The 57,671-nt window shown below is 43.5% G+C and carries 39 protein-coding genes, 1 tRNA gene and 2 pseudogenes (1 of these 42 only partly in view); 14 read left to right on the top strand and 28 right to left on the bottom strand.

Translation table 11 applies throughout. The features are described 5' to 3' along the window. Positions 1-64: 64 nt before the first annotated feature. The 4 genes from QT994_RS08155 (at position 65) to QT994_RS08140 (ending at position 4,228) form a co-directional block, all read left to right on the top strand. Positions 65-138: transfer RNA gene (locus QT994_RS08155), tRNA-Arg, on the top strand. Positions 139-483: 345 nt separating this feature from the next. Next, positions 484-2,112, top strand: coding sequence for a site-2 protease family protein (locus QT994_RS08150; protein ID WP_333173284.1), 1,629 nt, complete (start codon positions 484-486; stop codon positions 2,110-2,112). 241 nt (positions 2,113-2,353) lie between these two features. After that, the gene (locus QT994_RS08145) at positions 2,354-3,307 is read left to right on the top strand and encodes a PIN domain-containing protein (protein ID WP_333173282.1); all 954 of its coding nucleotides are present in this window, start codon (positions 2,354-2,356) and stop codon (positions 3,305-3,307) included. 252 nt (positions 3,308-3,559) lie between these two features. Continuing rightward, complete coding sequence (locus QT994_RS08140) at positions 3,560-4,228, top strand: hypothetical protein (protein WP_333173281.1); 669 nt, start codon at positions 3,560-3,562, stop codon at positions 4,226-4,228. Between the two features lie 157 nt (positions 4,229-4,385). Here the strand turns inward: QT994_RS08140 and QT994_RS08135 are convergent, their stop codons facing one another. From QT994_RS08135 to glpX, 3 genes are all read right to left on the bottom strand, one after another. Then, the gene (locus QT994_RS08135) at positions 4,386-7,394 is read right to left on the bottom strand and encodes a UPF0182 family protein (protein WP_333173279.1); all 3,009 of its coding nucleotides are present in this window, start codon (positions 7,392-7,394) and stop codon (positions 4,386-4,388) included. A gap of 216 nt (positions 7,395-7,610) precedes the next feature. Beyond that, positions 7,611-8,903: a glutamyl-tRNA reductase gene (locus tag QT994_RS08130; RefSeq protein WP_333173276.1), complete on the bottom strand. Its 1,293-nt coding sequence runs from the start codon at positions 8,901-8,903 to the stop codon at positions 7,611-7,613. A gap of 145 nt (positions 8,904-9,048) precedes the next feature. Then, on the bottom strand, positions 9,049-10,086 hold the full coding sequence (gene glpX / locus QT994_RS08125; protein ID WP_333173274.1) for a class II fructose-bisphosphatase: 1,038 nt from the start codon (positions 10,084-10,086) through the stop codon (positions 9,049-9,051). 494 nt (positions 10,087-10,580) lie between these two features. On the opposite strand from glpX, the gene QT994_RS08120 reads away from it, so the two are divergent. Further along, positions 10,581-11,198, top strand: a complete 618-nt coding sequence (locus tag QT994_RS08120; protein WP_333043799.1) for a CP12 domain-containing protein — start codon at positions 10,581-10,583, stop codon at positions 11,196-11,198. A 120-nt stretch (positions 11,199-11,318) separates the two neighbouring features. Here QT994_RS08120 and QT994_RS08115 read toward each other — a convergent pair whose 3' ends face one another. The 13 genes and pseudogenes from QT994_RS08115 to QT994_RS08050 form a co-directional block, all read right to left on the bottom strand. Further along, positions 11,319-11,705 carry a VOC family protein gene (locus QT994_RS08115; RefSeq protein ID WP_333173272.1) on the bottom strand — a complete coding sequence of 129 codons (387 nt, stop codon included), beginning with the start codon at positions 11,703-11,705 and terminating at the stop codon, positions 11,319-11,321. A 150-nt stretch (positions 11,706-11,855) separates the two neighbouring features. After that, on the bottom strand, positions 11,856-12,527 hold the full coding sequence (locus QT994_RS08110) for an SOS response-associated peptidase (protein ID WP_333173270.1): 672 nt from the start codon (positions 12,525-12,527) through the stop codon (positions 11,856-11,858). Positions 12,528-12,633: 106 nt separating this feature from the next. Further along, entirely contained in the window at positions 12,634-13,578 is a 945-nt protein-coding gene (gene uvsE / locus QT994_RS08105; protein WP_333173268.1) for a UV DNA damage repair endonuclease UvsE, read from the bottom strand. Between the two features lie 233 nt (positions 13,579-13,811). Then, positions 13,812-14,018, bottom strand: coding sequence for a hypothetical protein (locus tag QT994_RS08100; protein ID WP_172190898.1), 207 nt, complete (start codon positions 14,016-14,018; stop codon positions 13,812-13,814). A gap of 118 nt (positions 14,019-14,136) precedes the next feature. Beyond that, entirely contained in the window at positions 14,137-19,419 is a 5,283-nt protein-coding gene (locus QT994_RS27770; protein WP_445243882.1) for an AAA family ATPase, read from the bottom strand. Between the two features lie 558 nt (positions 19,420-19,977). After that, positions 19,978-20,844 (bottom strand): annotated as a pseudogene (locus QT994_RS08090) (sigma-70 family RNA polymerase sigma factor); the annotation flags it as partial. 653 nt (positions 20,845-21,497) lie between these two features. Beyond that, the gene (locus tag QT994_RS08085) at positions 21,498-24,809 is read right to left on the bottom strand and encodes a helicase-related protein (protein WP_333173266.1); all 3,312 of its coding nucleotides are present in this window, start codon (positions 24,807-24,809) and stop codon (positions 21,498-21,500) included. Between the two features lie 105 nt (positions 24,810-24,914). Continuing rightward, entirely contained in the window at positions 24,915-26,567 is a 1,653-nt protein-coding gene (locus QT994_RS08080; protein ID WP_333173265.1) for an AarF/ABC1/UbiB kinase family protein, read from the bottom strand. 234 nt (positions 26,568-26,801) lie between these two features. Further along, a complete protein-coding gene (locus tag QT994_RS08075) occupies positions 26,802-27,863 on the bottom strand; it encodes a mannose-1-phosphate guanylyltransferase (protein WP_333173263.1) in 1,062 nt (353 codons plus the stop codon). Positions 27,864-28,356: 493 nt separating this feature from the next. Then, positions 28,357-29,417: pseudogene (locus QT994_RS27765) on the bottom strand (IS630 family transposase). Between the two features lie 154 nt (positions 29,418-29,571). After that, positions 29,572-30,531: a DUF362 domain-containing protein gene (locus tag QT994_RS08060; RefSeq protein ID WP_333173258.1), complete on the bottom strand. Its 960-nt coding sequence runs from the start codon at positions 30,529-30,531 to the stop codon at positions 29,572-29,574. Between the two features lie 114 nt (positions 30,532-30,645). Then, positions 30,646-30,972, bottom strand: a complete 327-nt coding sequence (locus QT994_RS08055; RefSeq protein WP_333043810.1) for a hypothetical protein — start codon at positions 30,970-30,972, stop codon at positions 30,646-30,648. Positions 30,973-31,142: 170 nt separating this feature from the next. Further along, positions 31,143-32,567, bottom strand: coding sequence for an aspartate ammonia-lyase (locus tag QT994_RS08050; RefSeq protein WP_333173256.1), 1,425 nt, complete (start codon positions 32,565-32,567; stop codon positions 31,143-31,145). Between the two features lie 374 nt (positions 32,568-32,941). On the opposite strand from QT994_RS08050, the gene QT994_RS08045 reads away from it, so the two are divergent. Next, positions 32,942-34,807, top strand: coding sequence for a hypothetical protein (locus QT994_RS08045; RefSeq protein ID WP_333173254.1), 1,866 nt, complete (start codon positions 32,942-32,944; stop codon positions 34,805-34,807). A 1,111-nt stretch (positions 34,808-35,918) separates the two neighbouring features. On the opposite strand, the gene QT994_RS08040 is transcribed toward QT994_RS08045, so the two are convergent. The 7 genes from QT994_RS08040 to QT994_RS08010 all read right to left on the bottom strand — a co-directional run bounded on the left by QT994_RS08040 (position 35,919) and on the right by QT994_RS08010 (position 42,959). Continuing rightward, positions 35,919-36,110, bottom strand: coding sequence for a transposase (locus QT994_RS08040; protein WP_333173251.1), 192 nt, complete (start codon positions 36,108-36,110; stop codon positions 35,919-35,921). A gap of 403 nt (positions 36,111-36,513) precedes the next feature. Next, a complete protein-coding gene (locus QT994_RS08035) occupies positions 36,514-37,764 on the bottom strand; it encodes a P-loop NTPase fold protein (protein WP_333173248.1) in 1,251 nt (416 codons plus the stop codon). Between the two features lie 56 nt (positions 37,765-37,820). Then, complete coding sequence (locus tag QT994_RS08030; RefSeq protein ID WP_333173245.1) at positions 37,821-40,712, bottom strand: hypothetical protein; 2,892 nt, start codon at positions 40,710-40,712, stop codon at positions 37,821-37,823. Between the two features lie 16 nt (positions 40,713-40,728). Next, complete coding sequence (locus QT994_RS08025) at positions 40,729-41,706, bottom strand: hypothetical protein (RefSeq protein ID WP_333173242.1); 978 nt, start codon at positions 41,704-41,706, stop codon at positions 40,729-40,731. A gap of 513 nt (positions 41,707-42,219) precedes the next feature. After that, on the bottom strand, positions 42,220-42,429 hold the full coding sequence (locus tag QT994_RS08020) for a hypothetical protein (RefSeq protein ID WP_333173239.1): 210 nt from the start codon (positions 42,427-42,429) through the stop codon (positions 42,220-42,222). Between the two features lie 25 nt (positions 42,430-42,454). Next, a complete protein-coding gene (locus tag QT994_RS08015) occupies positions 42,455-42,841 on the bottom strand; it encodes a transposase (protein WP_445243881.1) in 387 nt (128 codons plus the stop codon). Further along, positions 42,807-42,959, bottom strand: a complete 153-nt coding sequence (locus tag QT994_RS08010) for a hypothetical protein (RefSeq protein ID WP_333173234.1) — start codon at positions 42,957-42,959, stop codon at positions 42,807-42,809. Before QT994_RS08010 ends, QT994_RS08015 begins: the two co-directional genes overlap by 35 nt. Positions 42,960-42,996: 37 nt before the next feature. Between QT994_RS08010 and QT994_RS08005 the strand changes: the two genes are divergently transcribed. Next, the gene (locus QT994_RS08005) at positions 42,997-44,751 is read left to right on the top strand and encodes a DNA repair helicase XPB (protein ID WP_333173231.1); all 1,755 of its coding nucleotides are present in this window, start codon (positions 42,997-42,999) and stop codon (positions 44,749-44,751) included. On the opposite strand, the gene QT994_RS08000 is transcribed toward QT994_RS08005, so the two are convergent. Further along, positions 44,752-45,396 (bottom strand): peptidase M15, encoded by a 645-nt coding sequence (locus QT994_RS08000; RefSeq protein ID WP_333173228.1) that lies wholly within the window; start codon positions 45,394-45,396, stop codon positions 44,752-44,754. It lies immediately after the preceding gene. A gap of 309 nt (positions 45,397-45,705) precedes the next feature. Here QT994_RS08000 and QT994_RS07995 point away from each other — a divergent pair, with 309 nt between their 5' ends. The 4 genes from QT994_RS07995 to QT994_RS07980 all read left to right on the top strand — a co-directional run bounded on the left by QT994_RS07995 (position 45,706) and on the right by QT994_RS07980 (position 49,825). Further along, on the top strand, positions 45,706-47,820 hold the full coding sequence (locus QT994_RS07995; RefSeq protein ID WP_333173227.1) for a WD40 domain-containing protein: 2,115 nt from the start codon (positions 45,706-45,708) through the stop codon (positions 47,818-47,820). 105 nt (positions 47,821-47,925) lie between these two features. After that, positions 47,926-48,270 (top strand): DUF2281 domain-containing protein, encoded by a 345-nt coding sequence (locus QT994_RS07990; protein WP_333173225.1) that lies wholly within the window; start codon positions 47,926-47,928, stop codon positions 48,268-48,270. A gap of 619 nt (positions 48,271-48,889) precedes the next feature. After that, positions 48,890-49,321 carry a hypothetical protein gene (locus tag QT994_RS07985; protein ID WP_333173223.1) on the top strand — a complete coding sequence of 144 codons (432 nt, stop codon included), beginning with the start codon at positions 48,890-48,892 and terminating at the stop codon, positions 49,319-49,321. Between the two features lie 219 nt (positions 49,322-49,540). Continuing rightward, complete coding sequence (locus QT994_RS07980) at positions 49,541-49,825, top strand: peptidase (protein ID WP_333066063.1); 285 nt, start codon at positions 49,541-49,543, stop codon at positions 49,823-49,825. Between the two features lie 115 nt (positions 49,826-49,940). On the opposite strand, the gene QT994_RS07975 is transcribed toward QT994_RS07980, so the two are convergent. After that, a complete protein-coding gene (locus QT994_RS07975) occupies positions 49,941-50,408 on the bottom strand; it encodes a DUF29 domain-containing protein (RefSeq protein WP_333173221.1) in 468 nt (155 codons plus the stop codon). A gap of 203 nt (positions 50,409-50,611) precedes the next feature. Between QT994_RS07975 and QT994_RS07970 the strand changes: the two genes are divergently transcribed. Both QT994_RS07970 and QT994_RS07965 read left to right on the top strand, forming a co-directional pair. Then, positions 50,612-51,757 carry an iron-containing alcohol dehydrogenase family protein gene (locus QT994_RS07970; RefSeq protein WP_333173218.1) on the top strand — a complete coding sequence of 382 codons (1,146 nt, stop codon included), beginning with the start codon at positions 50,612-50,614 and terminating at the stop codon, positions 51,755-51,757. 99 nt (positions 51,758-51,856) lie between these two features. Beyond that, positions 51,857-53,038 carry an aspartate aminotransferase gene (locus QT994_RS07965; RefSeq protein WP_333173217.1) on the top strand — a complete coding sequence of 394 codons (1,182 nt, stop codon included), beginning with the start codon at positions 51,857-51,859 and terminating at the stop codon, positions 53,036-53,038. Positions 53,039-53,143: 105 nt separating this feature from the next. Here QT994_RS07965 and QT994_RS07960 read toward each other — a convergent pair whose 3' ends face one another. Together QT994_RS07960 and dapF are read right to left on the bottom strand one after the other, a co-directional pair. After that, on the bottom strand, positions 53,144-54,289 hold the full coding sequence (locus QT994_RS07960) for a hypothetical protein (protein ID WP_333173214.1): 1,146 nt from the start codon (positions 54,287-54,289) through the stop codon (positions 53,144-53,146). Between the two features lie 250 nt (positions 54,290-54,539). Further along, positions 54,540-55,382 carry a diaminopimelate epimerase gene (dapF, locus tag QT994_RS07955; RefSeq protein ID WP_333173211.1) on the bottom strand — a complete coding sequence of 281 codons (843 nt, stop codon included), beginning with the start codon at positions 55,380-55,382 and terminating at the stop codon, positions 54,540-54,542. 312 nt (positions 55,383-55,694) lie between these two features. Between dapF and QT994_RS07950 the strand changes: the two genes are divergently transcribed. After that, positions 55,695-55,907, top strand: coding sequence for an Hfq-related RNA-binding protein (locus QT994_RS07950; RefSeq protein WP_333173210.1), 213 nt, complete (start codon positions 55,695-55,697; stop codon positions 55,905-55,907). 240 nt (positions 55,908-56,147) lie between these two features. Here QT994_RS07950 and QT994_RS07945 read toward each other — a convergent pair whose 3' ends face one another. After that, positions 56,148-57,671, bottom strand: partial view of a cation:proton antiporter domain-containing protein gene (locus QT994_RS07945; protein WP_333173207.1) — the 3' portion only. 792 nt of this gene lie beyond the right edge of the window; only the last 1,524 of its 2,316 coding nucleotides appear in the window; the start codon falls outside the window, past its right edge; it ends in the stop codon at positions 56,148-56,150.

The raw sequence follows: 57,671 nt of genomic DNA, 5'->3' as shown, positions 1-57,671 counted from the left end.
TATAATTTACTTGCTCGATCGCACACTGCACCGATACAATAATCTTGTTAGCGATTTTTGAGTTGGGTGCGTAACTCAGTTGGATAGAGTAGCTGCCTTCTAAGCAGCGAGCCGCAGGTTCAAGTCCTGCCGTACCCGTTACAGAAAATTAATTATCTCAAGGGTTTCAGCACTTTTTACCACGAAGGAAAGAGCGGCTGAGATCTTATTTGGCTTCGGATTTGTTTCCGATGCCCGAATCCGAAACAAATCCTTAAACAAGCCGCGCCTGCCACACCCAGACCAATCTGCCTGCTTCTGGGCGATCGACACTGCTACCCTTCTGAGTATATATTTGCCACATCGGATGTGGTATCATAAAAAGGCTATTGTGTCAATAGCCTAGATCCTGCAATGTTCAAACAGCACCAGCAGCAGGTTGTGGGCCGAGTAGCCCTCAGGGGTTATCCTTAGTAATCAGGCTAGTTTCCGACAGGTTTGGATATGTTCCCAACAACTCTATTTCATGTTCCCCAAAATTTAATGCTATTACTCGACCGCAGCGCGATCGACCGATTAAAGCCTATATTGGCGCAAGCAACCGGAATGCCTATAGTTGCATCGGAAAATACGGCAACAATTGCGCTCGTATTGGTTGCTCTGGGAATTCTGGGTTGGGGATTTTATCGCGCCAGACCTTTTGGCAAACTGGGAATTTTGGCTTGGTTGCAGTCTGTTGCGCTGATGAGTCCCTGGCTGCTGTTCTTTGGTTTGTTCGCCGCCGGAATTTACCTCAATCTAGTTGCGGTATTGTTGCTGCTAGTGGCATCCACGGGATTGTACATTTATCTGGGCCGGCAATTGCGTAAGGCTGCATCTGATACAGTGCTGCCGCGGCCGGATGCTGCTGAGGTAAAGTCCCAAAGCGATGCTTTCTCGGCCCCTGAGTCGCAGCGAACACCAGGCCCAGAAACCATTAAAATCGTCACTTCGTCGCCTGCGAATAATGAATTACAAATTATTCCCGTTCCAGTTGAAGACCTGAATGCAATTAAAGGCATCTTTGGGATTGATACTTTCTTTGCCACAGAAACGATTCCTTATCAAGATGGCGTAATTCTCAAAGGTAATCTCCGGGGAGACCCAGAACAAGTACACTCACGTTTGACGGCAAGTTTGGAAGAGAGATTAAACGATCGCTACCGTCTATTTTTAGTAGAAAATCAGGACGACAAGCCCGTAGTTATTATCTTGCCCAGCACCAACGACCCGCAGCCAACAACCGTGTCTCAAAAAATCCTAGCAGTCGTGCTGCTGCTGGCAACAATTGCTACCAGCTTAGAGACAGGCGGTTTGCTGCTGGGTTTCGATTTCTTTAACTCGCCGACTCGATATCTAGAAGTTCTGCCAATTGCGGTCGGAATTTGGGTGGTTTTAGGCTCTGGGGAAATTGCTCGCCGAGTGCTGGCAAATCGGTACAAGGTTGGCTTGAGTTGGCCGTTTTTTATACCAACTTTGCAGATAGGTTGTTTTGGAGCGATCGACCGTTTTGAGTCGCTGCTGCCCAACCGTAAAGTTTTGTTTGACATCGCTTTTGCCGGGTCAGCGGCTGGGGGAATAGTTTCGGTGCTAATGCTGGTAACGGGTTTGCTGCTGTCTCACCCCGGCAGTTTGTTTCAAATTCCCGCAGAATTTTTCAAGGGCTCGGTTTTGGTGGGAACTTTGGCCAAAGTGGTTTTGGGTTCGGCGTTGCAGCAGCAGATTGTTGACGTTCACCCGCTGGTAGTTATCGGTTGGTTGGGCTTGGTAATAACGGCGATTAATTTGATGCCGGCGGGACAGTTGGACGGGGGTAGAATTGTGCAAGCCATCTACGGTCGGAAAATAGCCAGTCGCACTACTTTGGCGACTTTTGTGGTGCTGGCGATCGTTTCTTTAGGTAATCCTTTGGCTCTGTATTGGGCGATCGTGATTCTGATTTTACAGCGGAATCTGGAGCGGCCGAGCCTCAACGAGCTGACTGAGCCTGACGATGCTCGCGCGGCTTTGGGTTTGCTAGCTTTGTTCTTGATGATTGCTGCGCTGTTGCCGTTGACTCCGGCTTTGGCTGGCCGTCTGGGAATCGGCAACTAACAGCAGCCGCGCGTTTTTGGTAATAGGCTCTTGGGTTGCGGTAAATTAGTGGAATATAGGAATTGAGCGATCGAACTGGGGAACTGAAGGGCGATCGGGTTCCTAACTACTAATTTCCCATTAAGACCCCCGCCCAGGGCAACTTCTCTACTACCAAAAGTTGATTTTTTTATAACCCAAAATTTGTTTAAACTTGATCGATTAAGTTTAAATAACTTATCTGAGCCTATAGGATAAAGTCATGGCTAATCAACTTCCTCCTGTATTGGTAACTTTTGATGCAGATGTTTTAATGACTGGCAGAACCCAAGTGTGGCAAGAATATGCCAAGGTGGGAACTTGCTATATCCCGGAAGTAGTGTACGACGAAATAGATCGTCTGACAGGGCAGGCGGTGGAAAAAGAGCAAGAGCAAGTAGCTAGAGAGTTTATGCGATTTTTTGCCGACAGTGGCTGGATTGCAACTGACGCTCAGGAAACACACCGAGCTCTGGAACCTTCGATCAAAAATCAAAGCAAGCCAGCAATGCTCGTGGTGGCGACGGCTCAGTGCGTTTACGGTTTGGCGACCGAACACCCGGAGGCATTGGTGATTTTTGTTTCCAACAGCCAGCCTCTGCTGAAGCGGCTGGCTTCTGTAAGCGCTACGAATCTCTGCGGGATTACCGGGGCGATGCTGTTAAATTGGGCGAGGAAAGGGGAACGCCCACCGGCTGCGACTCAGCAATTGCAAAGTTTGATGCGTACCCTCGCCGAGCGCAAATTGACTCAGCGCTCTAACAGCAGAATTCAGGATGCTGGGGTAGGCCAAACGGGGGCTTCTGCTAGTAAGTTAACGGGGACGCGCGGCGCTTCTGAATTGAAGTCGCCCAGCAGTTTTACTAAAACTAATAAAACGGGTTTGACTGAGAGCCGCAGTGCGAGTTCGCGCCCCAAAACACCGCGGCGCAATCGCGAGGAGTCGAGAGATTACGAGCCGGCTGTATATCGCATGAAACATATTACACCTCCGAAAAAAAGGGACAGCAGTTTTCTGTCTGGTGCGTTCAATTTTTTGGGAGCGTTATTTTTCTTGACGGTAGCGGTGGGTATTTTGTGGCGAGTGTTCGATGTTAAGGGTTTTAGAAAGACTTTTGTGCCGGCTCTACCACAGCCTGTGCAACAATTTGTTAAGTCGATCGACCCTAAAAAATAATCTGGTTTTCTGAAAATTTCACCTTCAGATACGGCTGACTTGTGCCTTCGGTCATCGTTAATCTTGCACCTTGGGAAACTGGGATAGCACGCTTGGTTCACAAATTAGTTGCCTCCTCTAAATATAGCGGTAAGCTGCTCGTGGACTACCCTACGGTTAGATTTGCTGCCCTTAGCCCGCGGGGAGTTTTCAACGGCTACTATCACAACAGAAGATGAACGCTTCACTTTAGTGCTCTAAAAATCCATCGCCATGCTGAACGGGAACGAAATAATTAGTGGATTAGCACTGGCTTTTGCGGGTTTTGCTTATGCTTTAGTATTTTTTGTTCTTCTTCCCTTCAGACAGTACGATTATGCAGCACCACTTGGGGCAATAGCAATGGCGATCGCCCTTACTATAACAATGAATTGGCTACTATCTGCATCGTTGCTAACTGGCTGGAGTTGGGTGGCTGCATTATTGGGTTTTCAGATAGCCCTCATGTTTTTTGGTAGCGTGTTTCTGGAAGATGGGCTGTACCTGCCAAATTTGTTATTTTTTGGAACTATGAGCGTAGGATATGCGAGGGTTTATACCAGTTTTTCACAACAAAAAACACTGGTAATTGTGGGTTTATGTACAGTATTTTTCCTAGCTTCAATGTACTTATCTTTGATTGGCGGCTATATGCTCAAAGGCAAAAATCCGTTTCAGGGTTCTTCTACCCAGATGCTGTCGCTGTTGAATCAAAGGGTAGAAATTATCACCGACCATCCCAAACAATTGTATTTGAATGGCAAAACTGGCGAACTCACGCATATTGACCGTTATGAGGTGACAGTGAAAGTAGATTCTGGAGGAGATGAGACTTTGATCTGGCCCTATGTCGATGTTTGGTGGCAGGATATCAAGGCTGCTAGCGAACAGAAATCGCAGTAATTTATATCGTTTCCGGTTGCATCGGAATAATAAAACCCAGTCAACACTTAACACTCAAGCATCTAGTTTTTCGACCCAGAGTCAACAGTCAACAGTCAACAGTCAACTGCCAACAATCAACAGTCAACAATAGTGACGGGTGCAACCGGAAGTGATATCATTCACTCTTTAAAGCTGGTTGAGTTCCTTCTACAGGTCGCACAATTGCGGGTTTATTGGTAGATTGTTTCTGAAAAAGTGCCTTGAGTGCCAAGTCAAGATTTTCTGCCATGACGATGCGGTTTTCGTAGGCAGCAATAACTCTGATTAAAGTTGGCAAACTATTGCGTTCGGCTTCTAAGTAAAGAGGTTCCACATACAGTAAAGATTGTTCTATGGGAATTACTAATAAGTTTCCTTGAAGTGCTTTGGAACCCTGGCGATTCCAGAGAGATATTTGTTCGGAAATAACCGGATCTTGGTTAATTAAAGCTTCTATTTGTTCCGGGCCGTAAACTAATCGCTGTTTGGGGAACAGGTACAGCAGCAATTTTCCGTAATCGCCACCATCCGATCGCCCTGCAATCCAAGCAATTAAATTGTTGCGACTTACTGGTGTAAAAGGTAGCAGCAAAATAAATTCTTCTGCTGTTTCCGTTGGCAGTTTAGTAATCAAATAATACGGTTCTACGGGCTGCTGTTCGCTGCCGTAAATTTCATTGGGAACTCGCCACAAATCCTCCCTATTGTAGAATACCTGCGGGTCTTCCATGTGATAAGTTAGCAAGCGTTCCGATTGAATGCTTAACAAATCTACTGGATACCTGATATGTTTGCGGAGAGCCGGAGGCATTTTGTCAAGGGGTTTGAAGAGTCCGGGAAAGATAGCAATCCAACTGTTAATAATCGGATCGGAGGGATAGGCAACGTAGAAGTCAACAGACCCGTTGTAGGCATCAATCACTACTTTGACGGAGTTGCGGATGTAGTTAAAGTCATGATTGCCGGGATCAGAATACGGATAGCGATCGCTTGCTGTATAGGCATCGATAATCCAGTAAAGATAGTTGGGAGATTTATCAGTTGCCGAGGGTGGAGCTTTAATCTCGTTGCCATTTTCATTTTTTTCTTTTTCTATATCATCATTGCTAAGATTGGCGTTTGCTACTACTAAATACGGGTCAGAATCGTAGCGCAAAAAAGGAGCGATCGCCCGGACTCTTTTGTTGATATTGCGGCGGTAAAGTAACTTGGTTTCTGGCGTAAAATTGCGGGTCAGCGCCATTTGCCAATTTTTGAGGTAATTAGCAAACAGCCAGCGCCGCCACCTAGAACCGAGATTAATTCCGCCCCTACCGCTGTAAGTATTGTAAACATTGTCTTCGCCGCTGGGATAGTCGAATTCTTTGACTTTTGTTGGCGTCATGGCGTCTGCATCGGTTACTTCGCCGTAGTAAATTCGCGGGTAGCCGATCGGAATACTGGCCCGAATTCGATCGCTATTTACTCCCAAAGTAGTCTCTCCTTTCTGGGCTGCAACTCCAATATCTTTGACTAAATAATCTGGTAAACCGCCGACACCGACGGTGTTTACGGGAGAAATAGTAAAGCCGTAACCGTGAGTGTAAACCAGGTGTTTGTTCACCCAAGTTTGAGCTTCGCGTGCAACTGCTGTGTAATCTAATTCCCGCGCCGCCAGAAGCACTTGTTGGCTTTCAGAATCTCCCTTTTTTGATTTTTCATTTTTGATTGTGTAGCGATCGATATCGGCATCAGGGAAGGTATAATATGGTCTGATTTGCTGTAACTGTCGGTTGGTTTTCAGCAGCGGCAGCTTGTCCCACAGCCGGATGTTGCTAATAGTAAGTTGATTTTTTTCTAAGTCGGCATAAGTAAGTTTTCCGGCGGGATCGAAAGTTTTTATTTCAATTTGTTTGAGGTCAAAGGCTTCTTGAGTAAAGGCAATACTGTGCTGGATGTACGGCTGTTCTCGTGCTAGTTCGTTGGGTTTAACTAGGAGTTGCTGCACAATTGTTGGCAGCAGCCAAGTTCCCAACAAACTTAAAGTTAGCCACGCCAAAATAATCTTTTTTATGAGTTCATTTTTTATTTTGAATGGGTAAACTTGGCACAGCATCAAAAGTGCGATCGCCCCCGCCAAAATACTCAAAAATCCATAGCAGGGCAGTCGCACCGTCACATCAGCATAATTCGCCCCGTAAGTAACGTCTCCCCGCGCATACAGCAAGGCGTAGCGTCCCAGCCAGTAGCGGAATGCAACGGCTAGCATTAAAGCTGCACCCAACCCGTACAAGTGGCGCTGCTGCGATCGAGAAAACCCTAAAAATATCCCTTGACTCAGGCTATTTCCCGACAGCAAATATGTTAAAGCACAAGATACTAAACCGTACAAAAAGACAACTGTTAGCCAGAAGTCTAGCAAATCTAAGATTGGCAAAATAAATACATAAAAGCTAATATTTTGATTAAAAAGAGGGTCGGTTGTGTTAAAATTAGTAGGGTTAAAATATTGCAAAACATTTGTCCAGCGACTGGCGGCAATCAGCCCGATCGCCAAACTCAGAAAAAGGGCGATCGCCCGCAGCCAAAAATCCGGCTTAATTGCCACAGCTAAGATTGCGCCCAGCAGCAAACCCAACTGCCACCAGTGAGAAAATAGCTGCACTGCTATTTGCTGGATTGACTCAATTCCAAACTGCACGGGCGGTGTCGGCAAATTGTCAACTATACCGAAATAGGTGAGGCTGTTTGCAGCTAACAGCCCGCAGTGAATTAGTGTCAAAGTTGCGATCGAACTCAATCCGAATACCGCCAATAGCAGCCAGGAAAAGGTAATTTGGGATTTAGCAACAGGTAATTCGTAATTCTTCCCGGTTTTGTTCGCCCTCAGTGAAGCGAATAGCGCCCCCGCAACCGGCGATTTCATTTCCTCTGCGGGATGTTGCAGGCGGCGGGCTAAAGCCAAATTTCCCATCAAAAAAACAACAGAAATGCCAGTGGGAATTACCCCCAGCAACCCTTGAGTTTTCAGCTTTAACAGAAAAACCTGAAGATATCCAACTTCCTGAAACCAGAGAATTTCTGCCACAATGCGAGAGGCTAACTCCACAACCAGCCATAGGCCCGCAATTAGTAGCATTATTTGATAAATTCGCCTATTAGTCATTAGTCATTAGTTATTAGTCATTAGTTATTGGTGGAACGATAACTGATATCAAGTCCGAGCAATTGCCCATCCCGAACGATGCTTTTGCCGCAAGGGTTGGAGGCATTTTTATTAAGGGTAATTGACCGGACATAATATGACTGCTGCTTTCCTGTCAACTGGCAACTGCTTTCCTGTCAACTGACTAATGACTAATGACCAATGACTAATGACAAACTAGCTGTACTGCTGATTGACATCCACATCCAAATTAAACAGTGTTTGCAAAGTTTGCATCGCTTGCCGGCGCGCCTCAATATCCTGCTGAGCGCGCAACTGTACCATCGGATCGTGCAAAATCTTATTCACAATTCCCCTTGTTAAAGATTCAATCACATCTTGATGTTTCTCGGAAAATTCCGAACCAAGACGCGATAAAGCTTTTTCTAATTCTTGTTCCCGAATCAATTCTATCTTATCCCGCAAACAGCTAATAGTAGGAACAGTTTCCAGACTGCGCCACCAGAGATCGAAAGCCTCTACTTCCTGTTCCAGCAAGCCCTGAGCTTCCATTGCCATTTTGCGGCGACTTTCGTGATTTTGAGCTACCACTGCTTTCAAGTCGTCCACATTAAACGATCGCACATTAGCGAGTTCGTTCGCATCTGAGTCAATGTTGCGCGGTACAGAAATATCCACCAACATCAAAGGGCGATTCGGGTCTAAAACAGCTTCCAATTTAGCTTTATTTAACAGCGGCTCGGTAGCTGCCGTACTGGTGAAAACCAAGTCAGAAGCGGCAATTACCTGCATCATTTCCGAGAGCTGATATAGGTGCAATTCAGCATCTTTAAACTGACCGGCTAACTCCAGCGCGCCCCGCACAGAGCGGTTGACGATCGAAATATGGCTAGCTCCTTTTGAGAGCAAATGCTGCACCAAAAGTCGCGACATTTTGCCAGCACCGATAATCGCAATTTTGCTGCTTGCTAAATGCTGACCCTTCATTTGAGCCAATTCTGCCGCCGCCGAACTGATAGAAACCGCACCAGTACCGATGCTAGTTTCTGTGCGAACTCGCTTCCCTGCTGTGAGAGCTTGCTTGAACAAGCGCTCTAAAATTCTGCCCACACCTTTGTACTGCTGGGCGAGTTTGTGAGTTTGTTTCACCTGAGCCAAAATTTGTCCTTCTCCGAGCACCAAACTGTCGAGGCCAGAAGCCACTCGCATCAAGTGCATCACCGCATCTTCGTGCAGCAAAATAAACAGGTGAGGGCGCAAAGATTGCAAAGGAACTTTACTGCATTCCGAAAGGAACTGAATAACCTCTCGCACACCCGGTTCCGACTCGCTGGTAACAATATAAATCTCTAAGCGGTTGCAAGTGCTAAGGATGGCAACTTCTTGAATGTGGGGGTAGCCTCGCAATTGGGCGATCGCTGCTTCAACTTTCTGTTCTGGAATGCTCAGTTTTTCGCGAACTTCAACCGGCGCTGTTTTGTGGCTGAGACCTATGACTGCAATATTCATATCTGTGATTTGTCACTATTTCTTTCTTAGTTGTTAACAGTCACCTGTTATTAGTTATTAGTTTATCGCTAATTGCTAATCACCGGTGACTGTCAACAGTTAACTGTTAATTGTTAACATTTAACTGTTAACCCTTAACTAATCACTAATTCAATTGCAGAGATTTTGGCTGGTCAAACATATGGATTGTATCCACAAACCGAGCCGTCTTCGACTGAGAAGAAATTACCAAACTTTCAGTGCGAGCGCCGCCGCCAAAGAAGCGAACTCCATCCATCAGCGTTCCGGGAGTAATCCCGCAAGCTGCAAACAGAACTGTTTCTCCCGATGCCAGCTCTTCAGCATTGTAAATCTTGTCTGGGTCTGTGATGCCCATATCTTTCAGGCGGGCGATATTGCTCTCTTTGCTTTCACCGATCAAACCAGTTTTGACAACTGCTGGATCGTAAATTAACTGCCCTTGGAAGTGACCGCCCAAGCAGCGCATTGCTGCTGCGGAAATCACACCTTCGGGTGCAGCGCCAATACCCATAAGTGCGTGGATGTTGGAACCAGAAAACGCGCAAGAAATCGCTGCCGAAACGTCGCCGTCGCTGATCAGCCGAACTCTTGCACCCGCTTGCCGAATTTCATTTATTAAATCTTTGTGTCGGGGGCGATCCATGACCACCACCACCAAATCTTCAATACTGCGGCCTAGACAATCAGAGATAATTTTGAGGTTTTGAGTGGGCGTTTTGCGAATATCTACATGATTCTTAGCAGCGGCAGGAGCAGCCAATTTGTTCATGTAGAAATCCGGTGCCGCAAACAAACCACCTTTTTCCGAGATTGCCAAAACTGCCATGGAACCGTTTTGACCGTAAGCTACCAGGTTAGTACCTTCGCAGGGGTCAACAGCGATGTCAATTTCGATCAATTCATCTAGGTTGCAGAAATCTTTGGCATCCTCGCGGGTGCAAATACCTACTTGTTCACCGATGTAAAGCATGGGTGCGTCATCGCGTTCGCCTTCGCCGATCACGATGCGGCCGCGCATATGAATTTTGTTCATGCGCTCCCGCATGGCTTCTACAGCCACTCTGTCGGCTTCATCTTTTTCGCCTTTGCCCATCAAGCGAGCGGAGGCGATGGCTGCCTGCTCAACTACTTCGATAATCTCTAAACCGATTACATTGTCCACGAACTAGATCCTCCCAACTGCTGATGCGTGCCTTGTGCTCTTTTGCACTCCCAGCCATCAAGTTTATCAGAGGCGGGGATCTGTGCGAGCGCAAGCAGTTGCTTAGTTTGTGTTAACTTTTGCTTCTTTGAGACTGGGGCTGGAAAATCTGGGTTCAACCAGCTCAAAGATCGATCGCCCCAATACTTCATTCTTGCTTGGAGGATCGCACGCTAGCCCCGTCTGAGGGCTAAATCGCGGACTCCAGAGGTTCCGGAAGAGCGATAGGCGGTTTCAGGCAACTTGTCATACCGAGTGCCGTTAAAGGTTTTATGATTAGTTTGCGATCGCACGATTTCTCACCAACCTGGTTGCTAGACCGGATTCATCGTTACTAAACCCAACATTTTGGTAGACACCGGGTTTCTGAGGGTAAGTCCTAATGATGATCACAAATCAAATGGACAGCCCCAAATCGGGACGCACTAGACTTTATAAGCGGAAAGGAATAAAAAATGATGATGAAAGCCCAAGATATTATGACCACAGATGTTGTTACCATTCGCGGTTCGGCAACTGTAGCTGAAGCAGTGGCGATGATGAACGATCTGTGTTTGCGCGCGTTAATTGTGGAACGCCGCCACGAACAAGATGCCTACGGTATTGTGACAGAAACGGATATTGTCTATAAAGTAGCAGCCTACGGAGTAGACCCGAAAAAAGTCCGCGTCTTCGAGATTATGACCAAACCTTGCATTACGGTCAATCCTGACTTGGGCGTGGAATATGTGGCTAGGTTGTTCGCGAATACCCGCATCCGCCGGGCGCCGGTGATTAAGGACGAGCTAGTGGGCATTATTTCGGTCACGGATATCTTGACAAAAAGCGATTTTGTCGAGAAGCCAAAGAGTGTTTTATTTGAGGAACAAATCGAACAGGCGATCGCGGATGCCAGAACTATCTGTGCCGAGAAAGGCGCTACTTCTAGAGAGTGTGCGGTAGCGTGGGATATTGTAGAGGAAATGCAGGCTGAGGCTTCTCACCAGCGATCGATGAAGCTTGAAAAAACGGCTTTTGACGAGTATTGCGAGGAAAATCCCGAAGCTGCTGAAGCGCGGATGTACGAGAGTTAATTTAGTTATTAGTCATTAGCCATTAGTTATTAGTTATCAACTCTTATTTAGGGAGTGATAACTAATAGCTAACAATAGGAAATAGCTTTTTTTCGGCTCGCCTGACGAAAAATAAAAATCTTAAGTGTTTGGCCCTGTCATACAAAACACGTTCAGCTTATTCCCATCAAGATCCCGAAAATATCCCGCATAAAACCCCGGCAACGCGCCTCTTGGTCCCGCAGCTCCTTCATCCTTAGCCCCAAGTTCGATCGCCTTGTTATAAACTAAGTTGACTTTTTCGGGACTGTCAACTTGAAGTGCGATCATTACGCCATTGCCAACACTTGCTCTGTTACCATCAAATGGTTTTGTAATAGCAAGTGCTGGTCCATCGGGAGAAACACTCCATGCGATAAATTGGTCGAATTCCATGAATCGTCGAGCCCCAATTTCAGCAAGCAAAGCATCATAAAACTTTGCTGCACTTTCAATATCGTTGGTACCGAGTGTAACGTATCCGATCATATTTTTTGTCTTCTAACTCATGTTAAGATTAAAAAAATGTTTGAGCCAATAAAAACTGAGTTAAACTGATCCTTAGAAAACTAAAGCTACAGCTCAAACATCATTTTAGATCATAACTCAAACTATCTCGGTTTTGTCCGCTGCAATGATTTATTGCCGATCGCTAATGCATTCGGGACTGTCTCTACTTGGACTGTTGACGATCGCACTTACGGCCTTTGCTTTCATGGCTTCCGAAGCATAGGGCTTTAACAGGGGCAAAACTTCCTGAGCATTTTTAACAGAAGGATCTAGCCACTGTTCCCAATCGCTGTCGGGGAGAATCACTGGCATTCGATCGTGCATCGGCTGCACTGTTTCGTTAGCAGCGGTAGTAATTATACTGCAAGATACAATGTTTTCTTTTTCAGGAGATTCCCAATTTTCCCACAAACCGGCAAAAGCAAAAGGTTCGCCGTCTGCCTTTTGAAAATAGTAAGGCTGTTTGTTCTTTCCCTCCTGTTGCCATTCGTAGAAACCGTCAGCGACTATCAAACATCGCCTGTGCTTGATGGCGCTGCGAAAAGCAGGTTTTTCGGCTACAGTTTCCGATCGCGCATTGATCATCTTGCTGCCCATTTTCATATCTTTTGCCCAGCTTGGAATCAGACCCCAGCGCATAAATTGAAACTGTCGCTGCATTTTTTTTGTTTCAACTGTTACTGTGGCAACTGATTGAGTTGGGGCGATATTGTATCGCGGTTCGATGTCGGGAACTGCCGAAAGTTTGAAGAATTCGGCTATGATTTGACCTGAAGTAGTTAAAGTGTATCGTCCACACATAATTTATAATTGGTATTAACAAAAAGGTAGATTGCAATTTACCGTTGGGCGGGGCGGGTTTTCGAGATTATTGGTGTTAGGCAAAGATGGTTTGTAAAACCCGCCCCTACGAGACATTGCTAAATTGTGGAACATTCGCCGACAACCATTCGGCGCGCAATTTTTCAATAGCTAATTCTTTGAATTTAGCTTCTACTTCAATCCAAGGAGCCTGATAATAGCAATTAGGCATTTCTGTAATTAAATCGCTGTGGCGCGGATCGGCAAAAAATTCTCTGCCATTCGATATGTGCACTAATTGCAATTCAGGAACAGACCAAGTAGTGCGGGCTGCTGCGAGCATTTCGGCAACGCTGGGGTCGTCGTAAGTTTCTAAATGTTCGTGAATGACGTGGTGGTGGGCGTCAAAAACCATTGGTACGCCGGTATCGAGACAAACTTCTAAAATTTCCGAGGAACTGTAAGCGTATTCGTCATTTTCAAAGGTTAAGCGCGATCGAATGGATTCTGGCAAGTCGCGGATGACTGATTTAAGCTGCGAAGGGCGATCGCTCTTGCCGCCGTGAATGTTCATCAGTGCCTGCGGCGATCGGGGCTGTCCCAACATATCTAAAATTAAAGCATGAGCCGCGAGAATTTTAATGCTGTTTTCAACCACCGAAAGCTTGTCGGAACTGAGGACAACAAATTGATCCGGGTGAAGTACCAAACGGATGCCCAAAGACAAAGCGCGATCGCCCGTAGTCCGCAATTCCTCAGTCATGGACTTTAGCACTGCTTCCCCCAAATCTGTATCTGTAAAAGGGAACAGTGCAGAAGTCATCCGGTAGAGCTTAATCTGATTAGCCCAACAGAAGTCGATCGCTTTGCCAAGTCGTTTTAAGTTGTCTGTATAAAGCTCGCGCAATACTGTTTCTTGTTCAGTTTCTGTAAGTTGCAACAGTCGCTTTCGCGTGACAGTGCGAAAGCGAACGGCATCGGACGTTGTAATACAGACTAATCCCAATTCCGGCAATTTTTCCTGTTCCAATACTTTATTAATCTCGCTCATTTATCAATAATTCCTAACTTTAATTTTAGGTTAAATAGTTTTGTAGTAAGGACATTAGTCCTTGGTTTTGAAGCTGTTAGGTAATACTCAACCTGGCGAAAGAGTCCGGCAGAGATTGAAATCCCTGGCGGACTATGGAAGTGCAAGATGTAATTACTACAAACCTGATTTTTATCAAACATCTAATCAACCGCGTTGCAGATAGCATATCGATGCCAATTTAATCGATATAACTATTGCTGTTCTTCGCCAGACTCAGCCTCTTCGTCGGGTCGCGCGGTGGCAACAGGATTTTCCATTGCTTCGTTATGGAACGGATAGCCGGATGTTTCTTGATTTAGCGGGTCAGCGGGTTGGTCGTCAGGGGATGTAATTTGACCGTTAGTGTTGGTATTGGGTTTTGTGGAAGAGCCTTTATGGCTGGCGTGACCGCTGCTCATCTTTTTTTCCTCAATTAGGTTTATGGAACCATTTCTAGCTTAGACTTAGCTGCTGCGGGCGATCGCCTATCTTAAGTCAGAGATCTGCTTGAGTACATCGCACAGCAGAAAGTTTGTATTACTCTGCCATAGATTCGAGCAGACGACCAACTACAGGGTCAATCTGCCAGTAATCCTTACCGTCTTGCTTCTGATTTCCTAAATGCGAGACAAGACTGAGGATCTCCGCCCATCTGAGAGTCTGCTTGACAATTTCAGGCGATACATCATCAAGAACCTCAATTAATTCCTCAACCGCTGCTGCTTCTCCCCATTGGGCCAAAGTTCTCATCACCAGTTTTATTTGAGGTTCGCAACAGTCAAAGCCCATTGAATTAATTAATTTGTCAGAGTTATTAAATTGATTCTTCAGTTCAGCCAAGGAATCTTGCCAGCAATGCGGATTAGCTTGAGAAAATTGATAGAATTTTTGCAGCAGGTTTGGCCAATTCCCTGTAACTGCCGTAATCTTCTTTCTAACTTCTAGTTCGCTGGGTAAATTAACATCTTCCAACCAATGTCGCAGGGCGGCCTCGTGCCAAGGTTTGAGGCTGAAAAATCTCAGTTCCTTAAAGGAATCAAAACCTGTCCAATTATGAATAACTAACTGCCAAGCCTTCTCAGGATATGCGACGAAAACAAGCTGAATAAACGACTTTTCTTTAGTCAATCTTTTGAGTTTCTTAAGTGTGTCATCAACCCAATCCTTACTCCAAAGGGTGGTGGCTGATACAACAACGAGCGTCGTGGTATCTTTCTTGCGACGGTTAATAATTTCTGTCAAACGCTGGCTGAAATCCGATCGATCAGAGAGATTTTCTAAATAGTGAATTTTGCAATCCTTCTTACTAGATGCTGCTTCCATCATAAAAACTCTCAAATCGTCAATTCCTGCCGCTTGGCAGCCAAATATAATAGAGACACCGTACTCCCGGCGCAGCAGCTCTGATTCCTGTTGAACAGTTAAAGGACTCCGCCGGGAATCAGCTTTATTTTTGACAAGAGGAGACCTAAAAGTAGCAGGTTCGTATTCAGGTGGAGCTTTGCGGGGTCTCAGAAGTTCTGCTTCAATTTCTGGCTGCGTACCCATAAGCAAGGCTAAATTAGAACTTCTCAGAGTGAAGTAACCTGCATCGGTTTCTCGTAAAACTCCTAATCCGACCATTTCTTCTAGTAAAGCAAGAATTTCATCTTCCGATGACCTTCCCGCGAATCCCTCAGACCACCAATACAAGACTTGTTCGCGAATCCAAGATACAGAAAACCCATCCTCCATACCTGTTTCATTCTGCTGAGAACCATCAGCAATTGAGTAGGCAATTACTTCGTAGCGCAGATCGAGCCCCAGTGTCAACTTAAAGCGATCGCGAATATTATTGCGAAGGTCTTGACTTTGATAAGCTTCTTCTACATGGCGAGAAGCGATCGCGTAAGGCGGACTAATTTTAGGATCGAAAGTAGGGACATCTGGGTTAGTGATGTGCTTGAGTAACTGCTCGCAATAAAGTTGAATCAAGCTCGGATAATAGTTAGTCTGCCACAGAATGCGCGGGATTAAATCTGGCGATTCAAAACCATAGCCAAGACTAGCCAGCGGACGTTCTACCAAAGCTGTTGCGGCTCGCATTTCACCATTATTCAGCAGAGGTCCAATGCAGATCGGCTTGCCAAAGTGAGCCAGGGGATGGTTTGCTTGTCTAGTGGTTCTCAGAACGTTGTGCAATCCGGCAAAGACCACCTTAAAACGTCGGTTAGTTTCCGTCATTAATTTTCTGAACTCATCACAGCGTGGGAAATCCTCCTTACCATCGGCTTCCAGGAAATTATCTGCCTCATCCAACAACAGCAAAAAGCGTCGCTGATTGTCCGATTCCAGCCAACTTTTAATCCGCTGCAGGCTGCTTTCGCGGACGGAATTGCGCCGGTTGATACCGGGAATTTGCAATTTATCCAATTCTTCGTTTAGTAGATGCCAAATTTCATCTAACTGTTGCTGGCGCCCAATTTTTTTGATATCCAAAAATAGGGCGTTCCTTCCCGCGTCGGTTGCGTGAAAAGTCCGCTGTACATACTTAAGCAAAACCGTTTTACCTAACTGGCGGCCTCCATAAATTAAACAAGAACCTTCAGGATTGATTATAGATTCCCGTTCTCGTACTCGCCCGTAAAACATCTCAGGTGCAACCTCTCCCGCTGCGGTTTTATACGGTTCTAGAAAAGTAAAGGGTAAGGTACAGTCAAACAATACAGGTAAGCGTGTTTTTTGTTCTCCGCAAAGGTAGAGCATCAGCACATCATCTATAACAATGAAAGTGCTCCGACGCTGCCGGCACAAATCAGCCAAATCTCGGCGTTTCTTGACGGTCATTCGCCCAAAATGAAAAACGAAGACTGGCCCTCCCAGAGCAGTTTCTCCAACGGCATTGAGGAGATCCTGTTCGTTCGGTCTATCCCATAGGCAAAGAATGCGGTAATGACCCTTCGTGGCTGAACCATAGGCAGACACAGGACAGCGATTTTGGTCAGATATCGGCTCAGAATTAACGTCAATCCAGGTATATATTCCTAATTTTTTGACGGCAACAGATTTTATATTAAAACCGAGATTGCTGAGAATTTGGTAAGCATCTTTCTCTGTGACTTGATTTCTGCCCTTGACTGCAAACCAAGCATCCAGCATTTCAGCGGCTTTTTTGGCTTGGGGCCCCTGCGGCATCTGGATTTTGGCGATACTTTTGCCTTTGCCAATGTCTGCAGTTAGATTTTGCTTTTTTTGTCGATCGCGATCGCACTCCTCAAGCACTTTTTCGATTGCAGCATACTTATGCTCGAAGAAGTCTTTAAAAGCCTCTCTCTTTTCCTCTGGTTCAGGAAGCGATCGCCCCTTTTTCAGCATATCTATATATTCCTCGGCCGTCAGGATATCGCCTTGCTCCAATACACTGCAAATTCTGGTACGATCGGCATCTGCTATACCTGTTTGCTGAAGACTCTCTAATTCCTCGGATACTCGATCGATTTGTTCCTGGCGCTTGGCGCTAATTCCTTGACCGATCGCCCGAAGCAGCTCAATTTTTTCGGAAAACCGCCTGGTTGTTACCAGAGCATTTTTAATGCTTTCAATCTGTGCTGCATAAGCACTTCTATCTGTTTCTCTTAGTAAACCAAAAGCTACGGCACTTTCGAGCTGTTTGCTAGTAGTCTCGACCTGCTCCTGCAAAATTCCTTGACACTCTTCAATCCGATTATTTCGTAAGTCCTTTAGCTGAGCGATGTCTATTTTTGGTTCGGGGTAGAGTTCGAGGTATTCGATGATTTGTGCCGTAGCCTCGTGATTTCCCACAGCTTTTGAACTACAGAGATAACAGTGCAGATCGAATGCTTGTTGCCAATCCCAAATATCATTTTTGACTAACTCCAAAATTACCTCTATACCCGCTTCAGGAGTAGCGATATCCAGTTCCCAGGCATCGTCGATCGGGAGAGACGGCATTCTTAACAGCTCCGCGTGCAGGATATGTTTTAGGTAAGGTTCTGCGGTAGGCAATTCAGTATCTGGATCGAAGAGATTTCCGATATCTTTGACAGCTTTTCGGGAACAGGCAATACCAGCTAAAATAAACACTGGAGGTTTTGTTTCCTCAAAGGCATCCAATTCTTTAATAACAGTATCTTGAAGCTTCTCAATATCTTCTTTTAACTGTTGGGCTTCTTTCTGAAGATAATTGTCTCTTCGATCTAAGCGCGATTCCTGAATCTCAATCCACTTTCCCACCAAATCAACAGGTTCACGAACGCGATCGCGCAACTGAATCACGGCTTTCCCCATCATGGCATCACGGCGAGTGCGGTGGCGAATTTTACGGTCTGTCTTCTCAATTTCAGAGTCGATCTGGGATTCGTCAGACAATTGATTGACTTTCTGCTTGAGTTCTGAAAGTTTACTCAAATCTTTTTCAAGTACAGGAAATACTAAAGAGTGAATCAGTTCGTCAGGCTTCAACCAATCCTGCCAAACCTTCTTCGCCGGCGGGTAAATCATATCTTTTTTCTGTGCTTGAAACCACCAAGCTTCGATGTTTTGATGCAATTCGTCTAAAGATTTTTGTACGTCTGCTTGGTCTTTGGCTTTCTTGATGGCTTTGAGATCCAGCGCCCGCTGACCATCGCCGTGTTTGGCGATAATTTGGCAATAATCGTACAGTTTTGCAAGTCCAGCTTTACCGAAATGAAGCTGCTGGAGAAGGTGCTTCGCACCAGTATTTGGCGCTAGTAAAGACGGTCGCATTGCTGCTGCGGCCAAGAGCAAGCTTGCAGCTTGATTCCATTCACTTTTGTCTGGTAATGAATAGCTGGCGGTGTAACTGGTGAAGTCATCTTTAAGCAGATTTGCAAGTTTTCCATATCCTACGTCATAGCGCAGGTTTTGTCCTAGCAATACTGCTCGAATTAACTGCGGTGGCAGGTGCGGTTCAAAGTTGGAGTATTGTTTTTCAAAGCAGCGAGCTAAATGAAATGCAAGGCTGAGTTTTTGTTCAAAAATCAGTCGCCAAACTAAGTCGCGCAAAACTGCTGGGCGTTCTCGATCGGGGTCGTCCAAGATGGATTGAGCGATTTGTTGAGCGGTATCATTGGGCGAGAAGCTGTAGAGAGACTGTTTTTCTTCTTGTTTTTTATTTCCCGGCTTGTCAACTTCTTTTCCTTGCTTATTTTCCGAATTTTGATGATTTATCTGAGTTGCGATAGGGGCTTCTGTTGGTGGAATATCTGGGATATTTTCAGTGGTTGGCTGCGCGATCGCATCCTCTGTCAATACCGCGTTCAACTCTGCTGCGGGTGGTGGTTCGACAATAAGCACAGTTTCTGATTCCGGCTCATCAACTAAGAAAGTTTTCTCTAACTTATTGTTAGTAAAAACAGCAGGCATATCTGGTATTGCTTCGGTCTGGATCGTCAATTCTCGTCTGACTGCTGCCATCGCCAAAGGAATTCCAAATGATGCAGCTACGGCATTCTGTAAGGAAAATAAACGCTCGTAATCTGCTGCGTCCAATTCTGCAATTAGTGCTAGCAGTTTGCAGAATGGATGATTGCCGTCAGCCAAGAGTTGGGTGTCGGGATGCAAGTCAGACTCCTGCGATTCGGAGATGGCGCGTTGAAGTTCGCGGGCTTTTTCCTGACATTCCAATAATGACTGAAAATTGCTCTCTACTCGATGGGCGATCGCTAAAATTCGTTCCAGAACCCTCAAAGCAGAGTCGCGGACAAGAGCGATCGCACTTTTTTGCTTCTCGGCAAAATCAACACGCTCAAGTACAGACTTGATATCTGCCAAAGAACCAATTTCCTCAGTTGTAAGCATTGGCGATACTGCCAAATATTCAGCCATTTCTAGCACCTTGTCGCGAAGCTGAATAAACTTTTTATGGGACTCATCAAGTTCTTGAATCAGCTTTTGAGATATAGGTCTACCAGGGTTTAGCAATCTTCGACTCGCCTCTGACAGCCGTTTCTCTAATTGGGAAAAAACATCTTCTAGTGCGGTAAGTTGTTTGAGTAAGTCGGCTGAATTTTGTTTCATCGGTTTAATCGCTTCATTCAAGTCATTTTCGTCCCGTTCGGCAATGTGGAAATTATGCTCGTTCAAATTTGCATAAGTGAGATTGTTTTCATTTTTATCGGCACTCGACAGGTAAGTCTGAGCCAACTTTGTTTGTTCTCTATTTGATTCTTCTATGAAATTGTGAAAAGAAATTAATGGTTCAGTCATATTAGCTGTATCAAGTATTTTATCACGAACAGGCTCCTGTAAGAAAGTGTCGCAATGGCTGCGAGCCAAGTTTTCTGAGATGTTGAACTGTCTGGGCTGCATCGGTTGGGCGATCGGTTTTTTTGTCTCAATTTGATAAATTGGTGTAGGGCGAATATAATCTTTTAAAATGCTGTTGCGGTTGGGATGGCGCAATCTTAGTAAAGCCTTACCCTCAATTTGCCGAATCCGCTCGCGGGTAAGATTAAATATATTGCCGATTTCCTGTAGACTTTTCTCGCGGCCATCATCCAATCCGAATCGCATCCGAATAATGTCACGTTGTCGAGGGCCCAGAGTATCTAAAACGCTTTCTAAATCTTCTGCGAACAAATTTTTAGATGCTTGTTCTTCTGGTGTTTCTCCATCGAATTCAATCAACTCTCCCAATGTACAGTCTTCATAATCACCCATTTTAGTATCTAAGGAAATGATAGATTTAGCAGATGTAATAACCAATCGCAATTTGGCAATTGTTATCTCCATTTTAGTAGCGATTTCTTCTTCGGTAGGCTTGCGACTGATTTCTTCAGAAAGCTGTTTGGTAGTTTTCTTAATCTGCGAAATAGTTTCATAAACGTGAACTGGCAGGCGGATAGTCCGCGATAGATCGGCAATCGCCCGCGTAATTTCCTGACGAATCCACCAATATGCGTAGGTGGAAAACCTGTAGCCCTTCGTGCAATCAAACTTTTCTACAGCCCTGATTAAACCCAGATTTCCCTCCTGAATCAAGTCTAAGAAATCCACCCCTCGATTTTGATATTTTTTAGCGATAGAGACTACCAGCCGCAAGTTAGACTCTATCATTTTGTCTTTCGCTTTTCGGCTGCCCTCTAATTCTAACTCAGCAATTTTACGAGCTAGTTCAATCTCTTCCTCAGCCTCGATCATGGGAATTCGACCGATTTCTTGCAGGTAAGCGCGAAGTGAATCTGACGGTATACGGTCTTCTTTAAATTTGATGCTGTCAGGAATGGTTTTATGCCAAGCTTCGTGAAATTCGTCAAAGTTACTAAAGCCGTGATTTTTATGCAACTGTGCCAAGAAAATCTCGAAGAGCATTCTTAAATGAGAGTTGGTCGGACTGGCGAATGGGATATCTTTAATATGTTTGACTTTTCCTAATACATCTTCACATTCATTGCGTTTGTGCTGGCGGCGGTTGATAATGGATAAAGTCAGAGTTTCTCCATGCTGAAAAAGAACGATCGCGGGCATCCGTAAAATTTTATTAATCTCGCGGACAATCCCGTCAAGTTGTTCGATAGTGTACGCACTCCTCCGCAGTGCGATCGCGAAAAACAAGTAGGAAGTAAAAAAGGCACTCTCACCACTGCTAGTATCAAATTCGACAAACTGGTCATTATCTGCAATTTCTGTCCCGGTAAATTGGAAGAGAAAATCAACCGACAGCCATTCGTTTAAAAGAGCTTTTTGGGAGTTGAGCTTTTGATCTATGTCAAAAGTCGCAATAAAGTTATCCGAAGTATTGGGATAAAATTGACTCGTTCTGTCACTGCGGTAGCCAAGAGCAAAGAACAAATTACGGGCGTTATCGGCAAGTTTTCCGTTGGCAAAACTCTTTAAAGCTTGATTAATAGATGCTTTGGCTTGTTGTTCGCTGACGCTCATTTAATCACCAGCCAGGTGATCAGTTCAAAATCTGTTGTTGCTTTAACCTGATGCGGTTGTTCAACCAATACTGCACGGCGGCTAGACAGAAGGTTGCCGATGAGCCGCTTGTTGTAAATACCTGCAATTGAATCAACGGCCTCCTTCAGCAAATCGTTATACAAACTCATATCAGATCCGTTATTAGTTTGTCGATCGAACAAGTTGCACAACTCTTCATAGGGAACAGTACACCCCGCGCACAGCAACTGATATATTTCAAGTATTTGTTTGGGTTGAGCAAAAGTTAATCGCACTTCCTTATTTTCTCGAACGTAAACTAAAAAGTATGGCTGCAGCGGGTTAACGGTTTTATTATCAAGACAATCGCCTTTCTGTTTTAGGCAAAAAATTACGCCGGGAGAAATTATCGGATCCTCCGAGTTAGTTGGAACTACTGCATAGAGTCCTAAAGGGGCATCTTGGAGTAGTTTGCGGTTGCTCTCAATGTATTTGGCTAGTTCCATTCGGAAATCATCGAGAGTGAATTCCGTTAGGGCTACAGTCTCGGTGAAATCTTCGAGATCCAGCACCTCATCTTTCAATCGGAGCAACTGCTTGTCGCGGTATTTCAAATCACTCTCAATCACTTCTTGAATTTCCTTTACCTCCAGCAGGTTATCTTCAAATGTACCAGCCATGTCTGCTAAAGCCATCCGTGCTTCTACTCGATTTTTCAGATTGATGTATTGATCCAAGTCCTCTGTCGGCCAAAAATTAATTAATTGTACGGTATGGTTGGGGCTGCCAATGCGATCGCACCTACCGAACCGCTGGATAATTCGGACTGGGTTCCAGTGTATGTCGTAGTTAATCAGATAATCACAATCTTGTAAATTTTGCCCTTCTGAAATACAATCTGTGGCAATTAATAAATCAATCTCGCCGTCTTGCTGCATAGATGGAATTTGGGCGCGTTTCTTGGCGAAAGGTGAAAAATTTGTCAGGATGTGATTGAACTCGTTTTTGCCAAAGGTAGTCTTATTTGCCGCCGATCCGCCAGTCACCAAAGCTAAGTTAATTTTCAATTCTCCTCTTGCCCATTCCCGCAATCCTTCGTAGAGATAGACAGCCGTATCTGCAAAGGCAGTAAAGACTAAAACCTTGCGATTTGGTTTGCCATGCTTGTTAGTTGTAGGATGCTTGACTTTCTCGGCGATCAGTGCTTTTAAATCAGCCAGCTTGGCATCGCGTTCAACAGAAATGCTTTGGGCAGAATTGTAAATTTTTTTAAGCTGTTCCTTGTCGCGTTTCAGGTCTTTTAACCAGGTTTCGACATCGAGGTGCGCCATTTGAAATATCAGCTTCTGACCTACTTGCATGGCATCTTGCAACTCTTCATCGTCCAAGTCTTCAATCATCCAATCGCTGAAAGTTACTGTCGGGTTAGCGTCGCGAGATTGCTGCAATTGCTTAAATTTTTTAATTTTTGTCTCTAGAGCTTCAGTTTTGTTAATCGTGCGCTCCATTGTCAGCCCAAAGGAATGGATGGAGCTTTCTAAGCGTTTAAGAAAATTGACTTTCATCATGCCGATCAAACAGCGTTCGCGATCGCTCTGTCTGAAATTTCGCACTCTTTTATTTTCATACACCGAACGGTATGGCGGCAGGACATATTTTGAAGGGTTGAATAGCGAGAGTTGATATTTAGAAATTTCGCTGTTAAGCTGTTCGTAGGACATGAACTCACCCTTTAGGTCAATCTCAGGAAATACCGAGATGGGTTTGAGCCGTTCTGGAAAGCCGCCTAATTGAGCGATCGCATCTTTGTAGTATTTTTGAATGTGCTTGCGCGATCGGGCGATCGTCAATTCGTCAAGCAGTTTGAAAAAAGCAGAACTAAGTTCTTCCAGCAGTTCGCTAGTTTTGCGATCGCGACTTTTCTTGGCCCACTTGGTAAATTTCCCCTGAGCATCAGCTAGTGTATCGCGCAGACTGGCAATTCCCAGCGATTCCCCAAACGCAGCGTCGCCACCTTCTGTTATAAAATAAAGTTGATTCCGCAAATCCTTTAAATCATTGTTAACCGGAGTTGCTGATAAGAGTAGCACCTTAGTTTTGACACCGCTCTTGATAATGTCATCCATCAGCCTTTCGTAACGGCTCTTTCTAATTAGATTGCCAAATTCGTCCCGTTTACTCTTGATGTTGTTGCGAAAATTGTGGGATTCGTCAATAACAACCAAGTCATAGTTGCCCCAATTAATCGTTTCTAAATTAATGTCCCCAGAACAACCGGAATCGCGACTCAGGTCTGTGTGACATAGGACTGTATAGCTAAAGCGGTCTTTAATAAAAGGATTGATATCGCTATTGTTCTGTGCTAGATATACAGTCCAATTCTCGCGGAGTTTTTTGGGACACAGAACCAAAACTTTTTCATTGCGAAGTTCAAAATATTTAATAACCCCTAGAGCTTCAAATGTTTTACCTAAACCAACACTGTCAGCAATAATACACCCGTTATATCGTCGGATTTTATTGAGGGCTGCCTTAACTCCGTCTTTCTGAAATTCAAATAGAGATTTCCAGGTTTCTGTATCAAATAGGTGTAGCTGTTCGCTGAGAATATCGCTTTTTTCTAGGTCATCTAGAAAAGTCTCGAAGATATGAAACAGAGTTTTGTAGTAGATAAACTCAGGAGTATTATTCTGGTAAAGTTGCTCTAGGTACAGCAGCACATCTTGTTTGACATCTTCGATCAGTTCGGCATCATTCCAGAGTTCATCAAACCAAGCTTTAAGGTCGCGGGTATCGCGTTTACTATCTACTTCTAGATTGAGTTCAATATTGTTATATTTCGTACCTAATCCCAGTCCCCGCACGGTAAAATTAGAACTGCCCATAATAGCATTTTCAGTTCCGTTATGAGCAATGTGATACATTTTGCCGTGCAGTAAATTAGATTGCTTTACCGACCGTATCTGTACTTTTTTTTCAATCCATTCTGCACATTCTTTCGCAACCCGCTTTTGCTGCAACCGATTCTGTAGCTGCAAGCCCTGATCCTCAATTTGGAACGCCTTTTTATCGGTTTTACTGGGGTCAAGGGACTTGATGAAGCGCGGTTCGCCAAACAGAAATTTCAAGCTTTTAATACATAGAAGTTGTTGCTTCAAAGCATCAAAAGCATAAATTGTAAAGTAAGCAGAAACAATTGACAAGGTTGAGTTTTCCTCGACCTTGGCTTTCAAAAAATCGCCCACAGTGCCGCGGTGGCGGTTGTCTCTAATTGCCGACTTTGGGAGAGAAGCATCATGCTGTGACATAGCCTACCTTTATGCGGTTGTTGCACTAGGCTATATTCTACATCTTCCACCCTTCTCAAGAACAGGCAAGATGCCTGTTCCACAACACATACCGATATTGTACAATCAACTCCGCAAACGGCCCGATCGCAGAATGCTAATAATTAACCAAAAACCCAAAAAACTCGCCGCCCCAAACAAACCAGTGCTCAGAAAAGATAGCTGAGAAGTTTGTGCGTTAGAAGAAATAATTGCCGCCCCCACAATCAGCGAACCCACCACAATACTAAAAGAAAGTCGGTTCGCAGAATCCCCCAGAGTGCGGCGTAGCGGATCGAGTTCTTTTAGTGTCAAGTTCCACTTCAAAGTTTCCGAAGTAACCCGGTCTAAAAGCACTTCCACCTGTCGCGGAGATTGCAAAGATAAGCTTTTGAGATCGAGGGCAGTTCTTAGCAGAGCTTGGATCGGATCATCTCCTAATAACTGACGCCGAAACATATCAGTCATCAGCGGTTTGACCTGCTCTACAATATTAAATCTGGGATTAAAAGAGCGCGCCAGTCCCTCCAAATTAGCAAGAGTTTTTGCATATAAACCGAGATTGCTGGGAAGTCGAATTTTATTTTTGCGAGTGATTTCCAGCACCTCATAAAAAATTTCCGACAAGTTCATTTGTGACAAGCTCACATTGTAATACTTGCGGAGCATTCGAGCTAAATCGTTCTCTAGATTAACTAAACTTGTCGGCTGAGCAAATTCTGCCATTTCTAAAGTTAATTGAGCGCAGCGCTGAGCGTCCAAATCGACAATTGCCAGCAACATTTCTGTCAAATTCTGCTGAGTGCGCGGGTCTAATCTGCCGACCATGCCGCAGTCCAGTAAAGCTATCCGGCCGTCTTTGAGATAAAATAAATTGCCGGGATGCGGGTCTGCGTGAAAGAATCCGTCGATGTACAACTGCTGGAAGAAAACACGGCAAAGCAGCGTTGTAATTTCTTCGCGTTCGGCGTTTATATCTCCTTTTTGGCGAATTCCTTGCAAATCGCCTAACAAAATCGGTACTCCGTTTAGCCACTCCATTACTAAGAGTTTTTTTGTGGTTAACTCCCAGTTAATTTCTGGCAACACAACTTGTGTGGGGTCAAACCATTTACTTTTAGATAAATTGCGGCGCAGTTCGTCTGTGTAGCTGGCTTCTTGAATGAAGTCTAATTCTGCACGCAGGGCGATCGCAAATTCTTCTGCTAACGCGACAATATCGTATTGTTGACCGAAGTCTGTGAGCATGACAAGTTCTGCCAAACCTCGCAGTACGGCGATGTCTTGTTCGATGACAATCTCAATACCGGGGCGCTGAACTTTGAGGGCGACTTCGCGGCCGTCTTTTAAAGTAGCTTTGTGGGTTTGGGCGATCGAACCTGCGGCGACAGCTTGAGTGTTAAATTTGGCGAAGGTATCTTCGAGAGATTGTGTGAGTTCCTGGCGGACGATTGCTTCTACTTGCGACCACGGTACGGGCGGCACTTCCGCTTGTAGCGTGGAGAGAGTTTCGATGTAGCTGGCCGGCAAAAGGTCGGGACGGGTGCTCAGCAATTGTCCCAATTTGACAAAAACTGGGCCTAATTCGACGAGGATGTTGCGGAGAACTGCTGGAGTTGGGAGACTGGGTGCGTCGGTTTTGCGGCCGGTTAGGAGGCTTTTCATGTAGTCCCAACCGTTGCGGAAGACGACCTCTAGAATTTCTCCTTTGCGAGAAGTGTTTTGAACTAGGCTAAACAAGGGGCCTCCGGGTCGATCGGGTTTAAGGGCTATATAACTACTAGGATAGCGCTGTTAACCAAGCTGACGAGTGTCTTGAGGAATAACTTGGGGGAAATAGTGGGAATGGGCGAAGGGGGAGAGGGCAGAAGTTCGTAGTAAGGACTTTAAACATTTCGGTAAGAAAGGACTTTAGTCCTTACTACAAAAAAAACTTCCGGGACTTTCGCTACACGTATTTTGTTGTGTTTGTCCTCACAGCAAATCTTTCAATTTCTCATCTTCTCCTAACACTTTGATTACCTGTTTAATTTCCTGCGTCCTGTCCTTTTTCACAATCAAAGTCACATTGCCATCTCTGACAACTACGACATCTTCTAAACCAATGGTGACGATGACTTCATTCTCATCTGCGGCATAAAAAATGCCGCCCTTGGTATCAATTCCCACGTGTTTTGCTAACTCGACATTCGGCTTATCTCCTTGCAGCAAACGCCCGATCGCATTCCAATCTCCCAAATCGTCCCAACTAAAGCCTACGGGCAGAACACAAGCTTTTTGCGTCTTCTCCATCAAAGCGTAATCGATGCTAATTTTTGGTAATTCCGAGTAAGCCTGCGCCCCTTTTGCTTCCAAAGCTGCCATCATTTCCGGTACATGATTTCGCAATTCTGTCAAGACTGTGCCAACTCGAAATACAAAAATGCCGCCGTTCCAGCTAAACTTGCCGCTGGCTACAAACTCTTCAGCAGTTGTGCGATCGGGCTTTTCGGTAAACCGGGCTACCCGATAGGCCGGAAAACCCGCAAAACTGCCAATTTCCTCGCCTTGTTCGATGTAGCCGTAGCCGGTGGAAGCATAACTCGGTTTTACTCCCAAAGTGGCGATCGCATCCTGATTTCTCGCCAACTCGGCAGCCGCCTCCAAAGTCTTGATAAACTCCTGTGGTTCCCCAATCCAGTGATCCGCCGGGAAAAAACCCACCACCGCATCCTCACCGTAACGCTTGGCAGTTTCTATAGCAGTCCAAGCCACGGCTGGCGCAGTATCCCGGCCCTCCGGTTCCGCCAGCAAATTCTCAGGAGGTAAAAGCGGCAATTGTTCCCGGACTCCCGCAGCCAACATTTCCGACGTTACCACCCACAAATCGTCCCAACCGTTACCTAATTCCAAAAGTCTTTCCGCAGTAGCCTGCAGCAAACTCTTGCCACTACCGTCGAGACTCAAAAACTGCTTGGGGCGCTGCTTGCGACTCAGCGGCCAAAAACGTTCGCCTTTACCGCCGGCGAGAATTACGGGAATTAAGGTTTTGGTCATGGTTTGAAGTTTAAGGGTTCTGATCTATTTTGCTCGACAGCTTATAATTATGAAGAGAATTGTAGCTGTCTGCGGGTTTTAGGGACGAGCTATATTTTTTTTTGGGAAAATTGCGTCTGTTGCTGGGTGTAAAATTCGAGGGGTTAATTTTGTCGGCTGTAATCCAATTTCTGTAAGGGTTTGAGGCCGGTTCCTGGGGAAAACGGCAGACGCAATTGCTGAAGCCTTTATCTGATAAGGGTTTGAGGGGGAAAGTCTAAGTAGAGTATTGACAAGCCGGAGGCTGAAATGGTATTTTTGCTCCACTTCAATTTGATTTCTTAATAATTCACAAGAGTAGAACCCAAGGCTACAGTTATCTCAAAAGAAGTGGGAAAACACACCGTCCAAATGGATGAACTATGGTATGAAAGTAGACAACAAAGGGAATAAACAATGGGTTTGGTTAGTGATGGATGCCAAGACTCGGGAAGTGAGCGGATGTCATAAGTAGTTAAGCAAAATTAATTACATAATTATCTCCAAATTCTTTAAGAATTCTTTCTACAGATGAAACAAGAGATTGCCAGCTAGAGTAGGCATCTATTTCGAGCCATGGATATTTGATAAACCGCCACAAAATCTCAATTAAATTCAATTCAGGTGAATAAGCAGGCAATTCAAATATAGTTAAACCGCGTTCTTTCCATTCTTCAAGTTTATCGAAAATGGCATTGCTAGTATGAATAGAAGCTTGATCGACCACAATAAATGTTGGCCGCTCCACCACAGCAAAGAAAGTATCTATGCAGGCTATGATTACATCAGAATTAATAGTCTGCTCTGAAACATAAGCATGAAGCGTGTTTTGCCGATTCATGATTCCCAAGACATTTAAACGCTTACTCCCTTCCCGCCAGAAGATTATAGAGATCACCACCATTCTATTACTAATCCAGCCATCTTTTTTTAACCGCAGAGACCCAGAGAGCGCAGAGGGCATAGATAAAATATTAATCTATAGTCTAAGAGTGGGAAGGGAGTAGTTCTACGACTATCAATTGACAAATATTCACCAATATCTTACCATCCATAAGGGACACAAGGGATGTCACAAAATCCGGATTCATCCAAATAGTATAAATCAATTTTTTTCTCATCTTCTAGGTGTTTTAATTCTGGCCATTTTTCTGTTTTTTCTTTATATTCTATGGAGTCTGGCTTACCGCCAACACCTCGACGCATCCTATGCCAACTCATACAAAGTTTTTTAAGTATTCTCTTAATAGTTTCCGTACTGATATTAATATCCCATTCTTGTTTAATATTTTGCATTACTTGCTTTAATTGTCTTGGCTCCAATTTTAGCCAGTCTCTAATTTGAGCTGATTGTGCGGAATCAAAAGTTTTTTTTCTGCCTCTACCTGGTTTATTGTATAATCCGAGCATTCCCTCATATTCCCATCGATTCAACCAGTTATACATAGTCTTATAACTAACTTGAAAAAATTTCATCAAGTTTTCATTGTTGACACCTTGTGAAACTAAGATCAAAAAATGCGATATTTGGCGCACTTGATGATGTCTGCTTTCGCGATAAATTCGGTTCAGAATTTCAAGGAAAGTGGATTAATCTCTCGAAGTAAAAACATATAAAACCTATTTAAATACAACTTAATACTTTAGTATATCATATTAGTTATTTATGTAATTAATTTTGTTTAACTACTTAATGCGAAGCCTTGATGCTGAACTTTTCTTTAATAAACCGGATATAAAGGTGCTTGAAAGCCGACTTCACCACGCGGGGCATACCAAAGTCGATCGGCATCATGCTTTCCGGCAACTTCCAATCCAAAACCTTGAGATTTTCCGGCTGCAAAAGCGGAAAATCTATCGCCTCTAAATTCGAGCACAGTCCCAATCTCATCGCCGCAGCTACAGTCGGAACCGCCGCCGGATCAGCATTAATAATTTCAACTAAAGTTCTGTCCAAAGCAAACACATCATCAGACGCGGCCAAAATTCCCAAAAACTTCGGTTCGCCGCCGCTTGGCCCGTTACCTTCGTGGCCGATAATGCCATCCAAAATTGTCAAATTTGGGTTAATTGCCCGGGCAGTTTCTACCAGCATTTCACCGAATCTGGCGCTATCCTTGCCAGCTTCCATGTGCCACCAAGCCTTCATTTTGCCGGGGACGCAGCCGAACAAATTTTTCACGCCCATTGTCACCGTTAATTGAACATGAGATTTTAGTTTGGGCAAATTAATAACTACATCCGCTTCCATTGCTTCTTTGCAAATTCGCAGATGATTGAAATCTTCGCTGACTGTTTCATAGCGTTTTCCTTGAAACTCAACTACTGGCAAATTCAGTTCTTCCAACAGCGGCAAATAACCGTTGGCTTTGGCTACACCCATTGCGCTGCCAAAAGCGGGACTATCACCTAAAAACGGTTTCCCTCCCGCTTCAATGACCATCTTAGCCACGCAGTAAACTAATTCTGGGCGGGTGACGCATTCTTTTGTAGGGCGAGAACCTGTGAGGAGATTGGGTTTGAGTAAAACCCGATCGCCCGATTTGACAAAAGCCGAGATTCCGCCCAAGGGTGCGAGCAAACTTTCTAAAGATGCTTGCAAGATTTGGCGATCGTATGAATTGGCACGAATTAAACTAACAGCAGACATAATTAATTGTGAATTAATGTGTAATTGGTAATTGGTAATTGGTAATTTCTCCTCGCTATTAATTGTCAGCGATTCCCATTACCCATTACCATTACCGCTAACTAGCAACTCGGTTTAAGTATCCATCGGCAATCTGCCAACAGCAGCCCGCTGCATGGTACTAACTCGCAGCGAGTTAGAGAAGATTCCTTGACCTTGAAGTGCCGGGATAGCAGGTTTTACTTCTACTTTTACCAACCGGGCAGTGCAGATAAAAACCGTTTGATCGGCTAAATGGAAAGTCAACCAAGGTTGATTTAACAAATTCAGCACTTCCTCTTGGAATTCTTGTGCAGGCATCGGAATAGTAAAGGTTTCTGTGTGACCTTCCACATAATGAAACGTCACTTGAGTCGTGTTCTCTTTATCTTGAGTTAATTTGGAAAAGGAACCTGCACGCATAAATTTTGCTCCAAAATTTTAAACTATAAAAAAATTCAGAATTAAATATCAAAAAATTTAATTTTGAATTGTTTAACTTTAACCTGTGGCCATCAAGCAGAACTCAGAAGGCAGAAAGCCGAATTAAATCGAGTTCAGCCTTCTAGTATCTAGTTGATACTTGCGATCGGCTAAGCGTTAGCAGAAGATGTTGGCATCGCACTCATTTTTTCTAAATCTAGAACTTTTGCCAAGTCTTCTGCACTCATTAAACCCCTTTCTAGCACAATTTGCCGCAAAGATTTGCCCGTTTCTAGAGATTCTTTAGCGACAGCGGCGGCGTTGAGATAGCCGATGTGGGTGTTGAGGGCGGTAACGAGGGCGAGACTACCTTCTGCGTAAGCAAGACACCGATCGCCCTTAGCTTCAATTTTTTCGAGGCATTTGGTGCTCAGGGCGCTGATGGTATTGCCTAAAATTTCGATGCTGTGAATCAGATTGTAGGCGATGAGGGGCATCATCACGTTCAATTCTAATTGTCCTGCTTGGGCGGCCAGGGCGATCGCGCTATCGTAACCCATAACTTGAAAACAAACCATCGATGTCATTTCTGCCATCACAGGATTATATTTTCCCGGCATAATTGACGAACCAGGTTGCACAGGAGGCAGTTGAATTTCTTTCAAACCCGTTTTCGGCCCTGAGTCCATCAAACGCAAGTCGTGGGACATTTTAACGCAATCCTGAGCGAGATTTCGCAGTGCACCGGACACATTTACAAACGGTGCCATACTCTGCATAGCTGCCATTAAATGCCTTGCTGGTTTCAGGGGTTGGTCGATTAATTCTGAGAGAATTTCAGCAACTTTTTGACAGTATTCAGGGTGAGTATTTAAGCCTGTTCCTGCCGCACTTCCCCCCAATCCCAGGGATGTCAAATCATCGGATGCCCTGTCAATTCTCAAAGTATGTTCTCTGAGAATTTGCGCCCAAGCGCCGAAGGTATCGCCGAGTCGAACCGGTACGGCATCTTGCATATGAGTGCGGCCGGATTTAACAATATTTTTGAATTCTTCTGCCTTGTTTTCTAGGGCGAATACGGCCTCCGACAATGCTGGAAAAAGAGTTTTTTCTAACGCCAACAATCCGCCGATCCGAATCGCCGTCGGAATCACATCATTTGTTGATTGACCGTAGTTTACGTGGTCGTTAGGACTAACGCGCTTGTAGTTGCCTTTTTCCTCGCCCATAATTTCCAAAGCGCGATTTGAAAGAACTTCATTAACATTCATGTGGTGAGAAGTTCCGGCGCCAGCTTGATAGACATCAACTACAAATTGATCGCGCAATTTGCCAGCTAGGATTTCATCTGCTGCTTGGACAATGGCTTGACTAATGTCTTCGGGAATGCAGCCGAGTTCGCCATTGGCGAGCGCAGTAGCTTTCTTAATTAATACACAAGCATCAACGTAAGTTGATAAAGGCTTAATGCCACTGATCGGGAAATTTTCAATAGCCCTTAGAGTTTGGATGCCATAATAGACATTAGATGGGATTTGTTTGTCTCCCATAGAGTCGCTTTCGGTGCGGTAGCTGATGGTTGGGTGTTCGCTCATATCGCTTTGTTTGTGATGATTGGGAATTGGGATTTTTTTTAACGCTGCTGACTGTCACTGCTGTTTTACCTAACCGGCGGACTCAGTAACATACAAGTCACGATTGTAAATAATTATCTCACACTCCGAGTTAAATCTCAAAGCTAAAATTTTCAATTAATATTACTTCCCTAAACCTGTGCAAGAGTAGTTGTGTAATTTCGACTTTGTTAGATAGCGTACTTCTGTACTTTATTAGAGACAATTTGCGTGTTTAACAATAAATATCAAACCCTACTGCGGAATTTTGTTACAAAAATTCAAGTTAGAATTTTCTGAAAGTTGTTATATTTGGTAGCACAAACAATTTTGCAACAGGCGAATTGCCAAAAATTATGCCGCGTTACCCAACCATAGATGATGTTCCTACCCTCCAAGAGGCACTGGAAGGAATAATTGTTGAAGATTTAAAAAAGCTGAATGCACTGTTGTCGGGCGATCGTAAATTAACCCGCAAAGCTGACCTGGTTGCTGGGATTAAACAGCAAATGCAGGGAGAAAAACTTAAGCAAGTTTGGGCGCAATTAGACGACCTGCAAAAAGCGGCCGTAGCGGAAGTTATACATGGGTCAGGTGGTGGCTATGATGCCGATGTATTTATGGCGAAATACGGACAACAACCAGACTGGGGAAAGAGCGATCGCTATGGATATAACCGAGAACCCTCCCTACTATGCTTGTTCTTCTACGGCACTGTGATACCCTACGATCTTGAACAAAAATTGCTGAAGTTTGTGCCAAAACCTCAAGCAACTCCCTTAAATGTGGTTGGCGATGTACTGCCAGATAATTTTATTATTCGTGTAGAAAAACATAACTTTCGTACATCTCAAAGAGAGGTATCCGAGTACGAAGTTCCTTTGACAACTTGTGAAATGGAACGGGCAGCCCCAAAGGATTTGGAAGCAGTTTTGCGTCTGATTCAGTCGGGCAAAGTTGCCGTTAGTGAGAAAACCGCATTACCTGGTGCCACAACTCTCAAAGCGATCGCCGCCGTATTGCAAGGGGGTGATTTTTATAACGACGAACAGCGCCAAGCTACCGTGGAAAAGGGCGATATATTCTACGAGGTTGGTAACATCAAATCCTTTGCTTGGGCCGCGATCGCCCAAGGGAGCAAATTCGCCGAACTATCGGGCAAAAAGCTAGTTTTGACCAAAGCGGGACAGAAAGCTTTGCAAGAATCACCTGCCAAAGGATTACAGACAGCATGGAAGCGCTGGTTAAAAACAAACTCTTTTGATGAATTTCGCCGCATTGATGCGATTAAAGGACAAACCGGCAAGGGCGCGCGCGGCATGACAGCGGTGGCGGGGCGGAGAGAGGCGATCGCCTCAATTCTAGCAGAATGTCCTGTCGGTAAATGGGTTCTGTTTAGCGAATTTAGCAGGTATATGTTGGCAACGGGCAATCGGTTTGAAGTAACGCGCGATCCCGACAATCTCTACATTTCTGAATTTGGGTATGGTAACTTAGGATATTCGGGCAGTCACGATTGGCATATTCTGCAAGAAAGATATATGCGCTGCCTGTTGTTTGAGTATGTTGCTACCCTGGGAATAATTGATGTTGCCTATGCCGATCCGTCCCTCGTACCCAGCGATTTTGACGATCTTTGGGGTACGGACGATTTGAGATTTCTCAGCCGCTACGACGGCTTAATCTCTTTTCGCCTGACAGCTTTGGGGGCTTACTGTTTGGGATTGACTCAGAATTACACCCCGCCAGCAATTGAGTTCCGTCAAACACTCCGCGTACTGCCCAATTTAGATATTGTTGTAGCAGGAGAAGGCATCGCGACATCAGATGCGATCGTCCTCGATCTCTATGCTAAAAAAGTTTCAGATGTCGTCTGGCAACTCGATCGACAAAAGCTATTTACCGCCATTGAAGCCGGATACCCGCTAGCAGAATTTAAAGAAGTTTTAGAGACAAGAAGTATCGAACCGCTACCCGAAACGGTACAGCAATTTCTGACGGATGTTACAGAACGAGCGAATAGTTTGCAAGATGTAGGAACAGTCAAGTTAATCGAATGTACAAACGCCCATTTAGCTGTGTTGATTGCCAATGATTCCCGTACCAAAAAATTCTGTCAGCTAGCGGGCGATCGCACTTTAGCAGTTCCATTATCCCAGGAAACTATATTTCGCAACGCCCTGCGACAAGTCGGCTACGTCTTACCCCAGCGGGATAAATAGTACGATCGTGTCCGGTGGTATCGATCGTACTCGCGCCAGGGTGAAGCAGTCGGATACAAATCCTGAAATTTATTGCAGGGACAATCGCCCGACTGCTTCACCCCTACAAGTATCTATAGCAATCCTAAATCATTTGTGAATTTCTTACTCCCTCCCCGCGGGTTCGGGGAGGGTTGGGGTAGGGTAAAAAATTTACGACTCCTGCAAGGATTGCTATAGAACCCATTTGATCTCACATTCCGCACCCTCAACTGTCACATCGACCCCAAAAAGCCTGAAATGCTTATTTAGTAAGCATTTCAGGCTTTCCTAGACAAATCCCTTTACCACTCTTTTATTCTCAATAGCCAACAACTATTGAGAATAAATCAGAGGACTGATCCGTATAACCCCTATTGTTTTGTTGGCAAAAAACAGTGTGCCAGTTCAGGGTGCGGAAGGTGGGTTTGATATCTTTTTAGGCGGTGCCTAGTCGTTTAAGCAGCAGTCGAATGAAACAAAGCTTGAGCAACGCAAAGGAACGAGCAAGTGTACGGTCAAAGTTTTTGACCAAGCTTTTACATCTTTCCACCCAAGCGTTTGACCTCTCAATCACCCATCTCGCGGCAACAGGCACAAATCCAGATTGTCATGAAAGTCTCTTTTTCGGCTTTCGATGGTTTGGCCCAGAGTTCAAATTGAATCTTAGTCATGATATCGGGATAAATATCTTCCAAGGCAAGAGTTGCGTTTTTCAGTCTTGGTAGCCGTTATCTAATAAGATGGCGGTATATCGGCAACGAAGCCGGTTTAGATTTGAAATAATCGATGTTTTGCTCAAACATTTCAATCAACCCCGAGGGTCGTCAGATATGTTAGCTTTGGTGCAATGAGTGAAGAAGGGAAAGCCCAGGATATCCACTGCCAGATGTCTTTTGATGCCAAAGCGTGCATTTGTAGAAACAAAAACCTTTCGACTCAACACTAGCATTACAAGTGTTTTTCGCTCATGAGTGAGTCAACTATTATCAATGTCGTCCACTGTGGTTTTTTTGACTTGTTCGCGCACATTACTATGTAATGTTGTCATGATCTGAGCGAGCGCGCCGTCTTCACACCAATTTTGGTAAGGTCAGAAGACAGTGGAATATGGCGATAGATCCCTGGGTAAGTCAGACCAATTACAACCGTTCTTGAGTTGATAAAGTATGCCATCGAGAATTTGTCGCTTTGTCCACACTGGTGGTCGAGTTTTTTTCTTCTGGGGCAGTAATGGCTCGATAATTTCCCACTCTTTGTCGCTGACATCGCTGGAATAACCCATTTTCAGCCCTGACCTGTTTGATTTGATCTAGATATTGCCGATTTTACTCGCTCGCCCAAAAGATGTCAAATGGGTTCTATAGGCTAAAAAAGCGACAGCAGTATTTAAGGGTACGGCTCCTTTGTAAATTCGGCGTTGGGCATCGAAAGATTCTTCCTGTTTAATTTCAGCCCCAATATCACGCCCTTGTCCCTTGGTTATTGCTCTACTACTGGCGGCTTTTGCTCCTTAGTCTCAGTTGAGATTCCCAGATAAATCGCTCTGTGTTACTTCGACTACGACACAGATATTTCCAGGTGTCTAAGTCGGTGTCCATTGCTAACCCCATTACGATATAAGATTTTAGTGGCAGAATATGATTGAGGGCAGATTGGGAGATAAATGCCAAATTTATTTTGAAATTCTATTCAGCAATAATTGGTTGTCCTTTAGTAAGCAGTACCCATTCTTTTATTGAACTTGGTAGGCAAGGAATTTGGCTTGTTTTTATCAGGAATGCTTTTATTTCTTTGTCTTCATAAAATCCTCGAAAAGTGATACTTTTAAGTGCAAGAGCAGAGTCTCTTTCACTAGCATCTAATTGACAAATATGTGTCAGATCAGCAACTATTTCTAGCTCATCTACTAAAGCATAATAAAGTTTAGGAAAACGCATTTGTATTAAGAGAATTTTGGCAAGATTATGCCGTTTTCCTTGAGAAAGCGTGTTTACTGCGTCAGGATAATTAGCAATAGCAGAAAGTACCCAAAAAGCATTGATAAAACGCTTTATTCGGCGTGGATTACATTTTGTTCCTTCTACTAATAGTGTACGAATTATTGGATCATTATGATAACCCAAAGTTTTCTCATAGGGATCTAATAACGACAAAGCATTATCAGTATCTATGCCACGCATGACAAAAGGTAATTGAATAATTTTTTCTAGGTATTCCTTACCAGAGAGACGTTGATTATCTTTGTAACGGTGTCTGATTCCTTCTTCAATAATGCTACTTTCTGTACCAATAACAAAAATACAATTCGCTCGATCTAAATATAGTTTAAGTGCTTCCATCACTGTAATAGCATTTTCTGGTAAACAGCGATCCAAATCATCAATGAAAACTATTAGATGTTTATCTTCTCCTCCAACATATTTTTTGACTAATTCATTAAATTTATATTCAAATTTATTAATGAAATCGAATTGTGGATCTACTGCACATAAAGGAGTAAATGCTTTAACCAATGTATTTACATCTTCTTCTTTGACAATACCTCCGGGCACAAAGCGTGTAAATACCTTAGCTGCATACTTAGCTAATTCAATAGAAACATCGCCAATTTGATTGAGAAGTTCTTCACTATTCTGTCTACTTTTAACTTCTGGATCTTCTTTCATTGTGTAAAATATTTGCTGAATTAATGCATTCCAGATCACCTCTTTACCATCATATTTCCAAGCATTGAACCAAACTGTTTTGACATTATCGTTATTTAAACGATTTTGAACCATTCTCATCAGAGTAGTTTTTCCACATCCCCATTCGCCGAATATACCAATAGTAAAGGGAGGTTCTGGCATATCGCGGATGACATTATAAATAATGTTATCCATTCCGTCAAAGCCAAGTATATCTGATGGGCTAGGATTATCACTGAGTAGTTGCATGGGTTTAATCTCAAGTTTTTATTTATGTTTATGAACAAATCACTCTAAATCTAAGATTATGAATTATTTTTAGGTTTTACAAAAATAAATACTGAACTGAAAAAGAGTATACCACCAATAATTGTTAATAGCCATGTTACAACATTTCCAAAAATCCTTAAAAATGAAATTGTAGCGATTATAGTCGCAAAGGGCAAGCTATATACGAGAGGCATTATAATTCGGTCACGAGATTTATTTGCCAACATTTTATCATATTCTTGTTGTATTGAACTACTCATATAATTTAATCCTCTTTTTCTTAGATCAAGTTCTCGTTTTGTTTTGTTTAAGGAAATACGAATTCCATTACTTAGCCATATTAATGATAACACTAAGGATATAATTGAGAATATTATGGGAGATTTAATAAAATCAATTACTAATACAAAATTTGATAATAATGCTCCTCCAAAAAAACTAAATACTAACCCTAAATAAATTACACCTATAGTTACACTTATAAATTTAATCTTGCTGTCTTCATCGTTTTTAAATGACCAATAATTTAATAACGATGCTCCGACAAGTGCAATTATATCCCATAGTAAAGGGTGGGAGAAAAATAAGATTATAGATGCTAATAATTCAGGTTTTTTTGATACAGATACCACAAGAGCAATGCTAGTTATTATTCCGAGAATAATGTATTTTAAATATTCTTTGTTTACTTGAAGTGGTTTTCTATAAAATTGGTAACTACTTTTTGAATCCAAAAATAAGAGGTTTATAAATCTTTTTGCCCTATAACCAAATTCTGATTCAAGTAATTCTATAAATCTTTCTTTTCCTCTATAACCAAAAGCAGATTCAAGCAAGTCTATAAATCTTTCTTTTCTTCTATAACCAAATTTTGATTCAAGTAATTCTATAAATCTTTCTTGTTCCCGAAATCCAAATTCTGATTCAAGTAATTCTATAAATGTTTCCCTTCCTCTATAACCAAAAGCAGATTCAAGGACTTCAAAGAATATTTGTGTTTCCCTGGTAGATAAAAATCTTTGTATTTCTCTACTTTCAAAATTAGTTTTAGATTGTTGTCTTCTTGGAAAATTAATTTTTTCAACCGCGTCGTGAAATATTCTCATAGTATTCTCAAATTGTTGTTGATGCTTCCCCTCAACTCCTATCTGAGTTTTTCTAATTTCTTCCAATTCTTTAAGATTTTGAATATATCCTTGAAATTGCTTTTCTAGTGTCTGAAACTCAGAAAAAAGAGCTTCCATAATAGCTTGCTTTTGTTTTAATAAATTTTCACTTTCTTTTTCTTTATTAAATTCATCAGTCTTAGATAAAGAAGCTAAAGTCTCTTTAATGGAAATTTTTAATAACTCTATTAGTTTCAAAAAGTGAACTTTAAAATTAGCTGATTTATAAAATATTAAATAATGATCTATAGTTATGATTTCTGAGATTCTTTCTTGTACTTCTGGTGCTATATAACCGCAAAATACTAATATAACTTTAGCTCTGGGATATTTTTGATTAATAATTTTGGTACTTTCCAGTAAATATTGTATATTACTTTCACTAAAAATAGATTGCGAGAAAATTTGAAGAAAGGCAATAGGACTTTCTAAATCAGGAATAACTATATATTGATAATGTATTTTCTTTATAATAATTGAGTTTTTATCAAATTTAAGATAACTATCTCTGAAAAAGTTTGTAATTTCTTTAATAACTGTCTGATGCTCAAAATATATATTTAAAGATATTGCAATTTTCTTTACTATTTCTTCTGAAATAAGAACTTGATTGAGTTGTGCTTCTTCAAAAGTATTGTAAGCTAAATCGAGAATTTGACTAATATTACCATTAGTCAGCAATAGCATTCTTAAAACAGCTTCTTCAGTATAAGGATAAATATCTTCATAGCTTATAAAACTTTTAACTTCATCTGAAGAAGAAATAAACATCTTCATTAAATTAAGTACCTCATCCGAAGTTAAATTAGAAAGTTCTATGCACTGAATACGATTTTTTAAATTTTTAGATAAGATATCCCAAACATCTGTTATAGCAGACAAACATAAAAAGCAATTGTTAGTTACAAAAACTTCTGCTAGAGATTTCAAAATACCTATATTAGCGGATTTTATTTCATCAGTAGTATCTATTAACAAATTTTCTACTTCGTCAAGATATAGTAATAAAGGTCGCTGAATTTGATCACAAACTGTTACCCAAAAAATGAGAGAAGTTTGAGCAATACTTATATCATCAATATGATGTTTAATTCCTAATTTACGTAAAGTATCATCAGGTAGTTTTTTACCTAAAAACCAGTCATAAACATCATGTCCTAACAGTGGATCTGACAGATAGGATATAGCTTGAATAAAATTATCATTATGAGTAATTCTTCGTACAAAACTTAAATGAATTTCAGTGATTTCTGATGCAGGAATTATAGATTTATTGAGATATGAATAAAGCAAGTTAGGATTTTGTTTCAGAATATTTACAGCCTCTATTGTAATTTCATTTTTTTCAGCTTCTTTTTGAAAAATTTGACTTAGCCAAATAGTATTTATTTCTTGTAATGTTTGATAATTAATTTGAGCCATAATGCGACGATAAAGACTCAAGAAGTCACTTGATCCAGCTTTAATATAAATTTGTTGAATATCGTGATTATATTCCCAAGCAGTTTTCATTAAACAACTTATTAAATGAGTTTTTCCACAGCCATTATATCCTTTAATTCCTATTACTTTTCCTACTTTAAATTCTTTGTTTAAATAGGATTTTAATTGCTTCTGGGCTTGTTGAATCGGTTGACGATCAAGCGTTTTTAATCTTATATCTCTTAATTGATCCAGGTTACTTATCGTTTCCAAATTAACAAATACTTGTTTAGGGAAAGGTTGATCCAAAGGATACTTAACGTTATTTTCATTAGTCATAATTGTTAGAAGTTCATTATCTTGGGTTAAAGTAATCCATTGCAGCTTTAATTATTCTGTCTCGTGATATAATCAATGATTCACTATTACAATGAAAATCCGATTTAGAGTTGACTATTTCAATATGATTATTAAAAGCTTCAGTAATAATTTTAACTACACCCTTAAACGGCATAGGGTTTTCAAAAACTAATTTCAGTCCATCTTCATCAAAAGGGTGTTCTTTATTATCTTCGCAGCATTTTTCCCAACGCCAACAAATAAAATTTATTACATCTTGTAAATTTAGTTTGGTTAAACTAACGGAAAATCCGTCTATATTACCTTTTGAATGTTCTTGAATAAATTGTTGATAAACTTCTGAGCTTGTAGTGGTATAAATAATGACATCAGCACTACTAAATACTTCAGAGGCAATGTGAACTTGTTGATAGTTATTGATGTTTTCTATTTTAACAATAGGTATTATATCTTGGCTATTAAGAATAGGCTTAGATTCACTAAATATATAGTTATATGCTCGTTGTGTCCCTGGTGCTTTATTATATAAAACTTGTTCTCTATAATCTTTTTTAAGATCTCCATATTCTTCTGTAAATTTTTTTCCAAGTAACTTGTTTAAGTAAGTGCATAATTCTTTTAATAAATCTTGAATAGGCTCAATATCATGCTCATTTTTAACAATGGTTTCGATTAAAGTAATTTGTTTTAAATTAATTTTTTTAGCTTCGCAAAAACGCCAGATAATATAATTAACAACAGACGTTCGACCAGAACCATCAAAACCACATATTAGGATACAGTTACTTTTAGCTAAATTTCCAGGCTTAGTGAACCAATTATCAATAAATGATACTTGTCTCCCAAAACCTTCAACCTTAGCATATAATAAAGTTAAATCTTCACAGTTGCTTGGAAATAGTTCTTCGCCAAACTCTGGTGCAAAAGGATTTTTTTGTAGACCATATAAATTATTTAAGAGCTCATTATTCATCTGTGAGAATCTAAGATATAGTGAAAAAAGTTGTCAATCAAATACAAATAAGATACTACTCCCTTCAGGAGCTTTAACAAATTAATTTAACAAAACTTTATACTCAATCTCATTAAGTCCCCCCACTGTGCAATCACCTCCAACATGACATTAAAAAGCGATCGCCACATCCCCCACTCGTGATAAAAATCCCGCTTATTGACAATAATACAACCTAAAACTCTTGATATTAGATTCAGAAATAATAACCATTGTCCCTTATTGACAATAAAAAGAGGCAATTTTCGACTACTCATTATCTCCCCCTCAAGTGATATTTAACTCCCCTTGTGATAATCGATTTTTTGAAACCCTTATCGAGTAAAGCTTTCAATCCCTGACTACTCAGCCAATCTATAGAACCCATTTTGGATCTATGACTTTGCCAGCCGTTTGAGCATCAGCCGGATAAAGCACAGCTTGATTTTAGCGGCCGCATGTTCCAGCGTCCGCTCAAAATTCTTGACCAAACTCTTACACCGTTCCATCCAAGCATTCGACCGTTCTCTTCCCCCAACGAGTCGGAATGACGACAAATCCCGTCTTTGCTTGCGCCTGCTTCTGCGTCTTGGTCGGCTTGGGAGCCAATTCAAACTGAATTCGGGTCATAATCTGCGGATAAATCTGCTCTAGCGCGGAGGTCAGCACGGCTGGATGATACCCGTTGTCAAGCAGAATTGTCATCTTGGGCTGGTCGTCGGGTTGATCCTTAAAGTATATCGATGTGGTTGGTCAGCATCTCAATTAATCCTTGGTCATCGGACACGTTGGCTTTGGTACAGTGGATGAAGAACGGGAATCCTAGAGTATCGACGGCCAGATGCCGTTTGATGCCATTGGTGGCTTTGTAGAAGCAAAACCCTTTCGATTCAACACTGGCCGTGCAGGTGTTCTTTACTGCTTGCGAGTCAATCAGGAGCGGTTGTCCAGCACGGTTTTTTTTTGCGTGTTGCCGGACTCTCCCATGCAAAGCCGTCATGATTGGGTCTAGGGCTCCTGCCGTCCGCCACTGTTTGTAGTGCCAAAATACGGTGGAATAGGGTGGTAAGTCTTGAGGTAAGTCACACCAGTTGCACCCGTTCTTCAGTTGATACAATACTCCATCCAGGATTTGTCGTTTTGACCATCGCGGCGATCGGGTGCGCTTCTTCGCTCGGCAACAATGGCTCAATGATTTCCCACTCTCGGTTAGTTAAGCTGCTCGAATACGACATTTCTGATTCACGGTATCTGCTAATACTAAGATACCAAATGGGTTCTATACAACCAATTAAAATTATCTGCCTTTTATCTGCCTTTTATCTGCGATCGCAACAACCTATGAATTATGTTCCCGAAAATGCTTTGATCGTGCAAAGCGATCGATCGATCTTACTAGAAGTTCATGCTCCCACAGCACAACAGGCGCGAGAAGCGATCGCCCCCTTTGCCGAATTAATCAAAAGTCCCGAACACATCCACACCTATCGCATCACGCCCCTCAGTGTATGGAATGCGCGGGCGGCGGGAATGCCAGTTGAAGAGGCGATCGCAGCTTTGCGAAAGTATGCCAAGTATGCCATTCCTGAGTCTGTAGCGCAGGAAATTGAACTGTTGGGGGCGCGGTATGGATTAACTCTAATTGAAAGAATCGATGCGGCTAGCCCCGATTTACAACTGCGAATTGCCGATTTTCCCCTAGCGGAATTGCTGGTACGGGACGATCGCGTCAAACCAATGTTGGGCAAGCGCATCTCGGATCTTTGCTTTCAAGTCGATGCCGGGAATCGCGGCGTACTCAAGCAAGCTTTACTAGCGGTGGGCTATCCGGCAGAAGATTTGGCTGGATATGTGGAGGGTGCCGAATTAGGGATTTCTTTGCGCGATCGTACTTTAGGGGACTTGCCCTTTAAGTTGCGTGCTTATCAACAAGAAGCAGCAGAGGCATTCTATCAGGACGGGCAGGTAAAAGGTGGAAGTGGCACGATCGTCCTACCGTGCGGGGCTGGTAAAACCATAGTCGGGATGTTAGCGATGAGTTTGGTAAAGCAAAAGACACTCATCCTCACCAGCAGTTTGACTTCAGTGCACCAGTGGCGCAGGGAAATATTAGACAAAACGAGTTTAACTGAGGATGCGATCGCTGAGTACAGCAGTGTCACCAAACAGACGGCTGCTGTCACCCTATCGACTTACCAAATGCTAAGTTATCGATCGAATAAAGATGATGAATTCCCGCATTTCGAGTTGTTTAACGCCGAATCGTGGGGACTGATTATTTATGATGAAGTCCATCTATTACCTGCACCGATATTTCGGATCACCGCTGAATTACAAGCACGACGCAGGTTAGGTTTAACTGCGACATTGATTCGCGAAGACGGGAAGGAAGGCGATGTATTCACGTTGATTGGGCCCAAGCGCTATGACGTACCTTGGCGCGAATTGGAAGGACAGGGATTTATTGCCACTGCGAATTGTACGGAAATCCGGGTTGCTCAAAATGAGGCGGAAAAAATGGAATATGCCCTAGCGCCCCGCCGCAGCCAGTTTCGGATTGCTGCGGAAAATCCGGGTAAGTTGGATGTGGTGCAAGGTTTGTTGCAAAAGGAGGCGGGACACCGTATTTTAATTATTGGTGAGTATCTCGAACAGTTGGATGCGATCGCCAAAATTACCGAATTGCCTCTGATTACGGGGAAGACAAAACAGGCAGATCGCGATCGGTTATACGAAGCATTCCGTCACAAAGAGATTCCCGGATTAATTCTATCTCGCGTGGGCAATTTTGCCGTCGATTTACCCGATGCCGATGTGTTAATTCAAGTATCGGGAAAGTATGGTTCTCGCCAAGAAGAAGCGCAGCGCCTCGGACGAATTCTCCGCCCCAAACCCGACGGACACAATGCCAGCTTTTATACATTAGTATCGCTACAAACTTGCGAGGAAGATTTTGCCCGACACCGCCAACTATTCCTCACCGAACAGGGCTACAACTATCGCATAGAAGTTCAAAAAGATGTTTAGTCAGCGATCGATAAATTCTTGGTAAAACTGCTCATGCAAACCTAAGAAATTATCCATCCCCTCCTTTGTCAGATACCCGCTGTTCTTACCAGTGTGCGGTTTTTTTACGTAGCTATAAATTACTTTTGAAACATTAGGATTATCGCTCCACCTAATGTTGAACGCTGCATACGTGGGGAAAAAGGTCATTTCTGCATAAGCATCAATGTGGTCATGTATCCACCATGCCAATGCTGTCCAATCTTGAGTGCGATCGTAGTAAGGGATGAATGATGTAACAACAATACATACTGTTGCTCCCATATACCCATCTGAATCTTTTACGTCCCAGATATGTTCTGCATAGTTGGCCTCATTACTGGCACAGTTGTACTGATTTTTATTCTCTGCTCCTTTGGCGTTCACCGCACAAGAACGATAGGCTGAGCGGATACTAATCCGACCAAGCGCATCTTGAATTGGTTCAAGCACCCTCTCACACAAATTCTTTCCTGCTGCGATCGCCAAATCAGGATCGCTAGGAATGTTAGGGATACCTTCAATTTGAGAGATTTCTGAATAAAGAAACTCACGCATGAAAAAACTCTTAGAGAGTTGAACCCGTCCTAGCTCTTCCAAAGCTTTAACAGTTTGTGGCTTTCTCATAGATTGAACTACAGCAATTAGAGGTGAATAGCTTAATGTTAAACACTGGCAGATAATTTAGAAGCATTGTTGCAGCCAAAAGCGAAGCCAGCTAACTGCTAATTGTACCGCAGATGCGTTATATTACATGATAAAGTCTAAAAATATTGTTATGCAGTATTTCCGTAAAAAACCTGGTTTCTGCGTCCAGGAGTATCAATGATGAAATTCAATCTAAAAAGCAACAAGTGCAGAATGTCTGACAACCATCCGAATTATACCTCCTAACATCCTGCTACACTATTAATAACCGCATCCTCACCCACATTTATGTTCGCAAACGCAATCCTCGCTATCGCTCCCTACATCTCAGGAGTGCTCTCACCCATCGCCAGAGATATCGGCTACAAACTAGGAGAAGCCTTCGGCAATAACTCTCAAAAGTACCGAGATATTCTGATTCCCGCTCCCAATAACTCATCTGATTCGACTGAGATAGAGCGAGCAAAACAGCGTTATTGTCAAGAAATGCTGGAATACGCGAAGGCGAAAGACACCAGAAACCGGGAATTGTTAAAGCTAACAGTAGCACAAACGGCACGTCGCATTGAGTTGCAGGAACAGGAACAGCAGGATAGAGTGAAGCTGGCAGCCTTGCAGCGGGATTTGATGCGGGAATTGCAAGCAAAGGATATTCAGGTCAAGCTGGCTGAAATTCAAACAATTTGGGATAAAGATACTTGGTTCTCTAAGTTAAATCGAGAGGAAACTAAGCAGATTTTACTTCAGCAGCAACATCGCCTCTTAATCTTACTATCACCGCCCAAAATTAGCAAGCAATGCCCGGAAACCTTCTGTGAAGATTTGCCAATTGAGATGAGAAGTGTGGGAGATTTTCTTAGACAGCATTATCCTCAACAGGATGTGTTACGCCCAGTTAAGTTTTATAGCGACTATTTCAATGAGTCTATCGGTGATATTGATGTGGAACGCTTGCAGCGAATTTTATCTCCGGTTCCGACTACAATTTTATATAGCGATATCAGCGACTATGCAGTAACTTTTCGCGTCGGCTTTTGGGGATTCCTGAGTAATCAGGAAGTCTCCCTGTTTTCTACCAAAGTTTTTGACTGGGAAGAGGCAAAAGATGCACTTTTAGCATCTGGGGTAAGTGAGAAAAAAGCCCTCCGCATGATTCGGCAGTTGATTGTAGCGATTCACAAGTTACTGGCTGGATTTTTGGCAGATTTGTATTATCTCAATATTGACCCTGGCTATGAACCTTTGTTATTTAATTTAAAGGATGAATTGGCTGAATATGGATTAGCAGAAGAGTGGGTAAAACCTTATTTTGATATTCTTCAGGATATTCAGCGGCGACAGGGAGAACAGTATGAACAGGAGTTGAAAAAGCTGATTGAGCAAGTAGAAGCGGAACGTCAATCTCAAGAGGCTGCCAAAGCTGAAGCAAAACGCCAACAACAAATAGAAGAAGCTGCCAAATGTGAAGTAAAAAGCCCACAACAAATAGAAGAAAAAATCCTTAGAAAAACTCACTCCTTCAAATGTGTAAAAACTATTAATGGCGTAGGTATGCCATCTGTTGATTGCGTAGTTATTAGTCCAGATGGCAAGACTTTTGCTAGTAACAGCAGTGGAAATTGCAGCAAACTTTGGAATTTGCATACAGGAGAGGTAATTCGTACTTTCTCTGGGCATTCAGTTGCGGTTTATTGCGTTGGTATTAACCCTCATGGAAAAATTTTAGCTACTGGAAGTTATGACAGAACAATTAAGCTGTGGAATCTAGAAACTGGACAAGAGATTACCACTCTCAAGGGTCACTCAAGTTTAATTCGGTCTCTTGCTTTTAGTCCAGATGGAGAAACTCTTGCTAGTGGCAGTCAAGACAATAGTATCAAACTGTGGAATCTGAAAAACGGGCAGGAAATTCGCACTCTCACTGGACATTCATACTCGCTTTGGTCTGTCGCTATCAGCCCGGATGGAAACACTCTGGTTAGTGGCAGTTATGACAATACTATCAAGGTTTGGAATCTGAAAACCAGACAGGGATTTCGCACTCTCACAGGCCATTCACAGTCGGTTTTTTCCGTTGTCATCAGCCCGGATGGACAATTTATTGCTAGTGGTGGTGGAGACAACAATATCAAGCTTTGGCCTCTGAAAACCGGAGAGCTAACTCACACTCTCACGGGGCATTCACAGTCGGTTTTTTCCGTTGTCATCAGCCCGGATGGACAAATTATTGCTAGTGGTAGTGGAGACAACACTATCAAGCTTTGGAATCTGAAAACACAGGAAATTCACACTCTCACAGGGCATTCAGCCCAGGTTAATTCGGTCAGTTTTAGCCCGGATGGAAACACTCTGGTTAGTGGCAGTAATGATGGGAGTATCAAGATTTGGCGGTGTGAGGGGTGAAGTAAGAGGGAAAGATAAAAATTAGGGCAGGATTTGCAAACAGGGAACTACAAAACTTGACTGCGTGAGAAATAAACCGATAAACGCTTAGGGAAAGTAATTGAAATGTCAGAAACAATTAATTTTGAGCAAGCAGTGTTAGATAATCTGCGACAGTTGCCAAGGGAGAAACAACAAGAAGTGCTCGACTTTGCACAATTCCTCGTGCAAAAAGCTGATCAAAAAAAGCAGTTACCCAGCGAAAGTTCTGAGTCTAACAGTTCGTCAACAACCGCACCTACTCTCAAGCTATCACTTAGAGAAATTGCTAGCCTGCCAATAGCAGAACGTCATAAAATACTAGCACCATTTATACCTGCTACAGCCGAAGAAGATTTTTTGACATATCCTGAATTAACCGAGTTTTCGGTACTCGATCGCGAAGACTGGGAGACTGAGTATCACTGTTAACTCAAAACGAGGAGAGGTTTGGCTGGTACAACTTTATCCAACCCGAGGACAAGAAATTTAGAAAACACGTCCTGCGGTTGTGATTAGTTCGGAAATGTTTAGTTTTATCCCCACGCGGATTATAATTCCTGTGGCTAAATTGCCACCTAAATTTTAAAGTCGCCCTTTTATGATTCTGATTCAGCTAACAGAAGAAAACTGTTGAAACGCAGACTCAGCAGGGAAGGTTTTGCAGGTGCGGAGTGTAACTACTGAGCGATTTGTCAGATGTATCGGAAAAGTTTCTGAAACGGTTGTGCAAGAATTAGTAATAAGCTTAATTATCTGTGTTGATTATCCTCCATAAAACTAGGAATGTCGATCGCCCGAATTAGCTTTCTGAACATAAAACACACCAGAGGCTAGTCCATAGTTTGGGTTGCACTGGATTCAGGTCAACAGTGGCAAACCATTATCTAGTGGCGTTTCCTCCCTCAACCCAAACCTACCAAACTTACCGAACTATCAGCCCACTTCCAGCTTCAAAATTTACTATCCCGCAGGATGTTGATTTATTCCCACGGATCGGATTTTTTTGTGACACAATAGATTTTAGTATAAATCTATGTGAGGATTGTTCATGGCCCGTTTTAATCAAATCGTTGTCCTTAGCGCCATCAGCCTTATAGCTTTGGCTGGTTGCGACAGCGCTAAGGAAGCTTCCACTCCGCAAACTTCATCCGCCCCAGTTCCTGCTGCTACTGCTGTAAAAACTGAGAAACCAGCATCGCAGGGAAACTATGCAGAATTGAGTGGTGTGGTGTCCAGTACCAAAGCAGCAGTTCAGGCTGGAAACTTTGCCAAAGCCAAAACCGAATTTAACAAATTTGAGAATGCCTGGAAGAAAGTAGAAGACGGTATCAAAGCTAAAGCTCCTAAAAGCTACGATGCAGTTGAAGAGACTACAGACAAAGTAATGGCCGACCTCAAAAAGTCTAAGCCCAGTAAAGACCAAGTGCTGACTCAATTGCAGTCGCTGGAAAAGACTATCAGTAGCATTCCTAAGTCTTAAATTTCAGTGGTGAGTGCTTGATTCTACAGTCTGAGACGCAGAAACCGAATTTTTTAACTCTTGTAATTGGTTCAAACCTTGAAGAAAAGTTAAAATATCCGGTTTCTGTGCCTCGGAGTGCGTAAGTCCTGTGAGAATTATGCGATCGCAGTTACTCAGAAACAAGCACTCAACGCTCGCTCCTTATATAACCTAAGTATTCCAAAAATTTCAACCACTATGAAGAGAGCATTTCGCAAATACCACCGCATTCTAGGCCTTATTGTTGCTTTGCCGATCGCGCTGACTGTCTTGACTGGAATGGTCATAACCATTGTCCGAGAGTGGCCGCTCGGTATAGAAATTTCATCTAGATTTTTGTTAAAAATTCATACAGGCGAAATCTTTCACCTGCAAGCAATTTACCCGATTTTGAACGGATTGGGAATGATAGGCTTGTTAGTGACGGGTTTAAGTATGTCTGGTTTGTTTGGCAGGAAAAAGCAGCCCACCTCCAACGATTAAAACTAAAGTTAAGGGGATTGGCGGTTGAGACCGATCCTACACAAACAAACTCGACATCCGCAGACTATAAGATAGCACACTAAGATATAGAGGGGTATTTAAGCCGAATGTAATATTACTCAAAATTTCCCTCTTCTAAAGCGCCATCCGACAAAGTATATTCATCTTCAAAAACTTCTGACCACGCAAGTGAGGTTAATTGACATTTTTTACCCATTTCATCCTGGGCATCTTTCAGCGCAACTTTAAAACATTTCTCCCAGATAGACTCAATAAAATCACGATTTAAACTCGGCATTTCTTCTTGACTTTCTTCTATCTCTCGCCGCGCCGAACGAATACTAATAGCCCAGCTAGCCGTTCGTTTTTCAGGTTGATTTTTCCATTTAATAATATGAAGCATTAAACGAATTAACTGGCTTTTTAATGCTCGTTTTTCGGTTCTTCCCATTGCTTCAATTAAAGATTCTAAACCTGCCGTTGCTTCCATAGATTTTCCTTCTTTGAGAAGTGTCTGGACTGTGACAGCCGTTTGATAATGAGAACACACTGCTAACCAGTCCCAATCTTGTTTAGTCAGCATTGCCCTATCCTTTAAATTGCCTATATTCCTAAATTTATCATAGCGATCGCCCTCAACTCTCCCCTCCCAGGCCCCAACCCCGCACAATACTTAATAAAAACTTTACAAAACTTACCCGATCGCCCAACATGGGTTAGAGTTATCCTATAAAATCCAGCAATCCTGCAAAGCGTCAACCTTCTCGTCACTTATCCAGTGGTTCGATGACTCAAACCCAAAGCACTAAAACCGCCACCCCAACTGCAATTTATTCCTTGACAATTGCTCCCGCCTGTGTATTGCGGGGTCGATCGGCCATCGCACAAGCCGGAGATGTGATCGCCCGTTTCGGAAAGCGGCCGCTAATCGTCGGCGGCAGCAACTCCCTCGCCGCCGCCCAACCGTACCTGCAACCAATCCTCGAACAGCAGCAGTTAAAATCCGCCGAAACAGCATATGGCAAGGATTGCAGCGAAATCAGCCTCGAAACCCTCCGCGAAGCCGTCCAAACCCATCAAGCCGACTTCATCATCGGTGTCGGCGGCGGCAAAGCCTTAGACGCAGCCAAACTCGTCGCCCATCAGTGCAAAATCCCGATCGTCACAATACCCACCTCAGCAGCCACCTGTGCCGCTTGGACAGCCCTTTCTAACATTTATTCAGAACAAGGTGCATTCCAATACGATGTCACATTAGCCAGATGTCCCGATTTATTAATACTCGACTACGGCTTAATTCAAACCGCACCACAGCGGACATTAGTAGCAGGAATTGGAGATGCGATCGCCAAATGGTACGAAGCATCAGTCAGCAGCGGACACTCCGAACAAACCCTGATAATTTCCGCCGTCCAACAAGCTAGAATACTGCGCGATATATTATTCCAAAAATCCGCCGCCGCCCTCAAAGAACCCGGTAGCGAAACCTGGCAAGAAGTCACAGATGCCGCCGTATTGCTAGCAGGAGTAATCGGCGGAATTGGCGGTGCCCAATGTCGCACCGTCGCCGCCCACGCCGTCCACAACGGCCTAACTCATCTATTAGCAAGTCACGGCACATTGCACGGCGAAAAAGTCGCCTACGGCATTTTAGTACAACTGCGACTAGAAGAAATGCTGCAAAACAATCAACTCGCCGCTAGCGCCAGACAGCAACTGCTAAAATTCTACGCCGAGATTGGATTGCCCCAAACTTTAGAAAACCTCGGACTCGGAGACATTACCATAGCAGAATTGCAGCGCGCCGCTGACATAGCCTGCAATCCCAATTCCGACATCCACAGACTGCCTTTTAAAGTCGTTCCCCAACAATTAATGGCAGCGATGGTTTCTACCACCGCACCTGTGGGAGAATTAAAGATTAAGAATTAAAACAGTTTGTAGTAAGGACTAAAGTCCTGAAAAGGCTGTGCTAGCAAGGACGAAAGTCCTTACTACAAACCAGGAAAACTGACAACTGACACAAAATAAATGACCTTGGATTGGATTAGCCCTGCTGACAGGTTGCAAAAACTACCGCCCTACGTATTTGCCCGTCTCGACGAACTCAAAGCCCGCGCCCGCGAACAAGGACTCGATTTAATAGACTTAGGAATGGGAAACCCCGACGGGGCGACTCCTCAACCAGTAGTAGAAGCGGCTGTCGCAGCCATCCAAAATTCTGCCAATCACGGCTATCCACCCTTTGAAGGAACTGCCAGTTTCCGCCGTACTATTACTAAATGGTACAGCCGCCGCTACAACGTTGAACTCGATCCAGAAAGCGAAGCATTGCCTTTGTTGGGTTCTAAAGAAGGTTTAGCACATTTTGCGATCGCCTATATCAATCCCGGCGACTTAATATTAGTACCAAGTCCTGCTTATCCCGTATTATTTCGGGGGCCAATCATTGCCGGTGCAAAAGTTCACAACATCATCCTCAAACCAGAAAACGACTGGGTAATTGACTTAGCCGACATTCCCGACAGCGTAGCCGAACAAGCCAAAATACTCTATTTCAATTATCCCAGCAATCCGACTGGAGCAACTGCACCCCGCGAATTTTACAAAGATATTGTTGCTTTCGCACACAAACATCAAATCTTGCTGGTTCACGACTTGTGTTATGCCGAATTAGCCTTTGACGGCTATCAACCGACAAGTTTATTAGAAATTCCCGGCGGTAAAGAAATCGGTGTCGAATTTCACACGATGTCCAAAACCTACAATATGGCCGGCTGGCGCGTCGGTTTTGTAGTAGGAAATAGCAAAATTATTCAAGGTTTGCGGACATTAAAAACTAACCTAGATTACGGTATATTTTCCGCTTTGCAAACAGCAGCAGAAACAGCACTGCAATTGCCGGACAGTTACTTGCACGAAGTGCAGAATCGTTACAGGACTCGGCGTGATTTCATGGTGGAAGGATTGGCAGAGTTAGGGTGGAATATTCCTAAACCTCTGGCTGCAATGTATCTTTGGGTTCCCTGCACTCGCGGCATGAGTTCGACTGATTTTGCCCTCAATGTTTTGCAGCAAACGGGTGTTGTGGTGACTCCTGGCAATGCTTTTGGGCCGGGTGGCGAAGGATATGTGAGAATTAGTTTAATTGCAGATTGCGATCGACTGGGAGAAGCATTGCGGCGAATGAAACAAGCAAATATTCGATATTAGTCATTAGTCATTAGTCAGTAGTTATTGGTTATTTTTGGGTTGTTAGTTGTTATTGGTTATTTGTTGGTGATAATAACCAATTCTCAACTGACAACTGACAACTGACTATAACGTTTTAATTTGCTGAATCACCCAGTCAAAAGTTTGCATAACTTGGTTGAGGGCCGATTCATCTTGTAAAGTAAACAAAGCCAGACTCGGCGACCTTCTCTCACCCGGTTCTATAGGCAGCGACAGACCGATCGAACTCAGCTTACTTCTCAATTCCAGCCAATTTTGTTCCCCATTAAACGGCGGCTGGGAACCATAATTATGAGCAGAAATCTCCATTCTGCCAGCAATATCTACAGTGAATAACTGATAGGGTTTTCTTCCCCTGTGAGGCAATTGGGCGGCGAAACCGCCGTAGGCATCCCCCGTTCCCCACTGGATTTGAACTTCTGGTTCTTGACTTTTTGCCCACAGGTAAATTGCTCTTGCCATTTGCGCCTCGTCCGCGCCTCGTCTAGCTTTGATTTCCGCAAAAAATGAAGATTCATCCCAACGCCTTCTTTCGCGCGTTGCGCTGGATTTTTTCTGCTGTGCTTCCGCTGTCTGACCGATCACTCTGGGAACCAGCGTTTTCAAACCGTCTTCACTTACATACTGCTTAATTTCCAGGGCCAAAACTTCAACCGGGTCCATTTGTTCGTTGAGAAATTCCACAACTCGGCGCATTTCAGCGGAAATCTCGTCAGCTACAAACACTAAGCGAACTTTACCCGCTTGCAAATTAGTTTTAACCTTCTGCCAAAATCTTTCTTCATTAGCATCCGCACCGAGAAACTCTTCAAAAATCTGTTCGGGATCGCGACCCCGATCGCGACAATTAGCTTCAAACAGAGCAATAATTGAATCGATCGGCCAGTAAAACAACGCATTAGCAGCATAGTCGATCGACTGACCCAAAACTTTTTGCCGCAGTTCGGCATTCGGAGTTCGCCGCACATCCACCAAAGTAGGAACGGCATTTTGGTCGAGAAACAAATGATCCAGCGACCACTGTACCGCAGTTTCCTCATCGCTGGGCATTGCTGCTTCCCGCGAAATTAACAGCCACCTCCGCGCCGTCGCCCGATCGATTTGATCTCCCGCGATCAAATTGGGATAAGTTACTAGCAAGTCTTGTAACTGGTCTTCCGAGTCGTAGGGCTGTTCCATCATTTCTACCAGCCTGTCGTCGTCCTGAATCAGATAAATACCTCCAGCCATGCCAGCCCACCTACTTAATTTTAGATTTTAGATTTTAGATTTTAGATTTTAGATTTCAGGCTTAGTTATTAGTCTTCATTCTTCAGTCCGCAGCCAATAACTTCTGAAGGCGGAAGGCATTGGTCAGAATGCAATAAAAACTTTAAATTCAATAATTTTTATTGTTTGTTAATTCAACAAAAAATTATTTCTGACTAATGACTGATGACTAATAACTAATGACTAATGACTAATGACTGATGACTGATGACTAATGACTAATACAACCAGTAAATACTCGCTGTGCCGGCCCGGTCATGTAAATCCGCCCAGAAACTTCTGCCCATTCGATTTCCAAAACGCCGCCGGGGAGTTCAACCGCAGTTGCCCGATCGCACTTCCCTACCAACACTCCAGCTACCACAGCAGCGCAAGCACCAGTCCCACAAGCTAGAGTAACACCCGCGCCTCTTTCCCACACCCGCATTTTTACATAGTCTGAACGTATCACTTGAATAAATTCGGTATTGGTACGCTGCGGGAATGCTTGGTTGTGCTCAAACATAGGCCCGACACTTTCTAAAGCAACAGCCGCAACATCCTCTACAAAAGTAATGCAGTGAGGATTGCCCATGCTGACGCAGGTAACAGACCAAGATTTATCAGCAACTTCGATCGGCACATCTATAACTTTCGCATCCGGTGCAGCCAAAGTTGTCGGAATTTCCGCAGCCAGTAGCCGGGGAACTCCCATATCCACCTTAACCTGACCGTCCGATCGCAATTCCGGGGTAATCACACCCGCCAGAGTGTGGATGCGGTACTGAGTTTTCGCCTCTGACCCTTCCAAATCCGCGATAAACTTAGCCAAACAGCGAATCCCGTTGCCGCACATTTCCGGTTCCGAACCGTCGGAGTTAAAAATCCGCATCGTATAGTCAGTATCGTTTTGACCCGGAAGAGCAAATATCACACCGTCTGCGCCAATCCCGAAATGTCGATCGCACAAATCCACAGCTTGTTCTGGCGCGATCGCAGGTTCTGACGAGTGGCGGTTGTCAATCAGAATAAAATCATTTCCCAGTCCGTGATACTTCGCAAACTCGATCGGCATAAAAACAAACCTCTTTTGGTTAAAACGGATTAGATAATTTGATGACCCAATTACCCATTTCCTAGTATTATAAAACTTTATACAATTTATAGTCCTTTCTAGTCAAATATCAACAAATATAATTTTTATAACTCTACAGGGATATCTAATTAATGCTGATGTCAATGGCTCAATGAATATCGGTAGAAAAGTAACCGTCAATGGGTTTCTCTGTCATCGGGTACAGGCACTTGGAATTGTGGCAGTAAGGTTTAAACGGTATAAACACAAGAATATGGTTTAAGGTAATATTTGACTATATTTTTCGGAACTATGTCTGAATTTGAAACCGGATTGCCCAGCGTTCGCTTAATACAAAGCTACATCAAAGACAAACAACAGGTGGAGATCAAACTCCTGACCGGCGACTTAATAGCTGGCAGAATTTTTTGGCAGGATAATAGCTGCATTTGCCTCCTAGATCCCTCAGAAACACAAATTCTGATCTCGCGGCCAGCAATTGCTTATCTCAAACCCAACGGCTGAGGAGACGGGGAGAGTGGGAGAGGGGCAGGGCTGTTTCATTCTCACCAAAAACATGAATTTTGTAGGGTAGTGCCAAGAGTGCCTATCCCCGACCTAGACGATTCGATCGACAGATCAGACCAAGAGGGCCGGCAGGGGGGCACGGCCCCTAGGTCGAATGAAACAGCCCTGGAAAGAGAGGGAGATTGGTAGAGGGGAAAAATCTTCCCTCTTCCCTCTTCCCTCTTCCCTCTTCCTTCCCTAATCGCTAAACAGCTTTTCGCTGACTTGGACCTTGACCAAAGGCAGCTTTAAAGCTGGTTGCGGCATCGGTGGTGAGGCCGTCCGCTGCATCAAGCCGAGCTCGTAGAAGCCGCCGCACAGCAGCAAACGATCGCCTTCTTGCAAATTCGTAGTTCCGTCTGGCCAGCGAGTAAATTTCCCTTCCCGGCGGATGGCCCGCACCTGCACCCCGTACTGGGTCAGCAAATCTACCTCTGACAGTTTTTTGCCCGCCCAAGGGCTGTTTGCTGGCAGCCTCAGCCACTGACAAGAACTGTCGCCCTGCGGCACTGCAACTTCCCCCTTCGCCAGCAACTCAAAACTGATGAGTTCTTCCGGTTCTCCCACTACAAAAAGTCGATCGCCCGACTGCAAAGCTGTCTTGCCGTTGGGATAATCAATTTCCTCGCCATCTTTGCGGACGATCGCCATCACACTGACCCCTGTCAACTGCCGCAAGTTAGTTTCTTCCAGAGTCATACTGGCGATGGGAGAACCTAACGGCAAGTTGTACCACTCGCTGTTCATATCTCGAACCGCCACTTTCAAATCCCGCGAAATCGCCAAAGGTTCGCGCGGTGGCCGCAATTCCAGATAGCGGCTGCTGCGAATTTGCTGTACATCCCGCCCGATCGCCATTGCCGAGAGTCCCATGCCAGCCAGCAAGTGGGAAGACAGTTCTAAACTGGCTTCAAACTCGGGCTGCACGACTTCCCATGCCCCCAGTTGGTAAAGCAGTTCGATGTCTTTATCTTGGTTCGCGCACACCACAATATCCAAATCCGGGACTAATTCTAAAGCCCGCTTCAGACACAAGCGAGTGCTCATGGGATCGGGAAGGGCGATCGCCATGGCTTTTGCCCGTTCCACCCGGGCGGCTTCCAATACGTGCAAGCTGGCAGCATTCCCGTAAATGTAAGGAATTCCTTGCACTCTACACTCTTGAATTCTACTTTCTGACTCGTCGATCACCACAACTGAACAGTTGCGGCTTTGCAGCATTTTGACTAAAATTCTACCGACTCGCCCGTAGCCGCAAACCACAACATAATTTTGTTCCGGCAAAGTTTCAGCTATTGCCACAGGTTGAGATGTTTCGTCAAAATAGCGCTGCAAAGGCCCGAAATTTTCCGCCCATTTCAATAACTGTGGCACGCTTCTCAATACAAAGGGAGTCAGGACGAGGGTGACTGCTGTCGTTCCTAAAATTAATAGGTAAACGTTCCGCGAAACCAGCCCCATAACTTGGCCGGAACTAGCGAGTACAAAGGAGAATTCTCCTATTTGAGCTAAGCCCAAACCTGTGATTAATGCTGTTTTTAGCGGATAGCCAAATAGTCTGACGATCGGCGCTATAATCAAACATTTGCCGACAAATACTAGAAATACCAGTCCCAGAATTAATTCTAGATGGTTCCACAAAAACATCGGGTCAATTAACATTCCGATGGTGACAAAAAATAAGGATGCAAAAATATCTCGCAAAGGCTCGACATAAGTGAG

It is taken from the genome of Microcoleus sp. S13_B4, assembly GCF_036700885.1.
GTDB lineage: Bacteria > Cyanobacteriota > Cyanobacteriia > Cyanobacteriales > Microcoleaceae > Microcoleus.
The sequence above is the reverse complement of the archived record's forward strand: the minus strand, read 5'-3'. Positions and strand labels throughout refer to the sequence as shown.

Excerpts from the sequence above, each read along its gene's own strand:
- QT994_RS08150 (WP_333173284.1), top strand. The coding sequence starts at position 484 with ATGTTCCCAACAACTCTATTTCATGTTCCCCAAAATTTAATGCTATTA.
- QT994_RS08145 (WP_333173282.1), top strand. The coding sequence starts at position 2,354 with ATGGCTAATCAACTTCCTCCTGTATTGGTAACTTTTGATGCAGATGTT.
- QT994_RS08140 (WP_333173281.1), top strand. The coding sequence starts at position 3,560 with ATGCTGAACGGGAACGAAATAATTAGTGGATTAGCACTGGCTTTTGCG.
- QT994_RS08135 (WP_333173279.1), bottom strand. The coding sequence starts at position 7,394 with ATGACTAATAGGCGAATTTATCAAATAATGCTACTAATTGCGGGCCTA.
- QT994_RS08130 (WP_333173276.1), bottom strand. The coding sequence starts at position 8,903 with ATGAATATTGCAGTCATAGGTCTCAGCCACAAAACAGCGCCGGTTGAA.
- QT994_RS08120 (WP_333043799.1), top strand. The coding sequence starts at position 10,581 with ATGATGATGAAAGCCCAAGATATTATGACCACAGATGTTGTTACCATT.
- QT994_RS08115 (WP_333173272.1), bottom strand. The coding sequence starts at position 11,705 with ATGATCGGATACGTTACACTCGGTACCAACGATATTGAAAGTGCAGCA.
- QT994_RS08110 (WP_333173270.1), bottom strand. The coding sequence starts at position 12,527 with ATGTGTGGACGATACACTTTAACTACTTCAGGTCAAATCATAGCCGAA.
- uvsE (WP_333173268.1), bottom strand. The coding sequence starts at position 13,578 with ATGAGCGAGATTAATAAAGTATTGGAACAGGAAAAATTGCCGGAATTG.
- QT994_RS08100 (WP_172190898.1), bottom strand. The coding sequence starts at position 14,018 with ATGAGCAGCGGTCACGCCAGCCATAAAGGCTCTTCCACAAAACCCAAT.
- QT994_RS27770 (WP_445243882.1), bottom strand. The coding sequence starts at position 19,419 with ATGCTTACAACTGAGGAAATTGGTTCTTTGGCAGATATCAAGTCTGTA.
- QT994_RS08085 (WP_333173266.1), bottom strand. The coding sequence starts at position 24,809 with ATGTCACAGCATGATGCTTCTCTCCCAAAGTCGGCAATTAGAGACAAC.
- QT994_RS08075 (WP_333173263.1), bottom strand. The coding sequence starts at position 27,863 with ATGACCAAAACCTTAATTCCCGTAATTCTCGCCGGCGGTAAAGGCGAA.
- QT994_RS08060 (WP_333173258.1), bottom strand. The coding sequence starts at position 30,531 with ATGTCTGCTGTTAGTTTAATTCGTGCCAATTCATACGATCGCCAAATC.
- QT994_RS08055 (WP_333043810.1), bottom strand. The coding sequence starts at position 30,972 with ATGCGTGCAGGTTCCTTTTCCAAATTAACTCAAGATAAAGAGAACACG.
- QT994_RS08050 (WP_333173256.1), bottom strand. The coding sequence starts at position 32,567 with ATGAGCGAACACCCAACCATCAGCTACCGCACCGAAAGCGACTCTATG.
- QT994_RS08045 (WP_333173254.1), top strand. The coding sequence starts at position 32,942 with ATGCCGCGTTACCCAACCATAGATGATGTTCCTACCCTCCAAGAGGCA.
- QT994_RS08040 (WP_333173251.1), bottom strand. The coding sequence starts at position 36,110 with ATGGGTTATTCCAGCGATGTCAGCGACAAAGAGTGGGAAATTATCGAG.
- QT994_RS08035 (WP_333173248.1), bottom strand. The coding sequence starts at position 37,764 with ATGCAACTACTCAGTGATAATCCTAGCCCATCAGATATACTTGGCTTT.
- QT994_RS08030 (WP_333173245.1), bottom strand. The coding sequence starts at position 40,712 with ATGACTAATGAAAATAACGTTAAGTATCCTTTGGATCAACCTTTCCCT.
- QT994_RS08025 (WP_333173242.1), bottom strand. The coding sequence starts at position 41,706 with ATGAATAATGAGCTCTTAAATAATTTATATGGTCTACAAAAAAATCCT.
- QT994_RS08020 (WP_333173239.1), bottom strand. The coding sequence starts at position 42,429 with ATGACAATTCTGCTTGACAACGGGTATCATCCAGCCGTGCTGACCTCC.
- QT994_RS08010 (WP_333173234.1), bottom strand. The coding sequence starts at position 42,959 with ATGTCGTATTCGAGCAGCTTAACTAACCGAGAGTGGGAAATCATTGAG.
- QT994_RS08005 (WP_333173231.1), top strand. The coding sequence starts at position 42,997 with ATGGGTTCTATACAACCAATTAAAATTATCTGCCTTTTATCTGCCTTT.
- QT994_RS08000 (WP_333173228.1), bottom strand. The coding sequence starts at position 45,396 with ATGAGAAAGCCACAAACTGTTAAAGCTTTGGAAGAGCTAGGACGGGTT.
- QT994_RS07995 (WP_333173227.1), top strand. The coding sequence starts at position 45,706 with ATGTTCGCAAACGCAATCCTCGCTATCGCTCCCTACATCTCAGGAGTG.
- QT994_RS07990 (WP_333173225.1), top strand. The coding sequence starts at position 47,926 with ATGTCAGAAACAATTAATTTTGAGCAAGCAGTGTTAGATAATCTGCGA.
- QT994_RS07985 (WP_333173223.1), top strand. The coding sequence starts at position 48,890 with ATGGCCCGTTTTAATCAAATCGTTGTCCTTAGCGCCATCAGCCTTATA.
- QT994_RS07980 (WP_333066063.1), top strand. The coding sequence starts at position 49,541 with ATGAAGAGAGCATTTCGCAAATACCACCGCATTCTAGGCCTTATTGTT.
- QT994_RS07975 (WP_333173221.1), bottom strand. The coding sequence starts at position 50,408 with ATGCTGACTAAACAAGATTGGGACTGGTTAGCAGTGTGTTCTCATTAT.
- QT994_RS07970 (WP_333173218.1), top strand. The coding sequence starts at position 50,612 with ATGACTCAAACCCAAAGCACTAAAACCGCCACCCCAACTGCAATTTAT.
- QT994_RS07965 (WP_333173217.1), top strand. The coding sequence starts at position 51,857 with ATGACCTTGGATTGGATTAGCCCTGCTGACAGGTTGCAAAAACTACCG.
- QT994_RS07960 (WP_333173214.1), bottom strand. The coding sequence starts at position 54,289 with ATGGCTGGAGGTATTTATCTGATTCAGGACGACGACAGGCTGGTAGAA.
- dapF (WP_333173211.1), bottom strand. The coding sequence starts at position 55,382 with ATGCCGATCGAGTTTGCGAAGTATCACGGACTGGGAAATGATTTTATT.
- QT994_RS07950 (WP_333173210.1), top strand. The coding sequence starts at position 55,695 with ATGTCTGAATTTGAAACCGGATTGCCCAGCGTTCGCTTAATACAAAGC.